Origin of the sequence: Marinobacter sp. 2_MG-2023, from assembly GCF_030546935.1 — a bacterium.
In the GTDB taxonomy this organism is placed as follows: domain Bacteria; phylum Pseudomonadota; class Gammaproteobacteria; order Pseudomonadales; family Oleiphilaceae; genus Marinobacter.
The window spans coordinates 1-57,671 of record NZ_JAUOPH010000006.1; the positions used below are offsets into that span (position 1 = coordinate 1).

General features: G+C 52.2%; 48 protein-coding genes and 1 tRNA gene (1 of these 49 running past the window's edge). 30 read left to right on the plus strand and 19 right to left on the minus strand.

Going from position 1 to position 57,671, the window contains the following annotated elements; translation table 11 throughout:
* Window positions 1–438: 438 nt before the first annotated feature.
* The 4 genes from purT to Q4501_RS15525 are packed head-to-tail and all read right to left on the minus strand — an operon-like array spanning window position 439 to window position 3,005.
* Window positions 439–1,635 (minus strand): formate-dependent phosphoribosylglycinamide formyltransferase, encoded by a 1,197-nt coding sequence (gene purT / locus Q4501_RS15510; protein ID WP_303597178.1) that lies wholly within the window; start codon window positions 1,633–1,635, stop codon window positions 439–441.
* A 52-nt stretch (window positions 1,636–1,687) separates the two neighbouring features.
* Window positions 1,688–1,870, minus strand: coding sequence for a DUF1289 domain-containing protein (locus Q4501_RS15515; RefSeq protein WP_303597179.1), 183 nt, complete (start codon window positions 1,868–1,870; stop codon window positions 1,688–1,690).
* A gap of 12 nt (window positions 1,871–1,882) precedes the next feature.
* Complete coding sequence (locus tag Q4501_RS15520) at window positions 1,883–2,410, minus strand: gamma carbonic anhydrase family protein (protein ID WP_303597180.1); 528 nt, start codon at window positions 2,408–2,410, stop codon at window positions 1,883–1,885.
* 13 nt (window positions 2,411–2,423) lie between these two features.
* On the minus strand, window positions 2,424–3,005 hold the full coding sequence (locus Q4501_RS15525) for a CoA pyrophosphatase (protein WP_303597181.1): 582 nt from the start codon (window positions 3,003–3,005) through the stop codon (window positions 2,424–2,426).
* Window positions 3,006–3,101: 96 nt separating this feature from the next.
* On the opposite strand from Q4501_RS15525, the gene Q4501_RS15530 reads away from it, so the two are divergent.
* Window positions 3,102–3,665: an NUDIX hydrolase gene (locus tag Q4501_RS15530; RefSeq protein ID WP_303597182.1), complete on the plus strand. Its 564-nt coding sequence runs from the start codon at window positions 3,102–3,104 to the stop codon at window positions 3,663–3,665.
* Here the strand turns inward: Q4501_RS15530 and Q4501_RS15535 are convergent.
* Entirely contained in the window at window positions 3,660–3,971 is a 312-nt protein-coding gene (locus Q4501_RS15535) for a YqfO family protein (RefSeq protein ID WP_303597183.1), read from the minus strand. The two genes, Q4501_RS15530 and Q4501_RS15535, sit on opposite strands and share 6 nt — an antisense overlap.
* Before the next feature lie 415 nt (window positions 3,972–4,386).
* The gene (purL, locus tag Q4501_RS15540; RefSeq protein WP_303597184.1) at window positions 4,387–8,292 is read right to left on the minus strand and encodes a phosphoribosylformylglycinamidine synthase; all 3,906 of its coding nucleotides are present in this window, start codon (window positions 8,290–8,292) and stop codon (window positions 4,387–4,389) included.
* Between the two features lie 327 nt (window positions 8,293–8,619).
* Here purL and mltF point away from each other — a divergent pair, with 327 nt between their 5' ends.
* Window positions 8,620–10,101, plus strand: coding sequence for a membrane-bound lytic murein transglycosylase MltF (gene mltF, locus Q4501_RS15545; RefSeq protein WP_303597414.1), 1,482 nt, complete (start codon window positions 8,620–8,622; stop codon window positions 10,099–10,101).
* A 3-nt stretch (window positions 10,102–10,104) separates the two neighbouring features.
* Here mltF and Q4501_RS15550 read toward each other — a convergent pair whose 3' ends face one another.
* Window positions 10,105–10,590 carry a regulatory protein RecX gene (locus Q4501_RS15550; protein ID WP_303597185.1) on the minus strand — a complete coding sequence of 162 codons (486 nt, stop codon included), beginning with the start codon at window positions 10,588–10,590 and terminating at the stop codon, window positions 10,105–10,107.
* A 208-nt stretch (window positions 10,591–10,798) separates the two neighbouring features.
* On the opposite strand from Q4501_RS15550, the gene Q4501_RS15555 reads away from it, so the two are divergent.
* Window positions 10,799–13,267: a DUF349 domain-containing protein gene (locus tag Q4501_RS15555; protein ID WP_303597186.1), complete on the plus strand. Its 2,469-nt coding sequence runs from the start codon at window positions 10,799–10,801 to the stop codon at window positions 13,265–13,267.
* Window positions 13,268–13,270: 3 nt separating this feature from the next.
* Here Q4501_RS15555 and Q4501_RS15560 read toward each other — a convergent pair whose 3' ends face one another.
* On the minus strand, window positions 13,271–13,534 hold the full coding sequence (locus tag Q4501_RS15560; RefSeq protein WP_303597187.1) for a late competence development ComFB family protein: 264 nt from the start codon (window positions 13,532–13,534) through the stop codon (window positions 13,271–13,273).
* 209 nt (window positions 13,535–13,743) lie between these two features.
* On the opposite strand from Q4501_RS15560, the gene Q4501_RS15565 reads away from it, so the two are divergent.
* The 4 genes from Q4501_RS15565 (at window position 13,744) to Q4501_RS15580 (ending at window position 20,344) form a co-directional block, all read left to right on the plus strand.
* Window positions 13,744–14,952, plus strand: coding sequence for an acetyl-CoA C-acetyltransferase (locus Q4501_RS15565; protein WP_303597188.1), 1,209 nt, complete (start codon window positions 13,744–13,746; stop codon window positions 14,950–14,952).
* A 32-nt stretch (window positions 14,953–14,984) separates the two neighbouring features.
* Complete coding sequence (locus Q4501_RS15570; RefSeq protein WP_303597189.1) at window positions 14,985–17,135, plus strand: 3-hydroxyacyl-CoA dehydrogenase NAD-binding domain-containing protein; 2,151 nt, start codon at window positions 14,985–14,987, stop codon at window positions 17,133–17,135.
* Window positions 17,136–17,438: 303 nt separating this feature from the next.
* Window positions 17,439–19,556, plus strand: coding sequence for a carboxy terminal-processing peptidase (locus Q4501_RS15575; protein WP_303597415.1), 2,118 nt, complete (start codon window positions 17,439–17,441; stop codon window positions 19,554–19,556).
* On the plus strand, window positions 19,556–20,344 hold the full coding sequence (locus Q4501_RS15580; RefSeq protein ID WP_303597190.1) for a helix-turn-helix transcriptional regulator: 789 nt from the start codon (window positions 19,556–19,558) through the stop codon (window positions 20,342–20,344). Before Q4501_RS15575 ends, Q4501_RS15580 begins: the two co-directional genes overlap by 1 nt.
* Here Q4501_RS15580 and mtnA read toward each other — a convergent pair.
* Complete coding sequence (gene mtnA, locus Q4501_RS15585; protein ID WP_303597191.1) at window positions 20,333–21,436, minus strand: S-methyl-5-thioribose-1-phosphate isomerase; 1,104 nt, start codon at window positions 21,434–21,436, stop codon at window positions 20,333–20,335. The two genes, Q4501_RS15580 and mtnA, sit on opposite strands and share 12 nt — an antisense overlap.
* Before the next feature lie 137 nt (window positions 21,437–21,573).
* On the opposite strand from mtnA, the gene Q4501_RS15590 reads away from it, so the two are divergent.
* From Q4501_RS15590 to rdgC, 8 genes are all read left to right on the plus strand, one after another.
* On the plus strand, window positions 21,574–22,914 hold the full coding sequence (locus Q4501_RS15590) for a TRZ/ATZ family hydrolase (protein WP_303597192.1): 1,341 nt from the start codon (window positions 21,574–21,576) through the stop codon (window positions 22,912–22,914).
* A 35-nt stretch (window positions 22,915–22,949) separates the two neighbouring features.
* Complete coding sequence (gene ubiG, locus Q4501_RS15595; RefSeq protein WP_303597193.1) at window positions 22,950–23,666, plus strand: bifunctional 2-polyprenyl-6-hydroxyphenol methylase/3-demethylubiquinol 3-O-methyltransferase UbiG; 717 nt, start codon at window positions 22,950–22,952, stop codon at window positions 23,664–23,666.
* A complete protein-coding gene (locus Q4501_RS15600) occupies window positions 23,641–24,318 on the plus strand; it encodes an HAD-IA family hydrolase (RefSeq protein ID WP_303597194.1) in 678 nt (225 codons plus the stop codon). Before ubiG ends, Q4501_RS15600 begins: the two co-directional genes overlap by 26 nt.
* Before the next feature lie 66 nt (window positions 24,319–24,384).
* Entirely contained in the window at window positions 24,385–25,134 is a 750-nt protein-coding gene (locus tag Q4501_RS15605) for a YciK family oxidoreductase (RefSeq protein ID WP_303597195.1), read from the plus strand.
* Entirely contained in the window at window positions 25,134–25,367 is a 234-nt protein-coding gene (locus tag Q4501_RS15610; protein ID WP_303597196.1) for a glutaredoxin family protein, read from the plus strand. The genes Q4501_RS15605 and Q4501_RS15610 overlap by 1 nt, the downstream gene beginning before the upstream one ends.
* A gap of 13 nt (window positions 25,368–25,380) precedes the next feature.
* Window positions 25,381–26,151 (plus strand): peroxide stress protein YaaA, encoded by a 771-nt coding sequence (yaaA, locus tag Q4501_RS15615; RefSeq protein WP_303597197.1) that lies wholly within the window; start codon window positions 25,381–25,383, stop codon window positions 26,149–26,151.
* Window positions 26,152–26,175: 24 nt separating this feature from the next.
* A complete protein-coding gene (locus tag Q4501_RS15620; protein WP_303597198.1) occupies window positions 26,176–26,376 on the plus strand; it encodes a DUF2788 domain-containing protein in 201 nt (66 codons plus the stop codon).
* Between the two features lie 19 nt (window positions 26,377–26,395).
* Complete coding sequence (rdgC, locus tag Q4501_RS15625; protein WP_303597199.1) at window positions 26,396–27,322, plus strand: recombination-associated protein RdgC; 927 nt, start codon at window positions 26,396–26,398, stop codon at window positions 27,320–27,322.
* A 45-nt stretch (window positions 27,323–27,367) separates the two neighbouring features.
* On the opposite strand, the gene Q4501_RS15630 is transcribed toward rdgC, so the two are convergent.
* The gene (locus tag Q4501_RS15630) at window positions 27,368–30,112 is read right to left on the minus strand and encodes a GNAT family N-acetyltransferase (RefSeq protein WP_303597200.1); all 2,745 of its coding nucleotides are present in this window, start codon (window positions 30,110–30,112) and stop codon (window positions 27,368–27,370) included.
* Between the two features lie 158 nt (window positions 30,113–30,270).
* Between Q4501_RS15630 and Q4501_RS15635 the strand changes: the two genes are divergently transcribed.
* Window positions 30,271–31,197: a histone deacetylase family protein gene (locus Q4501_RS15635; RefSeq protein WP_303597201.1), complete on the plus strand. Its 927-nt coding sequence runs from the start codon at window positions 30,271–30,273 to the stop codon at window positions 31,195–31,197.
* A gap of 35 nt (window positions 31,198–31,232) precedes the next feature.
* Here Q4501_RS15635 and Q4501_RS15640 read toward each other — a convergent pair whose 3' ends face one another.
* Window positions 31,233–32,159 carry an OmpA family protein gene (locus tag Q4501_RS15640; RefSeq protein ID WP_303597202.1) on the minus strand — a complete coding sequence of 309 codons (927 nt, stop codon included), beginning with the start codon at window positions 32,157–32,159 and terminating at the stop codon, window positions 31,233–31,235.
* A gap of 198 nt (window positions 32,160–32,357) precedes the next feature.
* Between Q4501_RS15640 and pyrC the strand changes: the two genes are divergently transcribed.
* Window positions 32,358–33,389, plus strand: a complete 1,032-nt coding sequence (gene pyrC, locus Q4501_RS15645) for a dihydroorotase (protein WP_303597203.1) — start codon at window positions 32,358–32,360, stop codon at window positions 33,387–33,389.
* 43 nt (window positions 33,390–33,432) lie between these two features.
* A complete protein-coding gene (gene rnt, locus Q4501_RS15650; protein WP_303597204.1) occupies window positions 33,433–34,089 on the plus strand; it encodes a ribonuclease T in 657 nt (218 codons plus the stop codon).
* 84 nt (window positions 34,090–34,173) lie between these two features.
* Here rnt and Q4501_RS15655 read toward each other — a convergent pair whose 3' ends face one another.
* Window positions 34,174–36,159, minus strand: coding sequence for an SDR family oxidoreductase (locus tag Q4501_RS15655; RefSeq protein ID WP_303597205.1), 1,986 nt, complete (start codon window positions 36,157–36,159; stop codon window positions 34,174–34,176).
* A gap of 371 nt (window positions 36,160–36,530) precedes the next feature.
* On the opposite strand from Q4501_RS15655, the gene Q4501_RS15660 reads away from it, so the two are divergent.
* Together Q4501_RS15660 and Q4501_RS15665 are read left to right on the plus strand one after the other, a co-directional pair.
* Window positions 36,531–36,830, plus strand: a complete 300-nt coding sequence (locus Q4501_RS15660) for a hypothetical protein (protein ID WP_303597206.1) — start codon at window positions 36,531–36,533, stop codon at window positions 36,828–36,830.
* 79 nt (window positions 36,831–36,909) lie between these two features.
* Window positions 36,910–39,762 (plus strand): insulinase family protein, encoded by a 2,853-nt coding sequence (locus Q4501_RS15665; protein ID WP_303597207.1) that lies wholly within the window; start codon window positions 36,910–36,912, stop codon window positions 39,760–39,762.
* A 9-nt stretch (window positions 39,763–39,771) separates the two neighbouring features.
* Here the strand turns inward: Q4501_RS15665 and Q4501_RS15670 are convergent, their stop codons facing one another.
* The gene (locus Q4501_RS15670) at window positions 39,772–40,413 is read right to left on the minus strand and encodes a TIGR04282 family arsenosugar biosynthesis glycosyltransferase (RefSeq protein WP_303597208.1); all 642 of its coding nucleotides are present in this window, start codon (window positions 40,411–40,413) and stop codon (window positions 39,772–39,774) included.
* Complete coding sequence (locus Q4501_RS15675) at window positions 40,400–41,107, minus strand: TIGR04283 family arsenosugar biosynthesis glycosyltransferase (protein WP_303597209.1); 708 nt, start codon at window positions 41,105–41,107, stop codon at window positions 40,400–40,402. The genes Q4501_RS15670 and Q4501_RS15675 overlap by 14 nt, the downstream gene beginning before the upstream one ends.
* An 86-nt stretch (window positions 41,108–41,193) precedes the next feature.
* Between Q4501_RS15675 and Q4501_RS15680 the strand changes: the two genes are divergently transcribed.
* Both Q4501_RS15680 and Q4501_RS15685 read left to right on the plus strand, forming a co-directional pair.
* Window positions 41,194–41,270, plus strand: a tRNA-Arg gene (locus tag Q4501_RS15680).
* A 132-nt stretch (window positions 41,271–41,402) separates the two neighbouring features.
* Complete coding sequence (locus Q4501_RS15685) at window positions 41,403–41,765, plus strand: DUF6538 domain-containing protein (protein WP_303597210.1); 363 nt, start codon at window positions 41,403–41,405, stop codon at window positions 41,763–41,765.
* On the opposite strand, the gene Q4501_RS15690 is transcribed toward Q4501_RS15685, so the two are convergent.
* From Q4501_RS15690 to Q4501_RS15700, 3 genes are all read right to left on the minus strand, one after another.
* On the minus strand, window positions 41,762–42,499 hold the full coding sequence (locus tag Q4501_RS15690) for a hypothetical protein (protein WP_303597211.1): 738 nt from the start codon (window positions 42,497–42,499) through the stop codon (window positions 41,762–41,764). The genes Q4501_RS15685 and Q4501_RS15690 overlap by 4 nt on opposite strands.
* A complete protein-coding gene (locus Q4501_RS15695; RefSeq protein ID WP_303597212.1) occupies window positions 42,496–44,136 on the minus strand; it encodes an RNA-directed DNA polymerase in 1,641 nt (546 codons plus the stop codon). The genes Q4501_RS15690 and Q4501_RS15695 overlap by 4 nt, the downstream gene beginning before the upstream one ends.
* 974 nt (window positions 44,137–45,110) lie before the next feature.
* Window positions 45,111–46,247 carry a hypothetical protein gene (locus tag Q4501_RS15700; RefSeq protein WP_303597213.1) on the minus strand — a complete coding sequence of 379 codons (1,137 nt, stop codon included), beginning with the start codon at window positions 46,245–46,247 and terminating at the stop codon, window positions 45,111–45,113.
* A gap of 280 nt (window positions 46,248–46,527) precedes the next feature.
* Here Q4501_RS15700 and Q4501_RS15705 point away from each other — a divergent pair, with 280 nt between their 5' ends.
* Both Q4501_RS15705 and Q4501_RS15710 read left to right on the plus strand, forming a co-directional pair.
* Window positions 46,528–48,321: a HAMP domain-containing sensor histidine kinase gene (locus tag Q4501_RS15705; RefSeq protein WP_303597214.1), complete on the plus strand. Its 1,794-nt coding sequence runs from the start codon at window positions 46,528–46,530 to the stop codon at window positions 48,319–48,321.
* Window positions 48,318–50,099, plus strand: a complete 1,782-nt coding sequence (locus Q4501_RS15710; RefSeq protein WP_303597215.1) for an ATP-binding protein — start codon at window positions 48,318–48,320, stop codon at window positions 50,097–50,099. Before Q4501_RS15705 ends, Q4501_RS15710 begins: the two co-directional genes overlap by 4 nt.
* 80 nt (window positions 50,100–50,179) lie before the next feature.
* Here Q4501_RS15710 and Q4501_RS15715 read toward each other — a convergent pair whose 3' ends face one another.
* Both Q4501_RS15715 and Q4501_RS15720 read right to left on the minus strand, forming a co-directional pair.
* Window positions 50,180–50,575: a response regulator transcription factor gene (locus Q4501_RS15715; RefSeq protein ID WP_303597216.1), complete on the minus strand. Its 396-nt coding sequence runs from the start codon at window positions 50,573–50,575 to the stop codon at window positions 50,180–50,182.
* A gap of 109 nt (window positions 50,576–50,684) precedes the next feature.
* Window positions 50,685–51,344, minus strand: coding sequence for a response regulator transcription factor (locus Q4501_RS15720; protein ID WP_303597217.1), 660 nt, complete (start codon window positions 51,342–51,344; stop codon window positions 50,685–50,687).
* 301 nt (window positions 51,345–51,645) lie between these two features.
* Here Q4501_RS15720 and Q4501_RS15725 point away from each other — a divergent pair, with 301 nt between their 5' ends.
* The 6 genes from Q4501_RS15725 to Q4501_RS15750 form a co-directional block, all read left to right on the plus strand.
* Window positions 51,646–52,053 carry a YidH family protein gene (locus Q4501_RS15725; RefSeq protein ID WP_303597218.1) on the plus strand — a complete coding sequence of 136 codons (408 nt, stop codon included), beginning with the start codon at window positions 51,646–51,648 and terminating at the stop codon, window positions 52,051–52,053.
* Window positions 52,050–52,787 (plus strand): hypothetical protein, encoded by a 738-nt coding sequence (locus Q4501_RS15730; RefSeq protein WP_303597219.1) that lies wholly within the window; start codon window positions 52,050–52,052, stop codon window positions 52,785–52,787. Before Q4501_RS15725 ends, Q4501_RS15730 begins: the two co-directional genes overlap by 4 nt.
* Window positions 52,788–52,805: 18 nt before the next feature.
* Window positions 52,806–53,189 (plus strand): hypothetical protein, encoded by a 384-nt coding sequence (locus tag Q4501_RS15735; RefSeq protein WP_303597220.1) that lies wholly within the window; start codon window positions 52,806–52,808, stop codon window positions 53,187–53,189.
* A gap of 152 nt (window positions 53,190–53,341) precedes the next feature.
* Window positions 53,342–54,778, plus strand: coding sequence for an anaerobic sulfatase maturase (locus tag Q4501_RS15740; protein WP_303597221.1), 1,437 nt, complete (start codon window positions 53,342–53,344; stop codon window positions 54,776–54,778).
* Between the two features lie 81 nt (window positions 54,779–54,859).
* Complete coding sequence (locus Q4501_RS15745) at window positions 54,860–56,344, plus strand: arylsulfatase (RefSeq protein WP_303597222.1); 1,485 nt, start codon at window positions 54,860–54,862, stop codon at window positions 56,342–56,344.
* Between the two features lie 107 nt (window positions 56,345–56,451).
* A protein-coding gene (locus Q4501_RS15750; protein ID WP_303597223.1) for a bifunctional 2-polyprenyl-6-hydroxyphenol methylase/3-demethylubiquinol 3-O-methyltransferase UbiG crosses the window boundary here: on the plus strand, window positions 56,452–57,671 show its 5' portion. It continues 49 nt past the right edge of the window; only the first 1,220 of its 1,269 coding nucleotides appear in the window; it begins with the start codon at window positions 56,452–56,454; the stop codon falls past the right edge of the window.

A 57,671-nucleotide genomic window follows, 5' to 3' on the forward strand; every position in this document is an offset into this window, starting at 1 on the left:
GCCCACACGAATTACTTGGTCAATTTGTTAAAGAGCGTTTGAGCCGTTGCTCAATCAGGAGGCGTATTCTACATCGTATCGCCACCTTGTCAACCGTTTTTTCGATTTGTTTCAGAAGCTTTGCTTCTGAAATCACCGATACTCGCCGGCTGGTACTGCTTGTTTCGAGGAGGCGTATTCTACATCGAACCACCATCCTGTCAACCGTTATTCTAAAGAAAGATTAAATCGTTTTTCTTCAGTATTTTTAAACAGTTAACTCTCTTAAAGCACTCCGTTGTTCCGGTGCACCCCTCAAGCGAGATGCGCATTCTACAGACCTGAGTAATGGTGTCAACGGAGTTACGAAACTATTTCCAAATTGTTTCATCACTCTACTTTGTTGGGAAACACCACCCAGTTAAAAGCCCAGACCCGATGAGGCATCAAACCACCCAGTTATAGGTGGACATCAATCGTATTGGCTGCTGCGACGGCTTTAGCCTTGGCCTCTTCAATATTAGCCCCCAAAGCCAGAGCAACGCCCATCCGGCGCCGGCCCGAAAGTTCCGGTTTACCAAACAGCCTCAGCTGTACATCCTGCTTGGAGAGCGCCACTTCCAAACCCGAAAATGACACCTCCTTGGAATCCCCCTCAGGCAGGATTACTGCAGAAGCACACGGGCCCAGCTGCCGGATTGCCGGAACCGGAATACCGAGTATGGCTCTCGCATGTAGAGCAAACTCTGACAAATCCTGGGATACCAGCGTCACCAAGCCCGTATCATGAGGCCTGGGAGACACTTCCGAGAAGTAAACATCATCACCATGAATGAACAATTCCACTCCATATACGCCATAGCCGCCGAGGTTTTCCGTTATTTTCAAGGCAACTTCACGAGACCGCTCCAGCGCCTTGACACTCATCGGCTGCGGCTGCCAGGACTCGCGGTAATCACCGTCTTCCTGGCGATGGCCAATGGCATCACAAAAACTGACCCCACCCGAATGCCTGACAGTCAGCAACGTAATTTCATAATCAAATTTTACAAATCCTTCTACAATAACCCTGCCTTTGCCCGCACGACCACCTGTCTGCGCGTAATCCCAGGCTGCATCAATCTGACTCTTATCCGTTACCGTAGACTGGCCTTTGCCGGAGGAACTCATCACCGGTTTTACGACAACAGGCAAGCCAATCTCGTTGACTGCATCAATAAACAACTCTTTCGTGTCGACAAACCGGTAAGGGGAAGTGCTCAGCCCAAGCTCCTCTGCAGCCAGGCGCCGGATCCCCTCTCTATTCATTGTGAGATCAACTGCTCTGGCCGAAGGAATGACTCTGTAGCCTTCCCGCTCAAGTTGAACCAACTCGGCTGTGGCGATTGCTTCGATTTCCGGGACAATAAGGTCGGGCTCTTCCAATTCGACAATGGCACGCAGCGCCTGTGCATCTAGCATATCGATCACATGGCTGCGATGAGCAATCTGCATTGCCGGCGCATTGGGATAGCGATCTGCTGCAATGACCTCAACCCCAAATCTCTGCAATTCGATAGCCACTTCTTTGCCAAGCTCACCCGAGCCACATAGAAGTACCTTATAGGCATTCGCTTTCAGCGGTGTGCCTATGGTTACACTGGCAACATTATTCAAACTATATCCTCCAGCAGGAGCCGATCCATATCAGGGATCTTCACGCCTGATTCTAAAGTGCAATTTTCTGTTCCCGCTCAGCAACCTTTACAAGCACGGCTTTGCGCTCACAATTAGACATTGAGGTCCAACGCAAAATCTCGTCACTGGTGCGCTGGCATCCAATACATACATCATGCTCATCCAGAGCACATATACTCACACAGGGCGAGCGAACTTTATCTTCATCAGCCATATCGAGTCTGTCTCAGCTTTTTAAGGGCTTCAGGCTTTTCACATAGCGGCTTGCATTGTGTACGTAATGTGCAGCGCTCAGCTCAAGCATCTTCTGCTGCTGCTCTGAAAGCTCTCGCTTGATTTTGCCCGGAGCACCCACCACCAATGACCCATCGGGGATGACCATCCCCTCAGGGATCAAAGTGTTTGCACCTATCAGACAATATTTCCCTATTTTTGCGCCATTGAGAATCACAGCATTAATACCGATCAGTGAATAGTCCCCCACTTCACAGCCATGAAGCATGGCTTTATGGCCAACAGTCACACCTCTGCCCAGAGTTAACGGTATTCCCGGATCTGTATGCAAAACCGATCCGTCCTGCACATTTGTCTCGGGGCCAATTGTTATAAGCTCGTTGTCGCCACGGATCACAACGTTAAACCAGACACTGCTTTTATCGTGAAGGGCGACGTTTCCGATCACGGTTGCGTTATCAGCAACAAACTGGCGATCTCCGCATAATTCGGGTGCACGACCTTCGAGCTCATAAAGCATTGTATTTTCCTTATCAGGTTCGGGGTTCAAGCAAATCTATGCCGGTATCGTACACAGCATTCAAAAAATCGACCAGAACCACTGCAGACAGACCCCAGATCTCATAACGCTCCCACCGATAGCACGGAACATGAAAGGTATGGTTCTGAAAGTGTAAGGCATCTGTTCGCTCGCGACGGTCTTCGAGAAAGAAGGAGAGTGGTACACGAAACACACTTTCAATCTCATCCGGGTTAGGATCCAGCGGATGCGCCTCAGGCACAACACCAACATAAGGGGACACAAGAATGCCGTAACGTGACATCACTTGGCCAAGCGGCGCAATGAGTTCAACCTGATCGGGTGGCAGACCGATTTCTTCGTGGGTTTCACGCAGCGCGGTTGCAGCCAAAGACGCATCACCCGCGTCCCGCTTCCCACCTGGGTAGGCCACCTGCCCGCGGTGAGTACTCAGATTTGCCGAGCGCAACGTAAATATCATTTCAGGATTGCCGGGGTCATCCGTAACAGGCACGAGAATGCCGGCTTCGGGATAATCGAGATCGATACTCCTCGGTGCATAGCCTGTTAAACGCTGAACAAGTAAGTCGCGCAAATCGGAACTCCTGAGCAAATCCGGTGTTGAATGAGACAGAAACAGCTAGGATCATTAAACTGAATGCTTTACCAATTCAAGTATACGGGGAAAATCATGAAGTACTGCAGCACATGCGGCCATCCGGTTACACAACGCATCCCCGAGGGAGACAACCGCCACCGCTACGTGTGCGTGAACTGCAGCACGATTCACTACCAGAACCCGCGCATCGTTGCGGGGACTGTGCCCGTGTGGGAAGGGCAGATTCTACTTTGTCGCAGAGCTATTGAGCCCCGATATGGATATTGGACACTTCCTGCTGGATATATGGAGAATTCGGAAACCACAGTGGAAGCTGCGGAGCGTGAAACCCTGGAGGAAGCTCTGGCCGACGTGCATATTGAGGGGCTTTACTCCATTGTTGATGTTCCGCATATAAATCAGGTTCATATGTTTTATCGGGCTACCCTTAAAGACGGACAGTTTGGTGCTGGTGAAGAATCCCTTGAGAGCCGCCTGTTTGCCCTGGATGACATCCCATGGGAAGACATTTCATTCCCGACGGTACGCAAGACTCTGGAATTTTTTATTAATGACCTGAAAAACAATTCATTCGGCGTTCACGTAAGTGCCATTCGGCATCCGATGGCAGCTACCCGAAGCAAGGACGATCTATAACAACTCCATCCGGTAAATCTCATATGCAGGCTCTTCGTAAGGGTGAGCCTTCTTGAGCGCAACAACTGCCTGACTGATCAGATCATTGCTGCAGACAAGTTCAACCTTGAACTCATCAACAGTCTCCAGCTCACCCTGTACTCCTAAAAAAGGGTCGCTTCCATCCAGGGGGCGAAACTGTCCTTGCCCGCGACACTGCCAAGCACAAGAGTCGTAATCGCCGATGCACCCGGCACCAACATCGAATAGCGCCTGTTTGGTTTTTTCCAGATGCGTCTCCGGGACGAAATAACAAATTTTGTACATGAAACCACCGTTAAAAGAGGATATTTTTTGTACAGATTAATAGGTTAGCTACTTACCCACAGAATCTGTGGATAACTCTGGGGAAAGTTTTAGGGAACCCCCCGCTAAACCCCGTATTTACTGCCCTCACGTTAAATTGGCGACAAATTCACCCGATATCTTTTTATAAACGTTTTCAATAGGTTATGCAAGACGATCAAAAAACGCACCCTTATGATTCTCATTGTTCACGGAACACACAGAGAAGCACCTGAAATGTGCATAAACAAATTGAGTCAAGGGCTATTTTTGCAATATGACGATTTTTTTCACTTGAAAAACCCAAAATTTTCCATTTCGCAGCCACAAAAAAACCGACTCAGGAAAGCCACCCTTTCAGGCCCCTCCAAAGTCGGCTTTTTCAGACAGGGTTCGGCTAGCCGAACCAACGCCTTGCATTCCTGAACATGCGAATCCAGGAGCCATCTTCCTGCCAGTCCTTCGGGCGCCACGAATGCTGAACTGCGCGGAACACGCGTTCAGGGTGCGGCATCATAATCGTGATGCGCCCATCACGAGTGGTCGCCCCGGCGATACCATCCTGGGAACCGTTCGGGTTGTATGGATAACGAACCGTTACCTCGCCCCGGTTATCCACGAAGCGAAGCGCTACTCGTTCACTTTCAGCCAAATCCGCGGCAGACGCACTTGCCGGAAACTCTACCCTGCCCTCGCCATGAGCAACGGCGATGGGCATACGCGAACCTGCCATACCCTCGAGGAAAGCTGACGGTGATGGCATCACTTCAACCATTGCCAATCGTGCTTCAAACTGCTCAGACTGGTTACGGACAAAGCGTGGCCAGCCCTCGCTGCCAGGAATCAGTTCGTGCAAATTGGACAGCATCTGGCAGCCATTACACACCCCAAGGGCAAGAGTATCCTGACGGTTAAAGAATGCTGCAAACTGATCACGAACACGATCATTGAACAGTATGGACTTTGCCCAACCCTCACCGGCGCCCAGCACATCTCCATAAGAGAATCCGCCACAAGCTACGAGGCTATTGAACGCTTCCAGGCTAACCCGACCGGACAGTAGATCACTCATGTGCACGTCAACAGATTCGAAACCGGCCCGGTCGAATGCTGCAGCCATCTCAACCTGACCGTTGACACCCTGCTCACGCAGAACAGCAACTTTAGGGCGGGCACCTTTGTTAATGAAAGGTGCAGCAATATCTTCATTTAAATTGTACGAAAGCTCGGCGTGAAGCCCCGGATCGTCTGCATCCAGCAGATTGTCAAACTCCTCAAGGGCGCAGTCAGCATTGTCCCTGATAGACTGGATACGGTAGCTGGTCTCTGACCAGATGCGCTGAATCTCTGCCCGAGGGTGACCTACGACAGTCTCACCCCCAAACACCAAACGCAGACAATCCTGGTTATTGAGCGTTCCGATAACGCTGACATGGTCACCCAGGCCGGCACCCGAAAACTGCTGTAGCACAAAGTCGGTATCCTCTCTGCGCACCTGAATAACCGCACCCAGTTCTTCATTGAACAGTTCCCGTGCAAACTGACTGCGTTCGTCTGCCAGACCATCAAGCTTGATATCTGCACCGGTACGACCGGCGAAGCACATCTCCGCGAGCGTCACATAAAGGCCGCCGTCGGATCGATCGTGGTACGCGAGCAGCTTGTTATCTGTATTCAGCCCCTGAATGACAGCAAAAAACGCTTTGATGTCTTCCGGATCGTCAAGATCTGGCGCAACAGCGCCAACCTGGCTGTATACCTGAGCAAGTGCCGATCCGCCCAGGCGATTCTGCCCTGCAGCCAGATCAATAAGGATCAGGTCGGTTTCGCCTGCATCCTTGATTAGCTGGGGCGTTAGCGTACGTGAAACGTCGGTAACTGGAGCAAAGCCACTAATGATCAACGACAGAGGTGCGGTAACACTCTTCTGTTCTCCGTTATCCTCCTCCCACATGGTCTTCATGGACATGGAGTCCTTGCCCACGGGAATCGTAATTCCGAGTTCCGGGCACAGCTCCATACCAACAGCTCGCACGGTTTCGTACAGGTTTTCGTCCTCACCCGGATGGCCTGCTGCCGACATCCAGTTAGCCGACAGGCGAATATCGGACAGCTTGCCAATCGCCGCAGCAGCCAGGTTCGTAATTGCCTCGCCCACTGCCATCCGGCCAGAAGCCGGCGCATCAATGGTTGCTACCGGTGTGCGCTCCCCCATAGCCATGGCTTCACCCGCAAGCACATCGAATGAACTTGCAGTCACCGCAACATCGCTAACAGGAACCTGCCAAGGACCAACCATCTGGTCGCGGGCAACAAGCCCGGTAATCGTGCGGTCACCAATCGTTATAAGGAAACTTTTGGAGCCTACCGAAGGCAGCCGAAGTACCCGGCGGATAGCATCGTCAAGATTGACTTGAGTGGAATCAAAGACCGGCTTGGTGAACGATGACCGTTTAACACTCCGATGCATCCTTGGGGGCTTGCCAAAGAGCACTTCCATCGGCAGATCGACCGGTTTGTCATTGAAGTAGGAGTCGCTCAGTTCCAGATGGTGAGCTTCTGTTGCTTCACCAATCACGGCATACGGGCAACGTTCCCGGCGACACAGTGCGTCGAAAAGTTCCAGGTTTTCAGGAGCTACGGCCATAACGTAGCGTTCCTGAGATTCGTTACACCAGATCTCCAACGGAGACATGCCTGGCTCGTCGCTGGCAATATCCCGGAGCTCGAACTTTCCGCCACGACCACCGTCCTTGACCAGTTCCGGCATAGCGTTAGACAGGCCGCCCGCACCCACGTCGTGGATAAAGCACATGGGGTTTTTCTCCCCCATCTGCCAGCAGCGGTCAATCACTTCCTGACACCGGCGCTCCATCTCAGGGTTATCCCGTTGAACGGAAGCAAAGTCGAGATTTTCGTTACTGGTGCCCGAGTCCATGGAAGAAGCGGCGCTGCCCCCAAGGCCGATAAGCATGGAGGGGCCACCCAGCACAATGAGTTTGGCGCCCACTGGTATCTCGCCTTTTTCCACATGCTCCGCTCGAATATTACCAAGACCACCGGCAATCATGATGGGCTTGTGATAGCCCCGGACTTCATTACCCGCCGAGCCTGCAACCTTCTCTTCGAAAGTCCGGAAGTAGCCAGCAATATTGGGGCGACCAAATTCATTATTGAATGCTGCTCCCCCGATCGGGCCCTCAATCATGATATCCAGAGCGGAAGCGATCCGGTCAGGCTTACCGTAATTGATTTCCCAAGGCTGGGGGTCATCCGGCAAATTGAGGTTGGAGACCGTAAAGCCTGTAAGCCCTGCCTTCGGTTTAGAACCGCGACCTGTTGCTCCCTCATCACGGATTTCACCGCCAGAGCCTGTTGCTGCGCCTGCAGCCGGCGCAATCGCAGTGGGATGGTTGTGCGTCTCCACCTTCATAAGAATGTGGATGTCTTCCTGATTATAACCGTATATACCGGTTTCAGGGTCCGGGAAGAAGCGGCCGCCACGACTACCCCGAATAACTGATGCGTTGTCTTTATAAGCAGACAGAACGCCTTCGCTATTCATTTCGAAGGTGTTACGGATCATGGCAAACAGGGACTTTTCCTGGCCTTCGCCATCGATGTCCCAGGAAGCATTGAATATCTTGTGCCGACAGTGCTCAGAGTTTGCCTGGGCAAACATCATTAACTCAACATCGGTCGGATCGCGCTCAAGGCCAACAAACGATTTCACCAGGTAATCAATTTCGTCGTCTGCCAACGCAAGGCCCAAACGCCGGTTTGCATCTACCAACGCTTTGCGCCCACCCGCCAAAACTGAAACCCGCTCAAGGGGGCGCGGCTCTTCATGACTGAACAGCAGCTGGGCGCCACCCATTTCATGAAAGACTTTCTGAGTCATGCGATCATGCAGCAGGGCAGCAACTTTTTCGCGCTGATCCAGGCCGAGCTTCTTGCTGGCCTTGATATAAAAGGCTGTGCCGCGTTCGATGCGCTGAATCTGGCGCAACCCGCAATTTCGGGCAATATCAGTTGCCTTACTGGACCAGGGAGAAAGTGTTCCCGGTCGAGGCACAACGAGGAACAGTACGCCGTCCGGCTCTTCACTTGGCACACTGGGGCCATATGTCAGGAGTCGTTCAAGGATGGCCTGCTCGGAGTCAGAAAGTGAACCATCAAGGTCCACAAAGTGCATAAATTCGGCATAAACATGCTCAATCTCGGGCGCGATGGCCTGAATTCTGGCGTACAGTTTATGAGAGCGGAATGGCGAAAGCGCGGGTGCGCCGCGAAGTTCAAGCATGATATCAACCTGTATCGCGCGAAACGGGGAAGTCCGGGTGCATTCTGAGAAGGCGCATATCATACTTGAAAGCGATGCCGGGATACAGCTCGGAAACGTTATTCCCCGTGCGTACAATTGACATTGTTTTGCATAACAATTGATCAACTTTATTGACCCCCCTCTGCACAGCGGGGATTATTAGAGCGTGGACAAGGAGACCACACCCGAATAGACACCGGATGCCGCCAGCCAGTATGCGTGCATCCCGATGATCCAGCGGTAACGGAGAACAGGGACTTGCCCAGAATTCTGACTGCATATGGAGCAGCGACGGCATATACATCCATGCTCGCCTGCACACTGACCTTGACCCTGCTGACCCTGACCGGGTGCAGCCAGCCAAGTACGTTGCAGGAAATCCGTAACGAGGGCGTGTTGCACGTTATTACCCGGGTTGCGCCGTCTATTTACTATGAAGGTCGCAATGGACCAACCGGCTATGACTACGAGCTGGTCAAACTTTTCGCTGAAGAACTCGGTGTTGAACTGCGGCTGCGGGTGGCCGATGACAACACAGATGTGCTTTCTGTACTTTCGAGAGACTTCGCCCACATCGGGCTGGCAGGTCTCTCTGCTCAGCCATTGTTCGAACGTCAGTACAAGGCACTTCCTACCGGCATCGAAGCCCAGTCAGTCGTTGTTTACAATCGCGATCTAGAACGCCCCGAGGCCCTCAAAGATCTAATCGGTCAAACCCTGCACCTGGTTTCCGACAGCAATCACGAATACCAACTGCAAGCCCTCACAGGCGCAGTTCAGGATATTCTTTGGGAGGTTCATCCTGGTCTGGATGCCGCTGGAATTCTTGCTCGGGTGGAAACCGGCGAAGTTTCTTACGCAGTAGTCTCCTCCAACGAGCTCGAGCTCAATCACGTATTTTTCCCCCAGGTTAAGCAAGCGTTTGCGCTGGGTGACGCCACGGAGCTGGCATGGTTATTCCCGGCAAACCAGGACGACTCGCTGGTCAATGCTGCAAAAACATTCTTTGAAAAGGTGACGGCAGACGGGACCGTTGCGCAACTGTCCGAACGCTTCTACGGTCATCTGGACCACTTGAACTACGTGGGTGCACGCACCTTCATGCATCATGTCGAAAACCGCCTGCCCGACTACAAAGCCCTGTTCATGGACAACGCCTCCGTATTCAACATGGACTGGCGCCTGCTCGCCGCCATTGGCTACCAGGAATCACACTGGCGCCCCAACGCGGTATCACCAACCGGCGTTCGCGGCCTGATGATGCTGACGCGTAATACGGCAAACTACATCGGGATCAATAACCGGTTAGACCCTGAAGAGAGCATTCAGGGCGGCGCCAAATATTTCCGTATGGTTCACGAGAGAATACCCGAACGCATTGCGGAACCCGACCGCACCTGGTTCGCTCTGGCCTCCTATAACGTGGGATACGGACACCTTGAAGACGCCCGCAAGCTAACCGAAGGCGCCGGCAAAAACCCGGATCGCTGGATGGACGTAAAGGAATTTCTGCCACTACTGGCACAGAAAGAATGGTACAAAAAAACCCGCTTCGGTTACGCCCGAGGGCACGAGCCGGTGCTGTATGTGCAGAACATTCGGCGTTACTACGATGTGCTCGCACGGATGATGGAGCCAACCGAAGATATAGCGGCCGCCACAGATTCACCATTCGTCGGCATAGAACAGGGATCTAGCGGGGATCAAGCAGACGGGCTGTCTGCAGAAGGTGCCGACATGCGAGCCAGCCTGCCGTCAGAGCTTGGAATAATACCACCAACGCTCTGACGCCTAGCCCTCCAAAGAGTCCGACTCGCTGACTGCAAGCACTCGATCCACTTGACCTCCAGTAAATCCGCGCCGAGTAAAAAACCGAGCCTGGCGTACTTTTTCGTCCCAGTCATCGGCCAGGTCAGAGAGGCCAAAGCGTTTTTCCCGCAGTAAAAGTGCATTGCGAACCCAGTCGGCGTCAGAGAGTTCATCAAGGCAACCGGGAGCCTGATGAATGCCACGCTGCTGCAGCTCCGACAAAATCCTCAAAGGCCCGTAACCCAGATCCATACGCTGCCGCGAGTATATATCCGCAAACCGGACATCATCCAACCAACCCTCATTCTCATAGTCATCCAGAACCATCGAGATAACCGAGCCATCAAGTTTGCGCTGCTTTAATTTCAGCGTTAGCTCCTGCCGACTGTGCTCGCGGCGGGCAAGCAGCCTTAAAGCGACCGAGCGTGCCTTATACTCCTGGTCGTCACTATTTTCCTGTTTTGCCATTCAACCCTTCCCGCAAACGCTCACAAAACGCTAGACTAGCCCCGATTTAATGCCGTCGGGGTCGATGCCTCAATCACCTAGACGACAGTATCCGGCTTTCTGATACCGGCGATGCAAATATGCCGATCGGATACAGAGCGCCGATGGCCGATGCCGGGTTCACTTTGCCCGACACCGTTGACTGGTTTCAATCCCAAAGGACATCTCCATGGCTGCATTCCTCCAGAAACTATTTAAATCCCGCAAATCCACTTCCGCACCCGACCGCAAGGCAAAAGCTCAGGCGCAACCAGTTGCTGCCCCGGTAGAGGATAAGCGAGCAGAACTGAGGGAAGAACAGCTTAAGGCATTAAACGCGGCCCAGACTCAAGAAGCCGTTGCTGGCCTGGCGATTGAAGGCTTGACTGCGGACATCCGGCTCAAAGCCGTCAGCCAACTTGAGGACGCTGAGCTTCTTCAGCGCGTCCAAAAGCAAGCAAAAGGTCGTGACAAAGGTGTATACCAGGTGGTGCGGCAAAAGCTGCAGGTGATCCGGGATGAACAGGCTCGCCAGGAGGCAGTGTCCGAAACCATCGCGACACTGATCAGCAACGCCCGCGACCAGGCCAAAAGCGAAGATACAAAGCTCTATTCCGCCCGTCTGGACACACTTTTGAGTCAATGGGCGACCGTGGAGCCCGGTGCAACGCCGGATCAGCTCAGCGAGTTCCTTCAGTCGGTACATAGCTGTCGGGAGAGAATTGCCGGCATGAAGGCAGCCAGGTTGGAAGAAGAGCGACAACGGGAAAAACAACTTCAGCAGGAAGAAACTCTGGCACTTATGGCCCAGACCCTTGAAGACCTCCGCCATCAGCCTGCTGAAGAGATTGCCTCCCTTGCCTCACTGGACGCCCTCCAGAAAACCCAGGAAAACCGGTGGCTGGAAGCAACTCGCGATACTCAGGTCGAAAAGCAGCAGCAAAAGACCTACGAAACGTCCATGATGGCTCTGCGCAACTACATTGCTGCAATTCGCCATATCAATCAGGCAAAAGAGTCACTGCTCGCCCTATCTTCAGCTGTTGAGCAGGAAAAGGCCGGCCCCGAAGACCGGGAAAATGCCGTGGCCTTGCTGAAGGAAATAAACTGGCCCCAGGGCTTCCCTGCTCCGGAGTTGCTCGAGCCCGCGCGCAAACTGGCTGGAAAACCCAAGGCCCCGATTGAAAAAAGCGATGATCTGAAACAGCAACAGGCCTCAGCGGACAGCCTGCAGAAAACACTGGATCACCTGGAAGAGGCTCTTGAGGCCAAACAGCTTAAAGACTCCAGGCAACTTATGAAAACCGCACAGCAGCATTTCAAAGCTCTCGACCATCGCCTGAGCAAGGGCTTTCAGGCGCGTATGCAACTGCTTACCGCACAACTCCGAGATCTCACTGACTGGCAGGGATTTGCGACCGAGCCAAAACAGGTAGCTCTTTGCGAACAAATGGAACACCTCGCAGAGCAGCCCATTGAACCAGAAGTAAAATCCGAACGCATAAAAGAGCTGCAACAGGAGTGGCGAGACCTGGGCGGGTCTTCAGACCGCACACTGTGGTCTCGCTTTAAAAAGGCATCAGACAAGGCCTATGAACCCTGCAAAGCCTATTTCAAGGCCAAATCTGGTTTGAAACAGGCGAACCTCGAAAGGCGCAAAGCAATTTGTGCCGAATTGGAGCTCTTTGTTAACGGTGCAGACTGGAGCACGATTGATTGGAAAGCTGTCGATCGCATTCTGCAGACCGCCCGCCAGGAATGGAAAGCGGCCTGGCCCATAGAATTCCGGGACAACCGACAAGTACAAAAACAGTTCGACGAACTACTCAAAAAACTTGAAGCGCCAATTAACGAAGAACAACGGAAAAACGAGGCTCTGAAACAAGCAATCGTAGAGCAGGCTCAGGCGTTGACCGAACACCAGCCTCTGCAAGAGGCCATGAACAAGGCCAAGGCGCTGCAATCAGACTGGAAAGCCGTCGGAATCACCCGCCATCGGGAAGACCGCAAGCTGTGGCAAGCGTTCCGCAAAGCCTGTGATGAAATTTTTGCGCGCCGGGACTCTGAGCGCTCGGAGCAGCAACAGGCAACAAAAGAAGCTGACACAGCAGCAGAGGACGTGTTGCAACAAGTTGTCAGCGTGGATTCCGACCAAGACGCTGCAGCATTGGAGCAGGCGGCCGCCACACTACGTAGCCTTGATGAGGCTCAGGTTTCCGCAACAGTAAAAGAACAGATACAGAGGGAAAAACAGAGGCTTAGCCAGGCCGTTTCTGCACAAGAACTCAAAGCGGGCATTTCGGAATGGCAAGCGCTTGTGCTTGCACGGACAGACGCCACGGCTCCTGTACCTGGCTCGTTACCAGGCTCATGGGCCGGGCTCGCAGAAAGGCTGGGCGACCTGAACGATCAGGAACTGGTCATTCGAGCTGAGATCCTTGCAGGTGTGCCATCGCCTGAGGAAGATCAACAAAAACGCATGGAGATCCAGGTTCAGCGCCTGGCACAGGGAATCGGCTCGGGCGAAAAAACCGACAACGCCCTCCAGAGTGTTGAAGCTCTGGTCGCAAGTTGGTGTTCTCAACCAGCAGACCACCCAGCTGACCCGTCTCTCGCAAGCCGCTTGAGTCATGCCCTGGACAAACTGATCACGAACTGATCGTTATTCCCGCTGATGCTCTCTGACAAACTCCCTGGCGTCCCGAACGGCGACCAGGGATTTGTCTTTCATTCCCCTGAGCTCTTCATCCGCCAGATAAAACATCATATCAATGGTGTGCCTGTAATACCGGGGCGGTAATCGATTCAGAGCGACACACATAACATCGGTCAGGAAGTCCGCGGTATCACCCGGCTCTCTCGTCGCGTTGATAGCGTCCATCACCAGGCGTTCGTAAAAATTATCAATAGCATCTCTGAAAGACATGATTCTGCGCCTCCTCCATCAGCGCGGGAGCTGTAGATAAGCCCCTGCCATCTCTTAAACATAGAACTCCTGGCCTCGCCTGTCATTGCCCATGAGCAATTTCGCCAATCCGATTGGCAGGCCGCGTCATTACACACAGTGCAGTCAAAGGGCTATGGTGGTGTTTCTATAAGATAAATCACAAAGCAACAATCACGAGAGGAAAAGCAATGACCACCGAGGCGTACATCTTCGACGCGGTCCGCACTCCGAGAGGGCGTGGAAAAAAAGACGGCTCACTTTACAGTGTCAAACCCGTTACGTTACTGACCACGGTGCTCAATGCGCTGCAGCAAAGAAATAACCTGGATACCTCCGAGGTAGACGATATTGTTCTCGGTTGTGTTTCAGCCGTTGGTGACCAGGGCGCAGATATCGCCAAAACAGCGGCGCTCGCTGCAGACTGGGACGAGAAAGTAGCCGGCGTTACTCTCAACCGCTTCTGCGCTTCAGGCCTGGAGGCTGTAAATCTCGCGGCTATGAAAGTCCGTTCGGGCTGGGAAGATATGGTTGTTGCCGGCGGCGTAGAATCCATGTCACGCGTACCGATGGGTTCCGATGGAGGCGCCTGGGCAATGGACCCACATACCAATATGCATACCGGATTCATGCCCCAGGGTATTGGCGCTGATCTTATCGCAACCCTGGAAGGTTTCAGCCGGGAAGACGTTGACGGATTTGCCGTAAAATCCCAGCAAAAAGCCGCGAATGCCTGGAAAAATGGGTACTTTGAAAAATCCATCGTCCCTGTGACCGACCAGAACGGCGTTGTCATTCTCGATCGCGATGAACATGTACGCGGCGACACCACCGTTGACTCCCTCTCCAGCCTGAAGCCTTCCTTCCAGATGATGGGCGAGATGGGCTTTAACAGCGTGGCTCGTGAAAAGTACCACTATGTTGAAAGGATCACTCACGTGCACCATGCAGGCAACTCCTCCGGCATGGTCGACGGCGCAACCGGCATGCTGATTGGCAGTGAAGCGAAGGGGAAGGCCCTCGGCCTGAAACCCCGCGCACGGATCGTTGCTACGGCGGTTACCAGCACCGACCCAACCATTATGCTCACCGGCCCGGCTCCAGCAACCCTGAAAGCACTGGGAAAAGCTGGCATGACCGTTGATCAGATTGATCTGTTTGAAGTAAACGAAGCCTTTGCCTCCGTGGTAATGCGCTTCCAGAAGGAACTCTCGGTTCCCGATGAAAAAGTAAACGTGAATGGCGGAGCAATCGCTATGGGCCACCCGCTCGGAGCTACGGGCGCAATGATTCTGGGCACCTTGCTGGACGAACTGGAGCGCCGCGAGCTGCTCTTTGGTCTGGCGACGCTTTGCGTCGGCGGCGGCATGGGTATTGCCACCATCATTGAGCGGGTCTGAAACCCACACTTTTTCTGACAGGAGAACCGATTATGAGTGCCATCCGTTACGAACTGGGTTCAGATCAGATTCTGACCCTCACTATCGATATGCCGGGCCAGTCCGCCAATACGATGAACAAGGCTTTTCGTGAAGCTCTCGAAAAGACCGTCACCAAGGTTAAGGGCGACCTGGAAAACATTCGCGGAATTATCGTCACCTCCGCCAAAAAGACATTTTTTGCCGGTGGCGACCTCAACGAACTCCACAAAGTCACTCGTGACGATGCCGGTTTTTTTGAAGACATGGTCAACGGCATGAAGGCGCAGATGCGTGCGCTGGAAACCTGCGGTAAGCCAGTGGTCGCAGCCATCAATGGCACGGCGCTTGGTGGTGGTTTTGAAATTGCCCTCGCCTGTCATCACCGAATAGTGCTGGACAACAACAGCATTCAGTTGGGACTTCCGGAAGTCACCCTCGGCCTGCTACCCGGCGGCGGAGGTACTCAACGCCTGCCTCGCATGATTGGGCTTGAAGCAGCGTTCCCGCTTCTTATGGAAGGTAAAAAGCTTCGCCCTTCTGGCGCACTGAAAGCCGGTATTATTGACGAACTGGCCGATTCATCAGAAGACATGATGGCAAAGGCACGGGCGTTTATCGATGCAAACCCCAGGTGCCAACAACCCTGGGACAAGAAGGGCTTCAAACTCCCCGGTGGAGCTCCCCACCATCCGGCCATGGCACAAAAACTGGCGATTGCACCCGCAATGCTGAAGCAAAAAACCAAAGGTTGTTACCCAGCGCCTGAGCGCATTATGGCCGCAGCAGTTGAAGGCGCCCAGGTAGACTTCGATAACGGCAGCTTGATTGAAACCCGCTACTTTGCTGAATTGGCGATTGGCCAGGTGGCCAAAAACATGACTGGCACTTTCTGGTTCCAGCTGAACGATATCAACGCAGGCGGAAGCCGCCCTGAAGGCGTAGAAAGAGAAACCTTCAAAAAGGTTGGTGTGTTGGGTGCCGGCATGATGGGAGCGGGCATTGCCTACTCCACTGCAAGTAGCGGTGTCGAGGTCGTACTTAAAGATGTCTCTCTCGAAAACGCCGAAAAAGGCAAAAACTACTCCGAAAACCTGCTGGCGAAAAAAGTGAGCCGCGGTCGTATGACCGAACAGAAAAAAATGGAAGTGCTGGGCCGAATCACAGCGACCGACTCTGTCGCCGACCTGGAAGGTTGCGATCTGGTGATCGAAGCTGTATTCGAGGATAGCGAACTAAAGGCCAGGGTTACGGCCGAGGCCGAACCAAAGTTGGTCAACAACGGTATCTTCGCCTCCAACACATCTACCATTCCGATAACTCAACTGGCAGAGGCCTCCGCCACGCCGGAAAACTTCATCGGGCTGCACTTTTTCTCACCCGTCGACAAAATGATGCTAGTGGAAATCATTGTGGGCGAAAAAACCTCCGATGAGACTTTAGCGCGCGCGTTCGATTACGTTCAGCAAATTGGCAAGATTCCGGTGGTTGTGAACGACAGTCGCGGTTTCTTCACTTCTCGCGTTTTCGGTACCTTCGTGAACGAGGGAATCAGCATGCTGGCCGAGGGAGTTCACCCCTCCAGCATCGATAATGCCGGTTTGCTCGCAGGCATGCCGGTAGGACCCCTTACGATCTCCGATGAAGTCAGCCTCACCCTGATGCAGCACATCCGCAGCCAGAGTAGAAAGGACCTGGAGGCAGCGGGTGGCACCTGGCAACCACACCCGGCAGAAGCGATCATCGATCAGATGGTTAACGATCACGGGCGCAAGGGCAAGGCTGCTGGTGCTGGTTTCTACGAGTACCCCGCCAAAGGCAAGAAGTACCTTTGGCCAGAGCTTGAAACACTCTATGTGGACAGCGAAAAAGCCCGCCATGTGAAACTGCAGGATCTTAAAGACCGGATTCTGTTTATCCAGGCTATCGAAACCATTCGTTGCCTGGAAGAAGGCGTATTACGTACGGTGGAAGATGCCAACATTGGCAGTATTTTCGGTATCGGATACGCGCCCTGGACTGGCGGTGCCGTACAATTCGTCAACCAATACGGTGTGAAAGCCTTTGCTGAGCGAGCAACCGAGCTGGCTGCAGCCTACGGCGAGCGTTTTTCGCCACCGGCCCTGCTGCTGGAGCACACGGAAACGGAAAAACCCTTCAGCTGACCTCTCTGAATGGCCGGGGGGCGAGCCCCCGGCTACGGAACAGAATTGCCTGCCAAACCGACACTAACATACTGATATTAAATATATCTTTAGCAGCAGCCCGCCGAATTCATGGACAGATTGTCACGAACCGATACGCTATGCCTATAGCAACGGGTGTAGCCCTTGCCTACAATAAATTAAACAGCCCACGGGTGAACCCGCTACAGCTACATCTGGCAGGTACCCAGCATCACCAGGTATGCCTATATGACCATCGCGGAAAAAACATCTGTCCGTCGCGCGCCAAACAAAGCTGGCAGAATGGGCGTGTGCAAAGCGCTTTCCATTGCATTGCTGCTGTCTGCACCGCTCGGAATACAGGCGAAAGTGGTCGAGCCAGAAGCCTATTCTCCGGTTGCGCCTACGATTGATCAGGCTCGAGCCAATATTCTTATAGCCAGGCAACTGCAGTTTACTCACTTCCGCGATCTCGGCATCAGCGACAAGCTTTCCGGTGATGTATTTGATGCTTATCTGAACTATCTCGACAGCCAGCGGGTCTATCTGACCGGCAATGATGTCCAGGCACTCGATAACGTGAGAAGTCGACTAGGGTCAGCCCTCAAAACGGGCCAGCTACAACCGGGGTTTGATATCTATAACCTGGTTCAGCAGCGTATTATTGAACGTCTTCAGTTTGCGCTGAAAACCATCGACGATGGCATTGGTAATCTGGACTTCAACACCGATGAAAGCATTCTGCTTGACCGCTCAGAAGCAGAATGGGAGCCAGACCAGAAAGCGCTTGATGAACTCTGGGTAAAACGCATCAAAAATGCAGTGCTTGCACAAAGGCTCAACGGCACCGACGACGAAGCAATCACCGACAGCCTCAAGCGACGTTATGAAGGTCAGCTCAAGCGCGCCTACCAGGCTCGTAGCGAAGATGCTTTCCAGGCATACATGAACGCCTTTACCGGCATGTGGGATCCACACACTTCCTACTTTTCGCCGCGTACCTCCGAGAATTTCAACATCAACATGAGCCTTTCTCTCGAAGGCATAGGTGCAGTGCTGCAGTCAGATAACGAGTACACAAAAGTCGTCCGGCTCGTTCCGGGCGGGCCGGCCTCCAAGCAAGGCCAGCTCCAGCCCGCAGACAGAATCGTATCGGTTATGCAGGAAAACGAAAAACCGGTCAATGTGATTGGGTGGCGCCTTGATGAAGTGGTCGATCTTATTCGTGGCCCACGCAACTCAGTCGTCACACTCGAGGTGGTTCCCGCCAGCTCGACGGATGAAACCCTCACCAAATCCATTGCCATCAGCCGCGACGAGGTCAAACTGGAAGAGCAAAGTGCCAGCAAAGATACCATCGAGCTTGAGCGCAATGGCGAGAAATACACCGTTGGTGTGATTACCATCCCTACCTTCTACGCGGACTTCCGCGCTATGCAGGCCGGAGACCCCAACTACAAAAGCACTACCCGGGATGTCCGGAAATTGATTGCAGAGCTCGAGGAAGATGGCGTCGATGGCCTGGTTATGGATCTGCGAAATAATGGCGGCGGCGCGCTGCACGAAGCCAACGACCTGGTAGGCCTGTTTATCGATACGGGCCCCACTGTGCAGATCCGCAATTCGAGTAACGAGGTTCAGGTTCTCAATGACGACGACGCATCGGTCGCCTACGACGGCCCTTTGGTCGTGCTCACAAATCGCATGAGCGCCTCAGCGTCGGAAATCTTTGCCGGCGCCATTCAGGACTATGGCCGCGGCCTGGTGGTTGGTTCGCAAACGTTCGGCAAAGGCACAGTTCAAGCCGTTCGACCGCTGAACCACGGCCAGCTCAAAATTACCCAGTCGAAGTTCTACCGTGTATCCGGAGGGTCAACCCAGCACAAAGGTGTGATCCCCGACATTGAGATTCCTTCACGTATTGATAAAACCCGTATCGGTGAAGATGCGCTGGATCATGCGCTGCCCTGGGATCAGATCGATGCTGTACCGCACACCCGGTATTTTGATTTCAGCGGCATTATTGACGAACTCCGCAAACGCCATGATGACCGGTTTGCCACCAACCCGGAATTCCGCCTTCTTCAGCAGGAAATCGATTTCCTCAAAGAGCAGCGTCAGAGAGACACCGTGAGCCTTAACCTCGGTGAGCGCACTACTGACCAGGAGCAGATCGAACGAACTCGCCTGACCATTGCCAATGCGCGCAGGGAACTGCGGGGCGAGGAGCTTTTTGAGTCTCTGGATGAACTTGAGGACTGGCAGGATCTCCAGGCGGCCGACCTCAACTCTACTGATGAGGAACTGGATTTTGTGATTCGCGAAGGTGGCCACATTATGGCTGATATGCTTGAGCTGGATAACCGCATGGCTTCCATTCTTTCACCACAACAATTCGCGGCTCAGGCTGAAGCTCGGTAATGGGCGAAAAAGACGCCAAGCAGGTCAGCAAAGACCAGGAAAGCCAGAACAAGGCACGCGCCCTGCAGGACATGTTGCTTGATGCGCTTCACGCTATGCGTTCGCTGGAAGAAGTTGATGACCTGCGCAAACCGACTGCGTCGGAAAAAGCACCAGAAGGCATCATTGACCGGCTCGCCAGCCTGACCGGGTCGGCATTTCGACTGGGAGCGCGTGCCACGGACACATCCTTGCGGGTAGGCAAGGCGCTGATCAACTCCCAGGAGCAACTCCGTGCCATGCTGGCAGCTGGCCAGTCTTTGAAGGACATACGGGAGGTTGCAGGGTTAACATTGTCGGAAATGAGCGACGCTCTCGATCTCCGCGACAAATCTGTACTCGAAGCTATCGAGAACGGTACCACCACGCTCTCTTTTGAGCTCATTCTCCGTTTGACAGCCCTGATAGCACGAAACGACCCCATTCCGTTCATCATGCGCACCACCCGGAATTACAACCCCGAGGTCTGGCAGATCCTGAACGATTGGGGCATAGCCAGAGTGCCCCTGCAATTCGAGCGGGAGCGGGAATTCATCAACATTTTCCGCCGTCATGATTCTGCGAGAACGCTTTCAGATGAAGGCTTCCGCAAGGTATTGGAGTTCACCCGGCAAAGTTTCGAAATGTCACTGCACTTCGTGGAAGATCAGGAAAGGCAGGTAGCGGAACTCCGCGCAAGCTTTGAAGAGAAACCGAAAGCGCTGCCGGAGAGCAAAGCCTCCACCGGAAAGAAACGATCACCCGAATAATGCATGCATCCCTTTGACACCCGGGTTCCGCACCACCCCCTTCTCCGTAACAATCAGATCAATCAGGCTTGCAGGTGTCACGTCGAAAACCGGATTGAAGACCGGCACGCCTTCCGGAGCCAAAGGAATACCACGTATCTCCCGGACCTCTGTGCCCTCACGCTCTTCGATGGGGATATCCGCACCTGATTGCAGCGACATATCCACGGTGCTGGATGGCGCTACAACCATAAATCCGACGTTGTGATAACGCGCCAGAACGGCAAGGCTGTAGGTGCCTATCTTGTTCGCCACATCGCCGTTGGCAGTAATTCGGTCTGCGCCCACGATGACCCACCGCACCTCTCCTGCTGCAAGAATAGCCGCCGCCGCACCATCGGCATTCAGTGTCACCGGAATGCCATCACGCACCAACTCCCAGGCGGAAAGCCGACTGCCCTGCAGCCAGGGCCGGGTTTCATCTGCATAAACCTTTGTGAGAAGGCCGTTTTCGTGAAGCCGGCGAATAACGCCCAGCGCCGTACCATAACCACCCGTCGCCAGCGCGCCGGTGTTGCAGTGGGTTAAAACCGAGATTGGAGCGGCATTCTCGAGATCTGCAGAAAGCCCCATCGCTTCAAGGGCGTGATCAGCCATTGCAAGGTTAGCTGCAAGATCCTCCTGATGAATCGCAACCGCCTCATTTGCCAACCGTGTCTGCGCGTCACTAAGCACACCACAGCCGTCGAACACCCGCTCCATGCGCTGTAAGGCCCAGAACAGATTCACTGCCGTTGGCCTTGAGGTGGACAATTCGCGGATAGCCTCTTTGATTTCGGTTTTCCAGTCACCGCCTCCCGCATGCCGTGCAGCAAGGGCAACGCCGTAGGCTGCACTGATGCCAATGGCTGGGGCACCGCGTACCACCATGTCCTGTATACACTGCGCAACACCGGATGCGCCTTCGAGAGTTATCCAGTGTTCCTCCGCCGGTAACAGGCGCTGATCCAACAACTCGAGGCTGGCACCGTGCCACCGGAGGGCAACCGTGCCTGTTGAGCGGGGGCCAGATGAAGGGGTAGGTAAAGAACGGGATTCTTCGGAATTATTCATCGTATGGCTCCGCTTTCATAACGCTGAAAACGAGCAGTATAACGGTTATACTTCCCGGCTACATTCCATTGTCCGGCGGGCCTGCGCACGCTTTTTGTGCGCAATCGCTTTGTCGCCGGCACTGCAAGGCAGGGTTAATGACGGCAGATACCATCACCGCAGCCGATATTCGCATCAACGCCCGCTGGCTGATTCCGATTGAACCGTCCGGAGTTGTGCTTGAGCATCAGGCGGTGATTATTCAGGGCACCCGAATTGCGGCAGTTCTATCCGTCGCGGATGCGGATCGCAAATTCCGCACCCGGGAAACGATTGACCTGCCCCACCATGTGGTTATGCCCGGACTGATCAATATGCACGGGCACGCAGCTATGGCACTGTTTCGTGGCATGGCCGATGACCTGCCTTTGATGACCTGGCTGAACGATCATATCTGGCCAGCAGAAGGTCGGTTTATTAGCGAGCAATTTATTGCCGATGGTACCCAACTGGCCATGGCAGAAATGCTGAGGACAGGCACAACGACCTTCTCGGATATGTATTTCTTCCCGGAGATTGCGGCTCAGGCCGCCCACGACTGTGGCATGCGGGCGCAGATCTGCTTTCCTCTGCTGGACTTCCCGACGGCATGGGGCTCCGGTCCAGAGGAATACCTGAATAAGGGCGAGGCGTTGATCGGGGCATGGAGGGGCAACGACTATATAATGCCCGCCATTGGCCCCCATGCCCCTTATACCGTCTCTGACGGCCCCCTGAGCGAGGCTGTCGCGCTTTCTGAAAGAACAGGCGCCCGCATTCAGATTCACCTGCATGAAACAGAATTTGAAGTAGCGGAAGCTCTGGACAAACAAGGTCAACGCCCTGCTGAGCGGCTTGCCAGGCTTGGTGTTCTTGGTGCCAGAACCCAATGCGTTCACATGACCCAGATCAGTGACTCAGACATCGCCTTGCTTGCAGACACAGGAACGCACGTTATCCATTGCCCCGAATCCAACCTCAAGCTTGCCAGCGGCCTTTGCCCTGCCCACAAGCTTATGGAGCATGGAATTAACCTCGCAATAGGAACCGACGGCGCCGCCAGCAACAACGACCTGGATTTATTTGGCGAAATCCGCACCGCAGCTATGGTGGCCAAAGTCGTTGCCAATGATGCCGCAGCGCTCTCTGCCCATGAAGCACTTAAAATGGCTACGCTCAATGGCGCCCAGGCTCTGGGCCGGGACAACGAACTGGGCTCACTGGTGGCCGGCAAGCTGGCCGACATTATCGCCGTTGATCTTGGCGATCCTTTTATTCAGCCGGTTTATGACCCAGCCTCTCACCTGGTTTACAGCAATCATGGCCGGGCAGTAACCCATAGCTGGATTAACGGCGTACCTCAGGTACAGGATGGAAAACTGACGCGCATAGATGTTCCCGACCTTATGCTTCGTGTTGAGGGCTGGGCCAGGCAAATCCGCCAGCAGCAGGCTGACTAACCGAATTTCGACTGATTGATCAGGCAGAACGCAACATGACAAACCAGAACGTTGACCGTAATGAAATCGCTAAATTTGAAGCGCTGGCCAGTCGTTGGTGGGACCCCACCAGCGAGTTCAAGCCGCTGCACGACATTAACCCGTTGCGCCTGAACTATATCGACGAGCGTGTACCCCTTGCCGGAAAGCGGGTGGCAGACATAGGCTGTGGCGGCGGATTGCTATCCGAAGGCATGGCACTGCGCGGCGCTCATGTGACTGGCATAGATATGGGTGAAGCACCTCTGGCCGTTGCGCGATTGCATGGAATGGAAAGCGGGGTCAAAGTGGACTATCAGCAGATTACCGTTGAAGAGCTGGCCCGCGACCCCGAGCATGCGGGTCAGTACGATGCCGTTACCTGTCTGGAAATGCTCGAGCATGTACCCGATCCAGCTTCTGTCGTCAAAGCGTGTTCTGCACTGCTAAAACCCGGCGGACATCTGTTTGTTTCTACCATCAATCGCAACCCTAAATCCTTCCTGTTTGCGATTATTGGTGCTGAATACGTTCTGAATATGCTTCCCAAGGGAACGCATGAATGGAAGAAGTTTATCCGACCATCGGAAATGTCGGACTACTTGCGTCATGCAGGCCTGGATGTACGCGAGCTGACCGGTATGACATATAACCCCGTTACCCGCTCCTATAAACTGGGCCGGGACGTGGATGTAAACTACCTTATGCATGCACGGGATATTCGTGAAAGCTGAACGGCCCTCCACCGTCCTGTTTGATCTCGACGGCACATTGATCGACACAGCGCCGGATTTTATACGCTGCCTGAATGACTTGCGTCATCAACACGGGCTCCCGGCGCTTCCGGCCGATCACATACGCCGCTCCGTCTCCAATGGTGCCCGGGCCATGGTGCGGGTGGGGTTTGGCTTTGAACCAGAACACCCTGATTATCTCGACAGACATACGGCCTTTCTGGATCTTTACGAAGCAGGCGTAGCGGTTGAAACCCGCCTTTTCGACGGTATGGATGCCCTGCTCCAGTCGCTGGAATACCGGGGAATTCCCTGGGGCATTGTCACCAACAAGCCGGCACGTTTTGCCACCCCACTGGTTCAGGCGCTTGGCTTGGCGGAGCGCTGTGCATCGCTGGTCTGCCCGGATCATGTCACCGATCGGAAACCTCATCCAGAGGCCCTTTTCCTCGCCTGCAAGCAAGTCGGAGCAGATCCCGCCCGGGCGGTGTACGTAGGCGATCATGAACGGGATATCGAAGCGGGCCGCAATGCGCACATGAAAACCATTGCCGTGCGATACGGCTATATCGAAGAGCCTGAAACCGTTGATCTATGGCAAGCCGACATGGTCGCAGACACCGTCAACGATCTCGCAAAGCTGCTACAATAACGCGCTTCTAAAACCGACCAACTTTGACACACTCGGACATACCCCTACCGGGCACGGAGACAGGTTATGCAAGATTACCAGGCACCCGCTGATCTTCTTAAAGACCGCATCATACTGGTGACCGGCGCAGGCAGCGGAATCGGCCGCACAGCTGCCAAAACCTACGCCGCCCACGGTGCCACTGTAATTCTTGTGGGGCGCACCGTGGGCAAGCTGGAATCGGTCTATGATGAAATCGAAGCTGATGGACACCCGAAGCCGGCGATCGTGCCGATGAACTTTGAAGGTGCCGCGGTAAAAGACTATGAAGAACTGGCCATGACGCTGGAAGACAACTTCGGTAAGCTCGATGGGCTCTTACACAACGCCGGCATTCTGGGCGATCGAAGCCCGGTCGAAATGTATGACCCGGAAACCTGGAGCAAGGTCATGCACGTGAACGCAACAGCGCCGTTCCTGCTTAGCCGGGCAATGATACCTCTGCTGCGCAAATCCGACGCAGCTTCGGTTATCTTCACCTCCTCAGGTGTTGGCCGTAAAGCGAAGGCTTATTGGGGCGCCTATGCAGTATCCAAGTTCGCAATCGAAGGCCTGAGCCAACTGCTGTCTGATGAGCTCGACGACGAACATAACAACGTGCGTGTAAACAGCCTCAACCCCGGCGCGACCAGAACGAATATGCGAGCTCACGCCTACCCGGCAGAAAATCCGCAGCAGAACCCGGCGCCGGAAGAGTTGATGCCGATCTACCTTTACCTGATGGGCAGTGACAGCGCCGGCGTAAACGGCCAGAAACTGGACGCCCAACCGAAATAATGGAACTGCTTTTCTATACGACGTCCCAATGCCACCTGTGCGAGCTCGCTGAAGCCCTGTTGGTGAGTACGCCTATGCCGGTTGCCATACCGGTTGACGTAGTGGATATCGCCCAATCTGAAGAGCTGGTGCAGCGTTACGGTACGCGCATTCCGGTGCTCCGACGCGACGATACTGGTCATGAGCTCGACTGGCCATTTACCCGGGAACAGTTACTTACGTTTCTGCAATGAGGAATTCACTGACATGTTGATGGTTATCTCACCCGCCAAAACCCTCGACTACGAGAGCCCGCTGGCAACGAATACCTGTACCCAGCCAGATTTTCTGGACGATGCCTGCGAACTGATTGACCAGCTCAAGGAGCTAGAGCCGCACCAGGTCAGCAACCTGATGAGCATCAGCGATAAGCTGGGCCAATTAAACGCCGAACGTTTTCAAAACTGGCACACGCCTTTCTCTCCAGAGAATGCCCGCCAGGCGATCCTGGCGTTCAAGGGTGACGTCTATACAGGGCTGGATGCGGAAAGCTTCAGCGAGCAGGATTTCAATTTCGCGCAGAAGCACCTACGGATGCTTTCCGGCCTATACGGCATTCTTAAACCCCTCGACCTGATGCAGCCTTACCGGCTGGAAATGGGCACAAAGTTTGAGAACAAACGGGGCAAGGATCTCTACGCATTCTGGGGCGATCAACTCACCCAGGAAATAAATCGCCTATTGAAGAGCGATGACGAGGTGCTGGTAAACCTGGCTTCGAACGAATATTTCAAAAGCTTGAAGAAGAAAGACCTTGAAGGACAGCTTATTACCCCCCAATTCAAGGATTGGAAGAACGGTCAGTATAAAATGATCAGCTTCTATGCGAAAAAGGCCCGCGGTCTTATGTGCCGGTACGCCATCCTGAATCGCATTACCAATGCGAACGACCTCAAGGGTTTTGACCTTGATGGTTACTATTTCAGCGAAGACCAGTCCGACAAGAACAACTGGGTTTTCCTGCGGGACGAACAGTAATCCAGATTGAACTTGGAGAAAATCATGAATGAAGCAGTTTTTTCGCAGATCGCCATGTTGGTGTTTCTGACGGGTCTTATTGGCTGGATGGGTTTTATCGTCTGGGATCTGGCCAAAAGATCACAGGCCGGAAAGTTCGGCACTCTCGCCCTGTTCACCGTATTGGGGGCTGGTGTCTTCGGTTTTATCATCAAAACAGTACTCGTAGAAGTCATCCAAATATGAAAGACAAGGATCAAACCTGATGTGGTTTCGCAATGCCCGCGTTTTCCGTTTTACCAAGCCATTTGATATCTCTGCTGAAGAGCTGGAAGAAAAGCTGAGCGGCGATGCATTCAAGCCCTGCGGCCCACAAGAAACCACTCGCCAGGGATGGGTTCCACCTCTTGGCAAGTTTGGTGACATGCTTGTTCACAGTGCCAATGGTTACCACCTGATTGCATTACGCAAGGAAGAAAAGATCCTGCCCGGTCCGGTGGTAAAGGACGCTGTTGAAGAGAAAGCAGAAGCCATAGAACTGGAACAGGGGCGCAAGGTTCGTCGCAAGGAAAAAGACGAGATCAAAGAGCAGGTTATGCTGGAGATGCTGCCCCAGGCATTTTCCCGAAACCGCCGCTGCTTCGCTTATCTGGCTCCGAAGGATGGCGTTCTGGTGGTGGATGCGGGTTCTGCCAAACAGGCGGAAGACCTGGCATCTACCCTGCGCAAGAGCCTGGGATCCCTGCCCGTTCGGCCGCCCGTGGTAGAACAGGCTCCAGCTTTCACTTTTACTGGCTGGCTGAACGAAACTATCGATCTGCCGGGTGTCGTGGTGCTCGGGAACGAGTGTGAATTGAAAGATCCATCTGAAGACGGCGGCGTCGTTCGTTGCAAAGGGTTGGACCTGAAAGCAGACGAAATCCGCAATCACCTGGAAGCAGGCATGCAGGTCACCAAGCTGGCCGTAACCTGGGACGAAAACGTGTCCTTTATCCTGGATGAAGAACTGGGCATTCGCCGGTTGAAGTTCGGAGAAACACTTCAGGACCAGCTTGACGACGTAGATGTGGATGATGCTGTCGCAAAATTTGACGCTGCCTTCACCCTCATGACCCTGGAGCTGTCAAAACTGATTCCGGGATTGCTGGACGCCATGGGCGGTGAAGACCGTTCAGCCATCGTCGAAGAGTAAACTCACAGGCACGGGAGCGCCGCTGGCACCTTTCATCGAAAGGTCTCAGTGGGCGCTCTTACCCAGCCGCTCCTTCTGCCAGTCTTTTTCCGGCTCGTTCAGCACAAGCCGCAGATCCATCACCTCTTCTTCAACGTTGTACTTGACCTCAAAGCCCATATGCTCCGCAAGCTGCAGCATCGGGCGATTGTCTGCCAAAACGTTGCCCACCATTTCCACCGTACCGCGAGCCCGGCAGTAATCGATCATTTTCTGCATCAGGGCGACACCCAAGCCTTCGCCCTTCATTTTGTCGTGCACCATCACAGCAAACTCGCACTGCAGGTTATCGGCGTCTGTCCAGGTTCTTACGGTACCCAGGGTTTCATCGCCTTCACCGTCTTCTCTCGGCGCATTGGCGATGAAGACCATTTCCCGGTCGTAGTCGATCTGCACCATCTGCGCGACGTCTTCCCGGGAGAAGTGCTTGCGGTACTGAAAGAAGCGATAACGTATGGATTCGGGCGACTGCAGCTCATGGAACACTCGGTGTGACGGCTCATCTTCTGCAAGAGCCGGGCGGATAACGACCCGCCGACCGGACTTGGGAAGCACCAGCCATTCCTCAAGCTCTCTCGGGTACGGCTGAATAATCGGCCGGCCTGGCGTTTCAGAAAGATCGATTGCCACGCTAACGGCGACCGCACCCTGGTCATTAAACAGCAAAGGTGAAATCTCCAACCCACGAATCTCCGGGTTATCGATCACAATCTGGGAAAGGGTAACCAGTGTTTCCGATACCGCCCGGATATCGGATTCAGGCGCCAGGCTGTGCTCTCTGAGCAACTTGTACATATAGGTTCGGCGCAGCAGCTCGCGGGCAAGAACCATATTAAGCGGCGGCAACGCAATCTGCCGATCTGACATGACGTTTATATGGGCACCCGAGGCTCCACAAACCACGAGGGGGCCGAACAGGACATCTCTGGTAATTCCGACACTGAACTCAACACCACCAATGTGTTGATAGGAGCGCTGCATGGCAAAACCGAGAAATCCGCTGTCCGGGAAGTGCTTCAGATACTCTGTCATCAGGAAACGGCAGGCATCGATAATCTCGGACTCACTGTTCAGCTTCTGCATCGTACCCTTATAGCGACGCTGAGCAACGCTCAGCTTCATGAAAGGGTGGCAGGCTTCCTCATGAACAATAGTGACATCCACCATTCGGCGCTCTATCGAAAAAGCCTCGATGACTTCTTCTACATCGTCGCAATAGACCGTTTCAATCGCGCGGATGCCGTAATCGCGAATCACATCCCGGGCTTCCCGGCTCGACAAGTGTTTTCGACCAGAGCGAAGTGCGCTCATGACCATCCGACGGGTTTTCGTGTGGTCTGCAAAATGGTCGGTAAACGATTCCGGAGTCTCCGTCAGCAAGCGCTGGACTCGCTGATGCCGCACATGTTGCATAAAGGCAACGACCGCCTTCTCCGGATTGAAAAACGATGGCACACCGGCGCGATAGAACTCTTCTCGTGAATCCATCACCGTGCTCTGCCCAAGCCAGCAGGTAAAAATATTGAGCCGCGTACCTTTGGAAGCCTGCACGACGGCATCTGCAATCTGCAGGTTATCCTCCTTCAGACTGGGCGCGTACATCACCAGCACGTTCGCTACTTCAGGATCCTTGGCCAGAATTTTAATTGCCTTTCCATAAAGTTCCGGCGATGCATCGTAGTTAAGATCGATCGGGTTTTTTCGAGTCCAGTAAGGTGGCAAAAGCTCAGCGAGGGCTTTGACACTGGCTTCAGACAACTTGGCCAGCTCGCCACCCAAATCTGCCAGACGGTCAACAGCAAGAACGCCCGGCCCTACACCATTGGCCATAATGGCAAGGGATTCTCGGCGAAGCGGCCGCATACGGGTGAGAGTTTCCAGCGCATCAAACATCTGCCCCAGCCCATCAACGCGCAACACACCGGCGCGCTGAAGCATGGCATCGTATATAGGGTCACTGCGCACAATGCCATCCGGCAGCTCATGTGTTAACCACTCGGATTCCGGCACGCGCCCGGATTTCACAGCAATCACCGGTTTTGTTCTAGAGGCCACCCGCACAGCAGACATAAAGCGCCGTGCGTTTGGAATATTTTCGATATGAAGGAGGATCGCCCGTGTCTGGGTGTCCTGAGCAAGATAGTCGATCAGATCATCATGATCGATGTCCATGCCATCACCGAGGGTGAGGAAATAGGAGAAACCGACGCCGCGGGCAAATGCCCAGTCAATCACCGAACTTGCGACCGTGCCTGACTGGCCCACAAATGCCACGCGACCGGGAAGAACACCCATATGCGCATAGGTGGCATTCAGGCTTCTGGCCGGCACCATCAAGCCAATCGTGTTCGGGCCTAAAACTCTGATACCGGTTTCCTTTGCCGCCTCGCGAACCGCATACATCAGCGGTTTTCCGGTTTTACTGTGAGTACGGGACATGCCGCCGGTCATCACGATTGCCGTACGTACCCCCGCCTCGCCCAGGCGTCGAATGGTCTTGGCCACGGTATCCGGTGGCGTACAGACAATGGCGAGATCCGGCGAAAACTCCATTTTGGAGACTTTTTTTACACAGGGTACGCCATGAACGTTGTCATACTCATTCTGGTTAACAACCAGAAGCTTGCCCGGATAACCGCCGCCCATCAGGTTTCGCAACACCATACCACCAAGGTTGTCTGCCCGCTCCGATGCCCCGATCACTGCAATTGACGCAGGATTGAACAGACTTTCCAGATACCGGGTGCTCAAGCTGACTCTCCTTCAGTAGGTGTTTGCCCTATCTTATGCATAGATGAACCGATGTGAAATGCCTATCGCCCCTATAAGACCAAAGAAACACAGCAACAGCAGGTTATCCCTGATAAAATCAAAAAGAATACAAGTATAGTCGGGGCGTTTAGAGATCTATGACCACCGCATTTTTTTCCCATGATGACTTCAAAAAACACGACATGGGGCCAGAGCATCCCGAGTGCCCTGAGCGTCTAGCAGCTATCATCAGCTACATTGCCGATACCGGGGTTGCCGAAAAGCTTGACTGGGTACGCCCGGAAGAAATCACCCGCGATCAGCTTCTGAACGTGCACCCGGAACGCTATCTGCAACAGCTCGACATGATGCAACCGACCCGTGGCAGAGTGTTTACCGACCCGGACACCGCCATGATGCCGGACACTCTGCGTGCCGCAAGATTGGCTGCCGGAGCCAACGTTCAGGCCGTAGACATGGTGATGAGCAGCCAGGTTACGAATGCGTTTATCTGTGCGCGGCCGCCCGGCCACCACGCGGAGCGCAGCAAGTCCATGGGCTTCTGTTTTTACAACAACATTGCGTTGGCTGCTATGCGCGCTCTTAACTTCCACCACCTCGAGCGAGTCGCCATCGTTGACTTCGATGTGCACCAGGGGAATGGTACGGTAGACATTGTGAGCGGAGATGAGCGCATACTGATGTGCTCCAGCTTCCAGCACCCCTTTTACCCCCACTCCCACGTTCATCGGCAGGCCGACAACATCGTCAACATCCCCATCGAAGCAGGCTGCTCCGCTGAGGACTTCCGAAAACGGGTGGAGTCCGGGTGGATCAAACGCCTGAATGCCTTCAAGCCACAGGTGGTTCTGATCTCCGCAGGGTTTGACGCGCACCGCCTCGATCCTATGGGCGAGCTTAATCTCGAAACCGAAGACTATCGGTGGCTAACTGAAATTCTGGCGGACGTAGCGGCAGAGCACAGTAACGACCGAATCATTTCAACACTCGAAGGTGGTTATCATCTGAAGGCTCTCGCCGAGAGCGTCAATGCCCATTTGGAAGTGCTGAGTTCGATCTACTGATTTGTCCAAGACAAGGAACCGGCAAGCCAGCAGCACTAACCCGCGGAAGCGCCGCCGTAGCCATTGGCTTGCTGCAGTTCCGGACGATCGCCCTCGCGCTGCAAACGGATAGTTGTGCGGCGATTTTCTGCAGCCCGACGGGACACGGGATATTGGTCTCCATGGGCTCTTACTGTGATCAGATCCGGATCTACGCCACGATTTTTCAGGTAATCCGCCACTACATTGGCGCGATCCTCAGACAATGCCCGGTTATCAATACGACTCCCGACACTATCACTGTGGCCATCGACAAAGACACGCTCGACCGTGGTGTCAGCCATAAGATAAGCAACGATGTCGTCCAGCATGTTCATATCAGCTTCCGACAGATTCCTGCTTCCGCTGGCAAACGCGACTCTCGAGCGCCCAATCTGATCAATATTCACCGGTAATAGATTGGCCGCACAAGACCGATAAAGCTGATACTGGCCGTTAAAATTTATGTTCGACACCTGCACCCTGACCGGACTCCCGTCGTACCAGGACGCGCGAGTAACGGTTGGACGCATACCATCTAGCAGGCCTTGCGCAAGAACCACCGCCTGGCGCGTTTCAAGGGATACGGGGCGGCGCCCCTCGGAAATATTTACCGTACCCACAGGCCTGGGAGCCACCCCCGGCCGCCAGACGGGTGCCTCAACAACGAGCGCGCCACGCCCGGGCCGCATAAGGCGCGACTCAGACTCCAGAAAGAACGACAGGCTTTCACCAGCCCTGTGCCTGAAAACGGCACGACCATAGCCGGGGACTTCATGCACCAGAGAACATTCAAAAACGGATTCGGCAAGATACCACTGACTGTTCGAGATTCCTGCGCCATAGCTTCCAGCCAGGCCTGCCCCAGGAAAAAAAATGCCCAGCGCCAGAGTTCCCAGCAGTTTTCGCGATTTTCTGGAGAAAGCGAGTGCCATAACAGTCATACCGTTGTTTCACGGATGTTTAGTGGTTTCCATGGTTAACGGCATCGGCGCGGTATTCTTTAATCTACGAGAGGAAAAACAATCACCGGCGCGTTCTGTTATAATCGCGCAAATTTTCCGGGCTAAAGCGCCGTCCAAATCAAACACGCTTCTCACGCCTTTTATTCAGCCCTTTGAAGGTATCGCGGAAATCAGCTCATGACCGAACAACTTACCCTTTTGCGCCCCGACGACTGGCACCTGCACGTTCGTGACGGCGATGTTCTCAAGGACGTCGTGCCGGCAACCGCAGCCTGTTTTGGGCGGGCGATCATCATGCCCAACCTTGTTCCCCCGGTTACAACTGCCGCAGCAGCCTCAGCATATCGGGAGCGCATACTGGCAGCGGCCCAAGGCACGGATTTCCGGCCATTGATGACGATTTACCTCACAGAATCCACCACCCGCGAAGACATTCTTGAAGCTCGTGCGGAAGGCGTAGTCGCGGCAAAACTCTACCCCGCCGGCGCCACCACAAATTCCGCTTCCGGCGTGCAGGACATTCGTAATATCTACCCGGTCCTGGAGGCCATGTCAGAGTGTGGCATGCTGCTGCTTGTTCATGGCGAAGTCACCGATGCGGACATTGATATTTTTGATCGGGAAAAGGTATTCCTTGAGCGCGTGCTGGCGCCGACGCTGGAAGCTTTTCCCAAACTCAGGGTTGTGCTTGAGCACATCACTACCGCTGATTCTGCGGAATTCGTTCGGCAACACCAGGGCGACAATCTTGGTGCAACGCTTACGCCCCAACACCTGATGTACAATCGTAATCACATGCTGGTAGGCGGCATACGCCCTCACCTTTACTGCCTTCCAATACTGAAGCGCAACCGACACCAGCAAGCCCTGAGAGACGCCATTGCCAGCGGCGACAAACGATTCTTTCTGGGAACCGACTCTGCCCCGCACGCAAAGGATAAGAAAGAGGCGGCCTGCGGCTGTGCAGGTTGCTACTCGGCCTACGGCGCAATCGGACTCTACGCGGACCTGTTTGAAGAACTTGGCGTTCTTGACCAGCTGGAAGCCTTTGCGAGCATAAACGGGGCGGACTTCTATGGCCTGCCACGAAATACCGATACTATTACCTTGGTGAAGGAGCCCTGGGCAATGCCAAATGAATTACCCTTGGCGGATGGCACCATCGTTCCTCTGAAAGCTGGCGAAACTATTAACTGGCGCCTTGCTTAAACGTTCCACGACTTCCTGATAAACGGCCAAGACCGGAGCTTTAGTGACTGACGAAAACACACAATCGCACCCCATGTCCCGCAGATTCCGCGGCTTTTTACCCGTAGTTGTCGATGTGGAGACCGGCGGTTTCAATCCGGAACGCGATGCACTGCTGGAAATAGCTGCGGTGATGCTGACCATGGACGAGGACGGCCGCATACGCCGCGCCGAGACTCACGTGCAACAGATCGATCCGTTTGAAGGAGCCAACCTGGAGCAATCTGCGCTGGACTTCACCGGAATCGATCCCTGGAACCCGGAGCGGGAGGCAGTGCCGGAGCGCGAAGGCCTGAGCGAAATATTCAGTCCCATCCGCCGGGCGGTCAAAGCACACGATTGCAAACGCGCAGTGCTCGTAGGACACAACGCAACCTTCGATCACAACTTTGTATTTGCGGCGGCACAACGAGCGGAGATCAACCGGAACCCGTTCCATCCCTTCTCCACATTCGATACAGCCACCCTTGCGGGACTGGCTTATGGCCACACGGTTCTGGCCCAGGCCTGCAAGCTTGCGGGCATCCCGTTCAGTAACAAGGAGGCTCACTCTGCTGCTTACGATGCGGAAAAAACAGCCGATCTGTTCTGCGGGATCGTCAACCGCTGGCTCGACCTGGGCGGATTCCCGCCGCCGCTGATTCCGGATGAAACCGAATAGCAAGACTCCCTGTCGAAAACAGCACCCACAAAAAACCCGCAACTCAGTGCGGGTTTTTTGATTCAATGCTGCGACAAATGCTGCTTACCAGTGAATACCTCGCATAACGGCTGCAAATGCAACCTGCTCCGTAGATACCTTAGCCTTTTCAACAGACTTGCCGCCTACGCCCGGAGAGGAATCCGGGAACATCCGATACCCTGTATTCATTACTATTTCACCCATCTTCGGCGCCAATGCATGCAGCACCTGGGCAAAAATACCAAGACGTGTAGCAACACGCTTGGGACGTTCAACTATGGCGTTCGTCACCAGATCCGCTGCCTCTTCCGGTGAAAGAGTAGGCACTGAATCGTAGATCTTGGTAGGTGCAATCATTGGCGTTTTAACCAACGGCATATTGATGGTGGTAAAGGTTACATTACGGTCCGACCATTCAGACGCCGCGCATCGACTGAAGGCATCCAGCGCCGATTTTGAAGCCACATACGCTGAGAAGCGTGGCGCATTGGTAAGAACGCCAATGGAGGAAATGTTAACCACGTGACCACGGTGCCGCTCCAGCATGGAAGGTGCAAACCCCATGATCAAGCGAACAGAGCCGAAGTAGTTCAGTTGCATGGTGCGCTCGAAATCGTGGAATCTATCGAATGACAACGACAATGAACGACGGATGGAGCGCCCGGCATTGTTCACCAGAACATCAACATGACCGTGGTTATCCAGCACAGTTTTTACAAACCTGTCGCAATCTTCCATGTCGGAAAAATCACACTGGTAGGCATGCACATTGCCACCCCTGGCTTCCAGAGATGCTGCCACCTCGTCCAGTTTTTCCTTGGTACGAGCACCAATCACCAGAATAGCACCAGCTTCCGCCAGCTTCTCTGCCGTCGCCAGACCGATACCGGACGTTGCGCCGGTGATCACACAGACCTTGCCTTCAACCGTGCCCTTCAGCGTGTGGTCCCTGAACAGGTCCGGGTCGAGATGGCGCTCCCAGAAATCCCATATCACCGGTGCGTAACTCTCAAGGCGCGGAACCTCGATACCCGTGCCTTTCAGCGCGCGCTCGGTTTCACGAGCATCGAAGCGGGTGGGATAATTTATAAAAGACAACACTGAGCGTGGAATGCCCATATCATCCAGCACAGCGCTAGTGATTCGCTTTACGGGGGGCAGGTTTTTCAGGCTTTGGCGAATAAACGGTGGCACAAAACCAAACATGCGGGAGTCAATACGCATACCCATCTTGGGTGCGTGGCCGGCCTCACAGAATATGTTAAGAATCTCACCCACTTTGTAAGGATCAGAATCTACGAGGTGGAAGCAATTGCCGTCCTCGCCCTCCAGATGTGCGATGTGATCCAGAGCATTAACGACGAAGTCTACAGGGACAACGTTCAGGCGGCCCCCTTCAACACCAATCGTCGGCACCCATTGCGGTAGTGTGCGACGAATTTTCTGAATCATTTTAAAGAAATAGTAAGGGCCATCGACCTTGTCCATTTCGCCCGTTTCCGAGTGACCGATCACCATGCCCGGGCGGTATATACGGAACGGCACTTTGCACTCTTCACGAACTACTTTTTCAGATTCGTGTTTGGTCATCAGGTAGGGATGATCCAGCTTTTCAGCTTCTTCAAACATGTCTTCGCGGAAAATACCTTTGAACAAACCTGCTGCGGCAATAGAAGAAACATGATGAAAGTGTTTTGCTTTCATAGCATCCGCAGCATTAACTGCCGCTCTGGTGCCATCAATATTCGTAGCCTGCTGAGCCTCCTCATCTGCACCCATGTCGTAGACAGCTGCCAGATGGAAAAAGTGATCAACCTTTCCTGTAAGCGATTTCAGGGCTTTGGCATCAATGCCCAGGTTTTCCCGGGTGAGGTCGCCGAACACGGCTTTGACACGGGACTCGTCAACACCCCAGCGTTCTCTGAGTGCGTCGAGCTTTCCCGCAGACTGCTCGCGCACAAGCAGGTGAACCGTGCCGCCCCTTTCCAGTAATTTTTCCACAAGAAAACGGCCAATAAACCCCGTACCACCGGTCAGGAAATAATTCATTGATAATCCACCCTGCATAATGCTCTGTTGTTGTCTGTTAACACCGACCTTATTAGACTAAAGTCTTATATTGGCCAAGTGAGGCGGCATTGTAACTAAATGCAGCTTTCATGTATCGGTCTTTATTAGAGCTTTTGCTCTGTAACCTGTTGTTTTAAATAGAGCAATTGCTCTAAAACCTTCTCGCTCTGCCTGTACTTTTTGTCGACATGAAGAACTTGAGATTAGCACAGTAATTCGGGCGTGCCCTCCTCATTGCCTAATTACCACAAAGCAATGAAACAGTCAGCCAGCAATGCGATAATCCGGAACTTGTTGCCGATTCAGGCGTCAATTCTTTTCACAGACCAGCGATATCCGGAAACCAGACAATGCAGAATGACAACCCGAATACTGAGCGCTACATCGCCATTGCCCGAGCCTGCCTGAAAGCCATCAACGACACGGCAGAGAACTCAGGTGACCGGGAGCAAAAAATTCAGGCGGTTTACGAGGCTATCGACACGGCGTTTCAGGCAGAGTTTGCCGATTACCGTCAATCCGTCGCGATCATGGCAACCGTGCTGGAACGAATCGCTTCGGGCCAGCTTGACGGCGAAAAAGCCACAGAACTCGCCCGCAAGACACTGGATCAGCAACCGGAGAATACCCGAAAGGCAATGATGCATTAAATTGAGCACTCCATTTCTGCGCCAGATCGTACATTCACAGACACTTTCCAGAAGCTCCTTAACGGATAACAGAGGCCCTATGCAAATTGGTATTTACTTGAATGCAAGAGTAAAGGTGCTAACGGCGAATGCATTTGCGCTTCTGTTGCTGTTATTCGTCAGCTCGCTTGCTATTGCGGCACAGACACCGGAAAAAAGCCCGAACGATAACAACCAATACCGCTTCATTGAACTGGATAATGGCCTGCGGGCCATTCTTGTCTTTGATAAAGACGCGGACAAAGCCGCTGCCTCCATGAACGTCGCAGTCGGAAGTGGCGATGACCCGAAAGAGCGGGAAGGCATTGCACACTTCCTGGAGCACATGCTGTTTTTGGGCACTGAAAAGTATCCAGAGCCAGGTGAGTATCAACAATTCATCAAAAGCCACGGCGGCAGCCATAACGCCTTTACCGCGTTTAGTAATACCAACTATTTCTTTGACATCCAGGCTGATTATCTCGAGCCGGCGCTGGATCGCTTTGCCCAGCAATTTGCGGCGCCCCTCTTTACAGCTGACCTTGTTGATCGCGAGCGCAACGCCGTTCATTCAGAATTTAGTGCGAAACAAAAAGAAGACGGCCGCCGCTTCTATTCCGTCAAAAAAGCCGCCAGTAATCCGGAGCACGCTTTCCACCAGTTTGCTGTCGGCAACCTGACCACGCTGGAGAACACAGACGCCAACCCTCTTCGGCCCGATCTGATTGAGTTCTGGAAAACCCATTATTCCGCAAACCTGATGACTCTTGCCGTTTATGGGCCGCAGCCGCTGGACGAGCTTGAAGCCATGGTGAGGGTTCGTTTTGACGCCATTGAAAACCGTGACCTGGAACCAAAAGCTCACACCGAAGCGCTGCTGGACCCAACTGTCTTGCCCGCGAAAGTAACGGCAGAAGCGATCAAGGATGTTCGCAGCCTCACCCTGTCGTTCCCGATTTCATCTCAAAAAGACAATTACCGTACAAAGCCGGCCAGCTACATTGCCAACCTGTTGGGCCATGAAGGGTCAGGAAGTCTTTTTGATGTCCTCAAGAAGAACGGCCTGGCAGATAGCCTGTCAGCAGGCATTGGCATGGATACAGGCGAAAACGCCACACTGGACATCAGTATTGCGCTTACGCCTGAGGGATTGAGACGGCATGAAGAAATTCTGCCTCTGGTATTTCGGTACATCGACATTGTTCGTGAGCAAGGTATAAAGCAACAGCGTTTCGACGAGATGCAGCGGCTGACACAAATCGACTTTCGCTTTCGCGAACGGGGCGAGCCCATGCACGAGGTCATGCGGCTGTCGAGCCAACTCCAGGACTATCCCGCAGAGGATGTCCTCAGCGCGCCCTGGCTGATGGATCGCTACGCACCGAACCAGTACCAGGAGATTCTTTCCAGACTGACTCCGGACAACGTCATGGCCTATTTGCTCGCCCCGCAGCTCGAACTGAAGAATCCGAATGTTACCCAGTGGTATGACACACCCTGGCAAATCGAACCTCTCGATACGGAAGCTCTGCGGACTGACGCCCCGAGCGCAATGGCAAAAGCCCTTCAATTACCCTTACCCAATCCGTTCGTACCGGAAAACCTGGCCATGGTGCCTGGCAAGACCATGAGCAAACCCGAATTGCTGGGCAACCAGGAGGGCATGGCTATCTGGTTTGCGCGGGACACTCGTTTCAATACGCCAAAAGCCAACGTGTTCTTCAGCTTGCGTACCCCCGCGGCTCGGGTATCTGCGCGCAGCCACGTGCTTACGAGGCTACTGGTGGACAGCATCAACAACAATCTCAACGCCTGGGCTTACTCTGCACGCCTCGCCGGGCTGGATTACAGCATCTATCCGCACCTGCGCGGTGTTACTGTGCGCGTTGGCGGCTACAGCGACAACCTGCATACGTTGATGAATCGTATCCTTATGCAGGTTTCGGCGCCGGATATCACCCGCCAGCGTTTTGATATCGCCCGACAAAACATGATTGACGGCCTGAAAAACAAGGCCAAAGACCGGCCAGTTGAACAAACATCGGAATTCATTCAGACCGCCCTGATGGAAGACACCTGGAGCACCGAAGAAAAACTGCAGGCCGCCAGAGAGGTTACTCTCGATGAACTCAGGTCTTTCGCCGAGACGCTACTCTCACAAGTCGACCCGGTGCTCATGGCTCATGGAAATATTACAGAAGCCTACACACTCAACCTGGCACAACAGATTGATGCCATCGTTCTGGGCAAAAGCGACTTTGTAGAGGTTGAGCGCAGCCGCATGCGAAAGCTGCCCGCAGAGGAAATGCTGGTATCCCTGAACGTAGACCACCCGGACACCGGATACACACTTTATATGCAGGGTAAGAACACCAGCTTTGAAGAGCGCGCCCGCTTCCGTCTGTTGGCTCAGATTATCAGCAGCCCGTTTTATAAAGACATCCGCACCACCCGCCAGCTTGGCTACATTGTCTACGCCACACCCTTTGAAATGCTCGAAACTCCTGCTCTGGGTTTTATTGTTCAATCCCCCACTGCCACCCAGGAAACGATCGACCAAGCGGTTCGCGAGTTCACTGAAGGTTTTGAGGCGGACCTAAACGCACTGAGTGCGGAGCGCCTTGAGCGTGAAAAGCAGGCAGTAATCAGTGGCATACTGGAACAGGATCGGCAGCTGGGTGAGATTTCAGGGCGCTACTGGCGCGAGATTGATCGCGGCGCGGATGGCTTTGACTCCCGTGAGAAACTTGCAGAGGCCGTTGAGGCTGTAAACCTTGAAGAGCTGAAGGCCACTTTCAGGGATGCTGCGCTGAACAGAGAGCGGGCGCTTCGTGCAGTGACGGGAGGAGAAGGACTGAGCGCGAATGAAGCCCGCGACCTTGTCCTTTCTCAACCGCCGGTTACTGCCAAGTAGAGGCGGGCGTTACGTACCGCCGGCCAGGCGCTGAAAGCGCGCCCAGTCTTCCGGCTCATCCACATCCCACCGGGGCTCCAGCAAAGCAACGCTGAGCCCCAGCTTTTTCAGCCGCTCACAAGTTTGCTCCAGAACGGCCTCAGTGCCCCAATCAATATCATCCAGCATGTGTGGAACCACCCGGCGAGCGCCAATCAGCACATAGCCGCCGTCATCTGAAGGGCCTAAAACCACATCGTACTCCTCCAGAGCGGCCAACGCCTGATGCACATACCCGGGCTCAACCGATGGGCAATCACTACCGACAATCATCGCTAACGGGTGGGACTCCAGGGCATTGCCAAGCGCATTCAACATGCGATCACCCAGATTAGCGCCCTGCTGTACTTTCTGGACCAGGTTCCGTTGCTCAATCGTGCGGACAATGCTCTGCGAGTCACTCGGCACAGTCTCAACGCTCCTATCCCACCAGAACTGTACAGGGTGGCCGGAACCATAAAGGTTATCCAGCACCGCAAGCGTAAGTGTTATGTGCGCATTCAGCGCCCCGAAAACACCCAGCGCCGGAATAAGGCGGGTCTTTACCCGACCGGCTTCCGGCCATTTAGCGAATTGCATGACCAGTGCAGCAGAGCCTTCAATCTTTGGCATTTCGAATATCCGAACGGTAGGAATGAACAAGCGCTTCCGGTGAGTCACCGCGCCAGTAGCGCCACCGTAAGCGCCACATAAGAAAAATCGTGCGCCAGACACCCTTTTGCTCCCAGCGACGGCTATCGGTGACGACCGGCTCGTGAATGCAGAAAGGGCGCGAAACCAGACGGAGCCTGCGGGAAAATTCAATATCTTCCATGATCGGCAAACAATCAAACCCGTGCAGATCCTCAAAAACCTCCCGGCGCATGAACATTGCCTGATCACCGGTACAAATACCTGTTAACCGGGATCGCTGATTCATGAACCAGGCAATCACCGAAAACATAACGCCCTGGCCACTCAGGCTAACGTCGAAACGCCCCCAGTCTTTGTTGCTATGAAAAAATTCACTCAGGCAATCAGATGCATTAGAAGGAAGAAGAGTATCAGCATGCAAAAATAACAAAACACTCCCTTCGGCGACGGCTGCGCCCGCATTCATCTGAGCGGCCCTGCCTTTTCGAGACTGAACCACCCGATCCGCAAGCGGCCCTGCTAGCCTGGCAGTGCCATCCGTGCTTCCGGCATCTACTACGATCACCTCGTGCCCGGCTGAACGGAGCGGCTGCAGGGCCTCGAGTATACCGGCAATGCCCTCTGCCTCCATCCAGACCGGCATAACGATGCTTAACGAGAAAAGGTCAGACAAAGCACACTCCCATACAGATAGAAAACACGGTAACACCTTGAGCCGTAAGCTTCAGGCCGTTATCATACCGATCTTCTGAAAGAAGCGCCTTCGTAGCTCATCTGGATAGAGCGTCCCCCTCCTAAGGGGAAGGTAGCAGGTTCGAGTCCTGCCGAGGGCACCAGCCATTCTGGTAATACCCTTTAAAACCAAAGACTTGCCTGATATTCAATAAGCTCACTGTGATAGAAAACGGTAACTGAGCGTGATACACGCCACGCTTTTACCGGTTCCTTACTGACCGGAGCAGTATACAGTGATAGTTAAGTTGGGTTACGCCTTGTCCATCAAAACCAAGCACATACAAAAGCGCGGGAACGTCTATCAGTTCGTCATGCGTGTTCCCTCTGATCTCATAGAACACTATGGCCTAAAACTCATCCGCCAATCACTGCGGACAGATGACCCCAAAGTAGCCGCCAAGAGTGCCAAGACGCTGGCCCAAAGCTACAACGCCGAGTTCGCAGCTCTGCGCAATAACTCCAAGCTAGCCCCCTGTCATGTTCTGGATACAGGCTCTCGCATGGCCGAACACTACTCGACCCTTGATGCTTTGTCCTCTGGGGAAATCAACTCGACCAAAAGTACTTCACGATTAACGGCACCGCTAATTCCTTAGGTCTCAGGAAGCTCCACAAAGTTATTTTCAGTCACAAATAACAGAATCTCGTGATAGAGATCAGAGGGCTGCAGTGCACTTATGTCGTCACAAAGTTGATGAACATTTGCTTCAAATACGCTTCCCATTCTTGGGTTATACAACTCAACTCGATTGATTTCGTGAGGCGACTGGCTGTAATGATTCAGCGTTAAGTAAACCAGTAACTGCCTTATGTCGTTAACGCTGAAATTCCTGTAACCGGCCTTCACTTCCACCAGAGCATCGCGAAACAAAATATCCCCTTCAGCGCCGTTCAGAAAACCCAAACCATCGAAACCTGGGTCGAAGACCAAGTACCTTGATCTCGGTGGGAAGTACTCAACCATATGAACAGCAATAGATTTAACATCGTCTAATTCAGCTTTTGACAGGGGAAGTTTCATAGCGCTGCCGTGACTGAACACCCTCAAACTATCTACGCATTGCTGTGCAAGCTCAAAAAATAGTTTGTTTGAGAAGAACACTCCAGATTTTATGTCACTTACATCCACTGCTCCCTTCTGTTCTAGCCGAAAAATCTCAAACGCGATGGTGTTGCAAAGTGCAACATTTTCTCCTCGCACAGGCCTCTCTGGAGTGTACAACGACTTTACCATCGCGCCATTTACAAGCCGGATATAATTGTTAGCATTTGGAAGAAGTTGGACCCAAAACGAAGTAAACTTCTTAGCAAAAGTGGTCTCGGAGATCATAAAGCTTTCTCCAAGTCTTTTTTATTCACTCTCTCTGATGCCCAGTCGCGATAAAGAAGCTCAATAGCATTGAAGTTCTTTTTGTTGTGATCTCTCCAGTGCTTACCTTCGTCACCTAGAAAATATGAAGACAGTATAAATGTCCGACGCTGACGAGCATCCATTGTTGGAAATGTTTTCTTAATGTCAGAGAGCCAATAATGCGCCCGCCACTTAGTCATTATCTGAGTAACCAACTGACGAATCAAAACACTATCCGAGTACTCACTGTAGAAAATCAGCAGAATCTCTTCGTTTTCAGTAGAGTGTTCTTGTGCGAGTAGTTTGATCAAGTAAGCTACATTTATATCAGTTTTCAAAATAAAAGACTTATCGCTCACAAGAGCTCTTACAACATCTCTAAGCTGTAATTTCGTATCCTCACTCAAGCGCTCCCAGTTACCTATTGCGACTTGCATTATTGTAGTGTAAATCGGATACAGCTCATTAAAATTTTTACAAATAACCTGAAATGCGCTTGACAACTGCCTATCATCAGTTGCGGCGAATGCTTTTATCAATTGCCGACTGAAAGACTGGTTAATCTTCGATTTCTGAAGCTCTGAAGTGAGCATCCCCAAAAGGTCAAAGCCTGACAAGGACTTTTTGATTTCCTCATACTGCTCGTCGGCATTAGGTGAATAAGGATCGTATCGAATTGGAAGGCTCATAAATTTAGCTTTCATTGGGGACTTTTCATCTTCATCAACCCCTTTAAGCTTCGCCTTAGTGATGTTCACAAATTCATCTTTCGACATGATATTAGTTTTATGCTTCTGGAGCGTAAGACCCTCATTCTCCATTAGTTTTCGACTCAGAAAGGCTAGAGCTGAATGCGCATCTTCTTTCGACTCGCAGAATATTACGTAATCGTCCACATACCTTTTAAATTCGATTCTATGTAGCTTCAGTATACGGTCAACAGAATCGAGAACTAGTTCTGACAAAATTCGTGAAGCCGCCCCACCCACGGGAAGACCATAAGAATTTGTTCCTGAAAAATACTGTACCAGTCCCTTGATTTTCGAGGAGACATTTTTCCCGGGATCAAGTCTATCGAGTGCATTTTCGAGACGATGATGATAGATCCGGGTGTAGAAATCTGCGATATCACAAACAACAACATGTTCAATCTTTTCGCTTTTCTCGCAAAATTCCAAACTGTCAGACTGAAATTTTCTCCAGTTTATTTCGTCCGAATAGAGCGAATACTTATCAACATCTAAAGCGATTCGGTAAGAGTACACGTGTTCGTGAGATAGTCTCTGATCCTCTATTCTCTTAGCCAAACTTACGACCAACCCAAGGAAATAAACGTTCCACATGGGGTCTATTTGTGTGGCCCATCGAAAACCGTAGTATCCAACAGTCGAGCAACAATCAACGTTTAGAGGGGGAAAAGTATTTAGTGATTTTTCGAACTCCGAGTGCACAGTTTGAAACAGTTCCAATACTCGATCTTCGAAGTCGTCAAGCATCCGTGTCTCTAGGGGAAATGGGAATATGTCTGTATCGCCGAACTTCACAATGTTGCGAATAGCAAATCTGATAGATGTGTCGAAGTCGCCCTTTTCAAGCTTCGATTTATTTATTTTCACAATGCCCTGTCCCTAGCTTCGAATTTGAGTACAAGCTAGCCATCAAACCATGAAAATTCAAGAATTTATCGAATAGCACAGGTGTCACGCGATGCTTTCCAGTCAATACAGGCTTCCATAGTTAGCAGCTTTGGTTAGGTATCTCAGTTGGTTAGCCATCCACGCTTCCCGCAACTCTGCCTAAATGTCTCTGCCAGCAGACTAATAAAGCTACTAACACCCCAACAGGTAAACTCTACCGAAGAGCAGACCAGGGGGGCTCTCAAACCTCGGTGACTAAGATGGGCGCTCGAAAATGTCTACCAAAATATTTACCTCACAAACAGCTTCGATGTGGGCTGGACGTACCTCAAAATACCGCTCCGGATTGTGAGTGTGCAACTAGTCGACAGCACTGGTACACGCACGCAAAACTAGATAAATTAAGCATCGGATTTTTTTGAATATTTTTTGGGAGAAGAACGGCCCTCTTCTCGGCACCGTTTCTCTAATCAGTAAATACCAGCAACAAACGCTCTTACTCAAGGTGCGCGCAGTGTGGTCCCACCAATTCACAATGAGAACAAGGATACAAAATCAGGCCCCACTGCGTTAGCCGACTGTTCACCACTACAAATAAGCGATACAAACTGTGATACTAAATGTGATACATTGCGACTTGACAGTCACCGTTAGCCCTTTAATATCATAAGGTTACCCAACGTCCAAGAGTAACCAAAGTCCTGCCGAGGGCACCAGTTACTCTTCCCGCGACAGCTAATAAAAACCTCCAGCTCCTGATATCTCCGGCCTCCAGCCAGCACCGCACTGTTACGACACCTACGCAGGATTCCATTAATGCTCGGGGTAGCACTGGCCTTTATCCTGGCACTGGCCTTTATCCTGGCACAGCCCCCAATTCAAAGTGTCATGCCAAGGTCCGTGAATATCTTGATGCAGCTTTTGACTGGAACCCACTTAGGTGGTTAGCAGGCTCATACGAATATCTTCGCCAGCGTGGAAAGGAGTTGCAATAAGGGCACCTGGCTAAGCAAAACGGCAAGCCAGGGAATTGCGGTTGCAGTAATCAATGCGATAAAGGTTGCCCAACTAACTGGAACGGTATGGATAGACCGAATGGCTTCATACCCAGCAGACAGATCTGCGAGGCACGAAACATCCCATTCTGCTTCCGACGCCCGCGCCTTACGCGTAGCTACGGCACCGTAATCGATCAGCGCCCTTATTTTGAATTGATACAACGCGGGATAAAACAGTATCAGCGGACCGATAAAAACCACCAGAATGACAGCCATCCAAACACAAAACATGGCGCCCGCCCACTGGAGCGACGCGCCCGAATAGACAACATCCTGCAGAACTACGGCAGCAGTCACGCAGCTAAGCGCAAACACCATCATCGAAAATACAGTAGGAAACAGAGCCAGAAATCCAATACCTCCACACTTGTCCGGGTGGGTGGCAACCAAGCGCAATTTCAGTCGTGAAATATCTTTCAGCAATACCGTCCAGACAGAAAAGCGATAGATCCAGCGCAACATGAGAAACCAGACAAAAGGAAGGCTAACGAGCACTCCCCACCAACCGGCAAGTGTCAGTTGAAGGCTTCCATCAATAACCGCCCCAAACCAGGAGTCGCCCATAGTCGAGAGGTAAATTTGCGCTCCGTTCACCGACGCTACGAAAGCAAGTATCAACAGTAGAAACTCGACCCGGTTTGAACTGGAGCGCTCATCAGCTTTCTTTAATACAGAGCAGAAACGAGGATACTCATTATCATCGATAACCTCTCCGTTCAAAAACTGACGCAGCACTATGCCAGTGCGACGATCTGCAATCCGCTCCATAATCGTGAGCGTGAATACTGCGATAATAAACCGGGCATACTCACTGTAGTCTTGAAAAAAACCGCTACCGCCCGCCCCTTGGTTCCATCCAGATCCCTCGGCCACGGAAAGAAGCGCTAATGGTAACCAGACAATCCCTACAAAGATTGCAGCTGCAGCTGTCGACGGCAACAAGTCTTCGTCCAGAAGGCCGAGCTTCTTTTGCAATCGATAAAAAGGGCCGCCGATGACGAGAGAGAACGGCATGTCAGAGTTATTTTCCATAAAACGCTAACCTGCCAAACGCAGACATTTCACAGACTCTAGTCACCGGCCCGGTCGAAAGACATAGGACCTTGGTCCCACCAGAAAAGAAATGCTTGCCCCACCAGAGCCTACAGAGCCGCAAGCTGGCTTTGCTAAGGAAATGACAACTTGTCACGACTTGCTGAACTTTGGCCCGCAACGATTACATATAATCAGCTATATTAGGAGATGACATACAGTCGCGAGGGCTGACTGGCGAGAGATAGCCTTTTAGTCATGTTCCCCCAGGATGGACACTATGAGTGGATGGCTTGTCATCAGCCTTCAGGTTATAACGGGTTTTTTTATTCTCGCTGGAATACAACATATCGGCCACTCCCTTTACGAGGGACGCGACAAGGTCCACGGCTTTCTCGGCCTGACTGCCCTGTCTGCCGCCTCCTTTGCCCTGTTCAGATTTCTGGCGCATACCGCTGAAACAGCCGAACTGCTTGTTCTATTCAGAAAAGGCGAGGTAGTTAGCATCAGTCTTTTCTGCGTTTTCCTGCTCTGGTTCATTGTCGAATACACAGCATACAAGAAGCGCCCCCTGCTGTTTTTACTGACGGCCGGCTGGGGCTTGTTCATCATGATTAACGTGATACGCCCCTATGGACTGATCTTCTCTGAGTTGCCCCTCCTGTCTTCGCTTGCGCCGGCTTCGGGAAGCAACCTGGATTTACGTTCTTCTCTGAATGTCCCTTTGAATATTGCCCTGAGAGTCTACGTACTCACCACATTGGCCTACTGTGGCTACGCATGCATTCGTATAAAATCTTTCAGTCAAAGCTACCGAGCCCGCGTAGCACTTACCGCCTTGTCCTTGATGGCGCCTCTCTGCGCCCTGGACTTGCTAATAGGCCTGGAATTAACCGGAGTTACGTTCACCAGCGATTTCAGCTTTTTTCCTCTCGTCGCCATAATGAGTTTAAGCCTGCTAAAAGAAACAAATAATGAAAGAAATCGCATGATCACTATCCTCAACTTTCTCCCCATTGGGCTGGCTATAAACGATTCCAATAACGAAAATGTATTTTCCAACAACGCGTTCAAGAAGCTTCAAGCCGAAGTAATTGGGTCTGGACAGGTCGCGGCCATGGAAAGCGCCACGCAATTTCAAGCAAAGAGCCCTAACGTTACTAGAAGTCAAACCGCGACACAGAATGCGCAGTTACACACCGTGCTTAGATGGCCCATCAATGGCAAAACTTCAATTTTCGAGATAACTCGCGTCCCTATCCTAAACAATAGAGAAACACGGGACGAAACAGCCATAATATTCAATGACATTTCAGAAAGATTACGCAAAGTTGAAGAAATAGAGAAACTCAATAAACATGCTAGCATCTCAAAAAGACTGGTTACTTCCAGCGTGTCGGTAAAGTCACTTTCCCATGAAATAAGGCAGCCCTTGGCAGCAATTCTTAACAATGCCCAAGCTGGCTTGAATTTTATTAAAAACCCCAACTATGACATTAAAGAAATAGAAGATATATTTAATGATATTGTTCGTGATGAGAAACGGGCTGGAGAAATAATAAACGGATTGAGAGCAACCGTGGAGGAGCAGGAAACACAATTTGAAACATTGAACCTATCTAAAACCTTGCACGAAGTGATTCAGGTTCTTGAAAATGACCTCACCCTGAACTCCATATACGTACATGGGGATGGGGGAAGAGAGCTTTATGTTCAAGCCAACGAATCGCAGTTACAACAAGTGTTAATTAACGTTATCGAAAACGCCATAGATGCTATGTTTGAAAATTCGCCAGGTTCACGTCGATTGAAAATCGAAACCTCTCAAGAAGAAAATCAGGCTGTTATTTCTGTAGCTGATACCGGGAAGGGAATACCTTCCAGCCAATTAGAACAGGTGTTTGAAGATTTCTATACAACAAAGCCCCAGGGTCTGGGAGTTGGCCTTGAGGTATGCCGTGCTATTATGGAACGTCACAATGGAAAGATTTGGGCAAAGAAAAACAATGATAGAGGAATGACTTTTTATATCTCAATGCCAATTTATTCGCCGTCACCAAACACGCCAAAATGAATAACATTCTGACGCCAGCATTGTTTCTCGTGGCCGGTGTGTCATTATTTTCTGCCCTCAGCCATCTGTTCATGGGTATCAATAAAAGGCGACGAATTCCACACCTGCTGTTTGGCATGGCATCATTAATGAGTTTCGGGTACATCATTGCCAGAGCTGCAGCCTATAACGCATCGAGTGTTGAGGAGCTGATCTGGCTTCGGCGCTTGGATGTAATGTTTATATGCCTTTTCTCCCTGTTTTACGTCGGTTTTATTGCTGCTTTCACTAGCTTTGTGTCAAAACTCTGGCTTTACCTGATGCTGATATTGACAGCCTTTCTGATAGCGGCTGATTTCCTGCTCCCCTACGGCATTCAATTTTCTGAACGGCCAACCCTTAATCTTTTTGAACTCCCTTGGGGTGAAATCGTTGTCGACATGCGTGTTAATGTGCAGAACCCATGGCATATAATATATTGGGCTTTAATCATTTCAGCATTTTCATATAGTTTTTATGGCACATATTTCCTCTATCGCCAAGGCTATAGAAAACGCGCAAACATATCTTTTATAGCGATCTCTATTTTCTTCCTATTGTCTATAATAAACACCTTAACCAACCATGGATTGATAAATTTTTTCCACACCAGTGATTTTGGTTTTACTGCCCTTATATTCATGATGAATATCGATTTTATATTTTCAAGAAAAAGAGAAAAAAATCGTTTAAGAACAATTTTAAACTCACTGCCTTTTGGAGTTTACGCCAAAAACCTTAACGGTAAATACGTATTCTACAACAGAAATTTCGAGAAATTTTTTAATATTAGAAAGAAATTGAACCATAACCTTCTTGATGAGGATGTATTTGACAGTAAAATAATCAGGATTATTTCCAATAACGAAAAAGAATCCATGGATAAACGATCACTTGTAGAAACAGAAATCAAGTATAAATCAAACAACAAAATTCATATTTATCATCTGCTTCATTTCTGCATACCGGGACCAGGAACTTCTGTCTCAGGTACTGGCTGCATAGTTATAGATTTAAGTCAGGACCGGGAGCAGGATGAGGAATTGCATTCTATACGCAACCAAGTCTGGTTTGCCGACAGGGTTATAAAGGCCGACACTATCGCAAGTTCACTGGCACACGAACTAATCCAGCCATTGTTTGCGATATTGGCGAATGCTCAGGCAGGGCAACACTTTATATCATTGGGAACGGCAGAAAAAACTGAAATTGAAGAGATACTGCGGGACATAGTCAATGACGGGAAGCGCGCAGCTTCTGTCGTTAATGGGCTACGAACTATGCTGCAACACAGAGACATACCTCCCGAGAGTATTTCGCTCGATAAAAGCATTCGGGAAATTCTGGAGCTTCTCAATTCCGAGTTTGTCCAGAAAAGAGTCGCCGTAGAGACTCATATGGAAGACAACCTGTTAGTGCGGGCAATCAAAACACAGATCCAGCAGGTCGTACTCGATCTGGTTATAAATGCCCTTAATGTCATAAAACCCGCTGGAAAAGCCCGCCGGAAGATAAGTATCGATGCGAAAGTGAACCAGAACGAGACCGTAGTCTCGATATCTTGCAGCGGTTTAGAGATTCGTCAGCAGACATCGCCCGAAACCTTCGAAAGCACCCAACTTTCCACGCTACATAGTCCTGAAACTGGTCTGGAGACCTGCAAAACTATCATTGAAGCACACGGTGGAAGGGTCTGGGCAGGCAAACATCGGGGGAATGGTGTCACCTTCTTTTTTTCGTTACCACTCGCTCGCGAGTAACTCTGCCAACCAGTAATTGCCACCCAGAAGGAAGCGCCCCTGGCAGCGATCTTCCGGACTCATGACTCTGTCGTTGGCCCTTAAGGCTCATCTGGTTGTTCTTTACGGGTAACCCAGTTAATCGCGTCAATCAAAGCCTGATCGTCAACGGGTTTACGAAGGAAAAACTTGACCCCCAAATCTCTCACTAACTTTTTCGTTTCTTCATCATCCTTGGCTGAGATCGCTATCATTGGTATAGCAATCCCATCTGCTTTCAGTCTGGCCGCCAACTCAAAGCCATTCATTCCGGGCATAGTAATATCGATAAGAATGCAGCCATAAAAACTTTTATAGTTCTGATTCAGAAAGCATTCCGAGCCATCATATGCTTGGCTTCGAATCCCCATCGAACGCATAAGCCGTGAAAGGCCTTTTCGCACTGATTCGTCATCGTCGATGATATGGACCATCAATGCATCGCTTGTCGGCGCCACGAATTCACTCTCAGTAGCCTAGTGTTAGTACGATGATTGACGTATCTGAACAACAGGAGCAATAGGCCCTTGGTCCCACCAAGAGAAGCGGCAACCCGGAAATTCGCTCTTAGTCGGACACCGGGTTGATGCCAATATTGACGTCGTGACACAAATGGACCAGCTCTGCCAGGGATCGCACCTCCATCTTCTCCATGACTCTGGACCGATGAACCTTAACCGTTTTTTCGGCGATACCCAGGTCATAGCCGATTTGTTTATTGAGACGCCCCTTCACCACTTCTTCAAGCACCTCTCTCTCGCGAGCAGAAAGCCTGCCCAGTCGGTCAAGGATAGAGGCCTTATAACGGTTTGCGGCCTCAATTGATTTAAAGCGCTCAAGCCCCAACTCGATAGCCCTGAATAGTTCAATATGGTCAATCGGCTTGATCAGGAAATCGATCGCCCCTTGTTTCATGGCGTTGACACTGACGGGGATATCGGCCTCCCCGCTGAGAAATATTACGGGTAGTGAAATACCTGCCTGAAGAATGCGGGTTTGTAATTCAATGCCAGACATACCTGACATTCGAAAATCAAGCAGGATACAACCGGGGCCCGTAATACTGCGGCTGAGGAACTCAGCTCCGGAGGCAAAGACTTCGGCCCGGTAGCCTTCCGCGCAAACTAAGCGTTTCAAGCTCTTTCCGAAAGCCGCATCGTCATCCACGATATAGATGGTAGTGCCTTCGGCGGCTATCTGTGCCGCTGTCGCTTCTAAAGCAGACATCCCTTCTGCAACCATATCTTCCATCCTAGTGTCGGAAAAACATCACTTACAAAGTTCGCTGTCATTTCCAAACCCTGCCACGTCGTGACTATTACCATAGCCCATACCCATAGTCGTCACCATATCCCTGAGTCGGAAAAAAAGCCGGTTTGGTCTCATCACGGTGGGACCAAAGCCCTATTTTATGCCTGCCTGACTGGAAGTACCTTCAAGGGGAGCCACGCTCGCACGAATAGTTCAACAAGGTCCTGAATGTATGCGTTACTCACCCAGAAGGCCTGATGTTAAAGGATAAGCGGATATGGAAATGACAGAACGCGTCAAAAAAACATCGGACGAATTATCACAGACCAGAACCGACCTCTCAGCGGGTCGAACGCTGATGTCAGCAGATCGATCGTTGATGGCATGGATTCGGACATCGCTATCGATGATTAGTTTTGGCTTCACAATTTACAAACTGCTACAGGGCTTCCAGCAGAGTGGTGGCGAACTTGCGCGGGATAACACACCCGTAACGATTGGGCTTTTTCTGACCGGGCTGGGCACCGCGTGCATAGCCGCGGGTATTTTTGAATACCTGCATCGAATGACACTGATACGCGATTTCTATCCAGTGAAAACCCTCCGGGCGCCCCTAATTCTGGCAATAATCATGTCATTTTTCGGTCTATTCTTTTTCCTCAGCATAATCATTCAATTGTTATGACGGCCACCATCAACAACAGCAGTGTTTTGCTTTCGGGTGCGGCGGCGCTGCTGTTCGCTGCCACATTTATGTTTGGCGGGCAATTTCGTCCCTTTGGCAGGTTAATCACTGATCAACGCAGCCTCATATCTTTTGCAGCAGGATCCTCTGCAGCATACGTCTTTGTTCATCTGATGCCCGAGCTCGATGAAGTTAGGCACACCTTTCTGGAATCGGTCAAGTTCTCTATACATCTTGAGGGTGAGGCAATCTACTTTATCGCGCTGATCGGATTTCTGTTTTTTTATGGCCTGCAACATTTGCGCACTCGGTTTGCCGGCGGGGACAAGGGAGACCTGGACTTCAAAATCCATGTTGGCGGCTTCGCTGCCTATGTTTGGCTGGTGTCTTACCTTCTTGCAAACCAGCTAAAAGAAAGTGCCGACTCGATCCTGCTCTATTCCATAGCGATGGCCCTGCACTTCCTCTCCATCGATTATGCCTTGCGGGAGGAGCATGACCGCAACTACCAAACAAAAGGACGGCGATTGCTCGCGGGCATGGCTATCTTCGGCTGGGGAACGGGTGTCCTTTTCGCTCTCTCAGACGGATTTATGGCCGCGCTGACAGCGTTCATATCGGGCGCCATCATTATGAACAGCGCAGTCTCGGAGTTACCACAGCAAAAGGACGGGCGCTTCATGCCTTTTCTTCTTGGAGGCGTTATTTACGCTTTGATCCTTTTACCTCTTTAACGAGACCGGAAACCTGTTATGGAAGACATGCTGATACGCGTTGTTGAAAACATGACCGACCGGGTTAGCGGTCCTCTCCATTTCAGACTGGTACTCCAGCCCGTTATGGCCATCATCTTTGCTGTCTTGTCCGGAATCAACGATGCAAAAAACGGAAAGTCGCCCTACTTCTGGTCTCTCTTCACCCGCCCAGAACATCGTAGGGAGATGCTAAAGGATGGGTGGAAGAGTATCGGGAAAGTATTTGTGTTGGCCATGATACTCGATGTGGCCTACCAGTTTATCGAGCTGGGTTTTGTCTACCCCGGTGAAGTCGCTATCGTCGCCTTTGTTCTCGCCATTGTTCCCTACTTGATCGTGCGAGGCATAGTCACCCGGATTATTCAGGCCGTGCAAAAATAGTCCCGGTGGAGCTGAACCAACCCGGCAAAACCTTTCGGTGGGACCAAAGCCCTATAGAGGCAGCCCTATCACGAGCTTATTCTGAATTTATCAAATAGTGTTAAAAAACAATATTGGCGTTTCGCTGATTCAGAATAACGCAGGAGACATGGATGGCCACTCTTCCCGATGATGCGGCAACGCAAACCCCCTATCCGGTTGACGCGCCACCGGGATTCCACTTGCTCGCAAAGCCCAGTGGATCAACATGCAATATTGATTGCACCTATTGCTTCTTTCTCTCGAAGGAAGCGTTATACCCAAATGCCAAAAGCCGGATGTCCCAGGAAACACTCGAAGCCTACATTCGCCAATTACTCGAATCCCACCGTACGCCTCAGGTTACTGTTGCCTGGCAGGGGGGGGAACCAACACTGATGGGGCTTGATTTTTTCCAACATTCCCTCGACCTGGTGGAAAAATACCGTCGCCCCGGCCAGGACGTTCAGCACACCTTTCAAACCAACGGCATCCTGCTCAACGACGAATGGTGTGCCTTTTTCAAAAAGCACAACTTTCTTGTTGGTCTCAGTGTTGACGGGCCTCGTGAACTACATAACGTTTACCGGGTAGACCGACATAAAAAGAGCACCTTCGACAAGGTTATGGATGGTTGGCGCTGCCTGCGCAAACACGATGTGGATTTCAACATTCTCTGCACAGTGAATGCAGCCAATCAGGAGCACGGCCGGGAGGTCTATCGGTTCTTCCGGGATGAACTGGGCGCCAAATGGATGCAATTCATCCCTATTATCGAGCGTGCCAGCGAGCAGACCCTGGACATCGCCAACCAGGGCTGGAGTGCTCCGTCTGACAAAAAGAACAAACGCTTGCTTTATACCCAGAGTGGCAATCTGGTTACAGAACGTTCCGTAGGTGGTGAGCAATATGGACGCTTCCTGATCGACATTTTTGAGGAATGGTTGCGGCGGGATGTTGGCCAGGTATTCGTGCAAATGTTCGACGTCACCCTGGAGGCATTTTTCGGTCGCCATATGCTGTGCATTCACGCCCCTACCTGTGGTTACGGCCCGGCACTGGAATACAACGGTGACCTATACTCCTGTGACCACTATGTAGAACCAGACTACAAGCTGGGCAATATCCACGAAACGCCGATGGTTAATCTGATTGCCTCCACAGCCCAACGCCAATTCGGGCAAGCCAAGATGGATTCACTGACTGAGCAATGCCGGGAATGCAAAGTCAGGCATTTATGCAATGGCGGCTGCCCCAAGGACCGTTTCTCCCGTTCTAACTCAGGTGAAGCCGGGCAGAACTATCTCTGCCCGGGGCTTGAACTGTTCTACATGCATACAGGGCCGGCATTTAACTACATGGCACAGCTTTTCCGGATCGGTCGCCCACCCTCAGAAGTAATGGATTGGGTTGCGGACGAGGACAGGAAACGCGACCCATACGCACCTTGCCCTTGCGGCAGCGGCAAGAAGTTCCGCTTCTGTCACGGCAGTGAACCCGATAAAACATTTTCAGGTGTCGACGCGCCGCCGAGCCGGCAAACGGAAATTCCGGTAACAGTAGTGACATAACGTGACTGCATGTATACCAGAGTGATGGGCACTTCCAGCGCCCAAAGAAACGGAGTTTATTAAACGTGAGGAGTGTTAATCATGGCAGATAAAAAACCCAACATCCTGATCCTCTGGGGTGACGATATCGGCTGGTGGAACATCAGCTATAACAGCCGGGGCCAGATGGGCTACCGTACCCCTAACATCGACCGCGTTGCCAATGAAGGCATGGCGTTCACTGATTACTATGCCCAGCAAAGTTGTACGGCTGGCCGTGCTGCATTTATAACCGGCCAGAATCCAATCCGTACAGGCCTCACAAAAGTGGGCATGCCCGGGGCTGACGTGGGTATGCCTGACGAGGATCCCACGATTGCCGAACTGCTCAAGCCTCACGGCTATGCCACCGGCCAGTTTGGCAAGAACCACTTGGGCGACAAGGACAAGTTCCTGCCGACCATGCACGGGTTTGACGAATTCTTCGGCAACCTTTACCACCTTAATGCCGAAGAAGAGCCGGAAGATATCGATTACCCGAAAGACCCGGCATTCAAAGAGAAATACGGCCCCCGCGGAGTACTGCACTGTTGGGCGGATGGAAAGGGAGGCCAAAAGGTCGAAGATACCGGCCCATTGACCAAGAAGCGCATGGAAACCATTGATGATGAAGTCACGGGGCATGCTCTGAGATTTATCGATGACGCACACAAAGCGGGTACACCCTTCTTTGTATGGTACAACACAACAGCCATGCACTTCCGGACTCACGTTTCCGAAAAGAACGTGGGTAAGAGCGGACAGGGCTTCTACAACGACGCCATGGTTCACCATGATGAGAACATCGGCATCATGCTCGACAAGCTTGATGAACTGGGCATTGCCGAGGACACCATTGTCATGTACTCAACTGACAATGGTCCACATTACAACACCTGGCCGGATGCAGGCATTACACCCTTCCGAGGAGAAAAGAACACTAACTGGGAAGGCGGTTGGCGAGTACCTGCCTTTGTGCGCTGGCCAGGCAAGATCAAGGCCGGTTCCATAAGCAACGATATCGTCTCCCACCAGGATTGGTTGCCAACGATTCTGTCCGCCGCCGGCGAACCAGACGTATCGGAAAAATTGCTGAAAGGTCACAAGGCTGGCAACAAAACCTTCAAGTGTCATATTGACGGTTTTGACATGCTGCCTCACTTCACCGGAAAAGCAGAAAGCCCCAGAAAAACGTTCTTTTATATCAGCGATGATGGAGACATTCTCGCCATCCGTCACAAGGACTGGAAAGCAGTGCTGATGGAACAGCGGGAAAAACAACTCATGTGCTGGTTTGAACCGTTTGTGAAGTTGCGTGGACCCAAGATCTTCAATCTTCGCCAGGACCCGTTTGAGCGAGCTGACCACAATTCCAACACCTATTGGGATTGGTATATCAGCCGTGCTTACCTGCTATCCGGAATGCAGGGGCTGGTCGCTGAAGAGATTGATAACTTTGTCAAATTCCCGCCGCGCCAGAAACCCGCTTCGTTCAACCTGGACGCAGTAATGAGCCAGCTTGCGGAAGCAGGCAACGCAGCTACCTAAGCTCAAAGCGGCTTAACCAGAAAGAAACCGCGTCCGTTTTTTAAACGGACGCGGTTTCCCGCCAAACACAAGATCAGCATTGTCTGTCCCCCATAGAAGACAGGTTTATGACCGACGCCGTTAGACCAAATCCCGATGTCAGCACCACCACTAAGGAAGTGAGCGATTTCTACGAACGCCACCCCTACCCTCCTCCCGTGGACAACCTGGATCGCTACGACAAACGTTGGACAGATGAACGGCGTCGCACCGATTACCATCTGTTCTGGCCCTCCCAAAGCTACCGGGATGACTTTACTATTCTGGTTGCCGGTTGCGGTACGTCCCAGGCCGCCAAATACGCACTGCGCTGGCCCAAAGCACGGGTGACCGGAATTGATGTCAGCGCCAACAGCATTCAACACACCGAAGCCTTAAAGAAAAAATACAAACTCAACAATCTGACCGTCTTAAAACTGCCCGTAGAAGAGGCGGGCAAACTGAGTCAACAATTTGATCTGATTGTCAGCACGGGCGTTCTCCATCACCTGCCCGACCCGGATTCAGGATTACGATCCCTGCGCGACGTGTTACTACCCCACGGCGCCATGCAGTTGATGGTGTACGCACCTTACGGCCGTGCAGGCGTGTATTTACTTCAGGATTACTGCCGCAGGCTTGGTATCGGAACCAGCTCCCGTGAAATTCAGGACCTTGCGACAAGCCTGCAGGCTCTACCGCCAGACCATCCTCTGGTCCCGTTGTTACAGCATGCCCCTGATTTTAATGATGAGGCCGGTATTGCCGACGCCCTGCTTCACCCTCAGGACCGAGCCTACTCAGTGCCGGAATTCCTGAATTTTCTTTCCATGGCCGACCTCAAGCTTGGCCGCTGGGTACGGCAAGCCGCCTACCTGCCTCATTGCGGCGCACTGGCCTCATCGCCCCATAACGCTCTGCTGGAGAGGCTTCCTCTTGCAGAACAATACGCTGCCATAGAGGACTTCCGCGGCACCATGGTGCGGCACAGTGCGGTGGTCTATCCCAAAGACCATGCCAGGGACCAGGTCGTCTCGTTCACCGGATCTGGCTGGTTGGATGCTATTCCCTTAAAGCAACCTGACACCATCGCCGTGGAAGAGAAATTGCCACCGGGAAGCGCCGCCGTATTAATAAACCGGAGCCACACCTACACGGATATCTACCTGCCCATAACCCAGGGTCAAAAGGCGCTTTATGATCAAATTGATGGCAAGCAGAGCATCCGCCTGATTATCGAGCGCATTGCCGGACAAACTCACAATGAAGTCCTGCATGAAAATGTCCGGCGTTTTTTCGAACAACTCTG

Excerpts from the sequence above, each read along its gene's own strand:
- Q4501_RS15565 (WP_303597188.1), top strand. The coding sequence starts at position 13,744 with ATGACCACCGAGGCGTACATCTTCGACGCGGTCCGCACTCCGAGAGGG.
- Q4501_RS15555 (WP_303597186.1), top strand. The coding sequence starts at position 10,799 with ATGGCTGCATTCCTCCAGAAACTATTTAAATCCCGCAAATCCACTTCC.
- ubiG (WP_303597193.1), top strand. The coding sequence starts at position 22,950 with ATGACAAACCAGAACGTTGACCGTAATGAAATCGCTAAATTTGAAGCG.
- mtnA (WP_303597191.1), bottom strand. The coding sequence starts at position 21,436 with ATGAATAATTCCGAAGAATCCCGTTCTTTACCTACCCCTTCATCTGGC.
- Q4501_RS15735 (WP_303597220.1), top strand. The coding sequence starts at position 52,806 with ATGGAAGACATGCTGATACGCGTTGTTGAAAACATGACCGACCGGGTT.
- Q4501_RS15530 (WP_303597182.1), top strand. The coding sequence starts at position 3,102 with ATGAAGTACTGCAGCACATGCGGCCATCCGGTTACACAACGCATCCCC.
- Q4501_RS15620 (WP_303597198.1), top strand. The coding sequence starts at position 26,176 with ATGAATGAAGCAGTTTTTTCGCAGATCGCCATGTTGGTGTTTCTGACG.
- Q4501_RS15690 (WP_303597211.1), bottom strand. The coding sequence starts at position 42,499 with ATGATCTCCGAGACCACTTTTGCTAAGAAGTTTACTTCGTTTTGGGTC.
- purL (WP_303597184.1), bottom strand. The coding sequence starts at position 8,292 with ATGCTTGAACTTCGCGGCGCACCCGCGCTTTCGCCATTCCGCTCTCAT.
- Q4501_RS15635 (WP_303597201.1), top strand. The coding sequence starts at position 30,271 with ATGACCACCGCATTTTTTTCCCATGATGACTTCAAAAAACACGACATG.
- Q4501_RS15740 (WP_303597221.1), top strand. The coding sequence starts at position 53,342 with ATGGCCACTCTTCCCGATGATGCGGCAACGCAAACCCCCTATCCGGTT.
- Q4501_RS15550 (WP_303597185.1), bottom strand. The coding sequence starts at position 10,590 with ATGGCAAAACAGGAAAATAGTGACGACCAGGAGTATAAGGCACGCTCG.
- Q4501_RS15705 (WP_303597214.1), top strand. The coding sequence starts at position 46,528 with ATGAGTGGATGGCTTGTCATCAGCCTTCAGGTTATAACGGGTTTTTTT.
- Q4501_RS15560 (WP_303597187.1), bottom strand. The coding sequence starts at position 13,534 with ATGTCTTTCAGAGATGCTATTGATAATTTTTACGAACGCCTGGTGATG.
- Q4501_RS15660 (WP_303597206.1), top strand. The coding sequence starts at position 36,531 with ATGCAGAATGACAACCCGAATACTGAGCGCTACATCGCCATTGCCCGA.
- Q4501_RS15710 (WP_303597215.1), top strand. The coding sequence starts at position 48,318 with ATGAATAACATTCTGACGCCAGCATTGTTTCTCGTGGCCGGTGTGTCA.
- Q4501_RS15655 (WP_303597205.1), bottom strand. The coding sequence starts at position 36,159 with ATGAATTATTTCCTGACCGGTGGTACGGGGTTTATTGGCCGTTTTCTT.
- rdgC (WP_303597199.1), top strand. The coding sequence starts at position 26,396 with ATGTGGTTTCGCAATGCCCGCGTTTTCCGTTTTACCAAGCCATTTGAT.
- Q4501_RS15605 (WP_303597195.1), top strand. The coding sequence starts at position 24,385 with ATGCAAGATTACCAGGCACCCGCTGATCTTCTTAAAGACCGCATCATA.
- Q4501_RS15520 (WP_303597180.1), bottom strand. The coding sequence starts at position 2,410 with ATGCTTTATGAGCTCGAAGGTCGTGCACCCGAATTATGCGGAGATCGC.
- Q4501_RS15590 (WP_303597192.1), top strand. The coding sequence starts at position 21,574 with ATGACGGCAGATACCATCACCGCAGCCGATATTCGCATCAACGCCCGC.
- yaaA (WP_303597197.1), top strand. The coding sequence starts at position 25,381 with ATGTTGATGGTTATCTCACCCGCCAAAACCCTCGACTACGAGAGCCCG.
- Q4501_RS15700 (WP_303597213.1), bottom strand. The coding sequence starts at position 46,247 with ATGGAAAATAACTCTGACATGCCGTTCTCTCTCGTCATCGGCGGCCCT.
- Q4501_RS15665 (WP_303597207.1), top strand. The coding sequence starts at position 36,910 with ATGCAAATTGGTATTTACTTGAATGCAAGAGTAAAGGTGCTAACGGCG.
- Q4501_RS15720 (WP_303597217.1), bottom strand. The coding sequence starts at position 51,344 with ATGTCTGCTTTAGAAGCGACAGCGGCACAGATAGCCGCCGAAGGCACT.
- Q4501_RS15610 (WP_303597196.1), top strand. The coding sequence starts at position 25,134 with ATGGAACTGCTTTTCTATACGACGTCCCAATGCCACCTGTGCGAGCTC.
- Q4501_RS15570 (WP_303597189.1), top strand. The coding sequence starts at position 14,985 with ATGAGTGCCATCCGTTACGAACTGGGTTCAGATCAGATTCTGACCCTC.
- mltF (WP_303597414.1), top strand. The coding sequence starts at position 8,620 with ATGCTCGCCTGCACACTGACCTTGACCCTGCTGACCCTGACCGGGTGC.
- Q4501_RS15575 (WP_303597415.1), top strand. The coding sequence starts at position 17,439 with ATGGGCGTGTGCAAAGCGCTTTCCATTGCATTGCTGCTGTCTGCACCG.
- pyrC (WP_303597203.1), top strand. The coding sequence starts at position 32,358 with ATGACCGAACAACTTACCCTTTTGCGCCCCGACGACTGGCACCTGCAC.
- Q4501_RS15725 (WP_303597218.1), top strand. The coding sequence starts at position 51,646 with ATGGAAATGACAGAACGCGTCAAAAAAACATCGGACGAATTATCACAG.
- Q4501_RS15535 (WP_303597183.1), bottom strand. The coding sequence starts at position 3,971 with ATGTACAAAATTTGTTATTTCGTCCCGGAGACGCATCTGGAAAAAACC.
- Q4501_RS15670 (WP_303597208.1), bottom strand. The coding sequence starts at position 40,413 with ATGCCAAAGATTGAAGGCTCTGCTGCACTGGTCATGCAATTCGCTAAA.
- Q4501_RS15640 (WP_303597202.1), bottom strand. The coding sequence starts at position 32,159 with ATGACTGTTATGGCACTCGCTTTCTCCAGAAAATCGCGAAAACTGCTG.
- Q4501_RS15600 (WP_303597194.1), top strand. The coding sequence starts at position 23,641 with ATGCACGGGATATTCGTGAAAGCTGAACGGCCCTCCACCGTCCTGTTT.
- Q4501_RS15745 (WP_303597222.1), top strand. The coding sequence starts at position 54,860 with ATGGCAGATAAAAAACCCAACATCCTGATCCTCTGGGGTGACGATATC.
- Q4501_RS15730 (WP_303597219.1), top strand. The coding sequence starts at position 52,050 with ATGACGGCCACCATCAACAACAGCAGTGTTTTGCTTTCGGGTGCGGCG.
- Q4501_RS15580 (WP_303597190.1), top strand. The coding sequence starts at position 19,556 with ATGGGCGAAAAAGACGCCAAGCAGGTCAGCAAAGACCAGGAAAGCCAG.
- Q4501_RS15515 (WP_303597179.1), bottom strand. The coding sequence starts at position 1,870 with ATGGCTGATGAAGATAAAGTTCGCTCGCCCTGTGTGAGTATATGTGCT.